Genomic DNA, 55373 nt, shown 5'->3' with positions numbered 1-55373 from the left:
CGTGGGGCACCTCGGCGAGCAGCTCGTCGAGGCGGGCGTGCATCACCTCGGTGTCCCGGGCGGGGGCGAGCTCGCCGGCCAGCCAGCGGAGCTCGCCGGTGAGCGTCCGGGTCCGGGCGCGGTGCAGCACCCGTCGGAACGACTGCAGCACGCTGCGGATCCGGCGGGCCGCGACCCGCATCTGATGGACGGCGTCCTCGCGGTCGAGCCGCACGAGCGGGTCCCAGCGCCGCAGCGACCGGGCCTGCCCGCGGAGGTACTCGAGCACGACCGCCGCCGCACTGCCGTCCGGGGCGGGCAGGACGGAGACCGGCCGCTCGCCCAGCACCCTCGCGACCTTGGACGGGGTCGCCGAGCGATGGATCCCGCGCGCGGCCAGGCGCTCGGTGACGACGTCGAGGAAGCCCGCCGGGGCGGCGGGACCGAGCTCGACCTCGATCTCGGTCCAGGCGAGCTCCTCCCGGTCCCCGGACCGGCACGCGGTCACGGCGTCGACGACCAGTTCGGCCACCAGCCCACCGCCCCCGGTGACGGCCCGCCACGCGCGGCGATGCGTGCGCAGCCGGGCGACCGGCTGCACCGGGCGACCGCGGGTGAACGCCCGGACCAGCGCCAGCAGCTCCACCGGGGCCTCCGGCGCGAGCGGGGCCTGGATCTCCTCCCGACGGTCGCCGACCGGAGGCAGCTTGACGTGCCAGCCCTCGTCCGGACCTCCGGTGCGACGGCGCATCGTCACGCCCTCGGCGTGCAGCGCCAGGTCGGCGGTGTCGTGGTAGACGGCCTCGAGCAGGCGTTCCTCGGGGTCGACGGGCACCTCGCGCCCCAGCACCTCGCCGGGATCGAGGGCGGCGAGGACCGCCACGGAGGCGACCTCGAACGTGCGCTCCACCTCGCCGGACGACACCACGGCACCCACGGCCACCTCCGCGTCCCCCGACGACCCCTCAGCCAACCGCATCCGCCGTCGTCGGGACAGATCCGCACCGGTGCAGTGCGCCCCGGCGAGCGGGCGGCGGGATACCTCGGCGATACCGGGCGGGTCCTGCCCGGTATCGGTCCTAGCGTCGTCCCGAACCCCGGAATCGCCGGGGCGATCGAGAGGACCTCGCCGTGAACCTCGTGTCCGTCCGGATCATCACCGACGACGTCGCGCGCCTCGTCGGGTTCTACGAGCGCGTCACCGGCGTGACCGCGACGTGGGCGACCGACGACTTCGCCGAGCTGCGCACGACGTCGGGGACGCTGGCGATCGGGAGCACGCGCACCGTCGCGCTGTTCGGGCCGGGTGTCGCGGACCCGGCCGCGAACCGCTCGTCGATCGTCGAGTTCATCGTCTCCGACCTCGACGGACGGTTCGCGGAGCTCCGGGATCTCGAGGTCGTGCAGGAGCCGACGACGATGCCGTGGGGCAACCGGTCGCTGCTCCTGCGCGACCCCGACGGCGCCCTGGTGAACCTCTTCGAGCCGGTCACCGAGGCCGCCGTGGCGAAGTTCGCCGCGACGCCGCGCTGAGGGCCGTCGTCGTCGACGGGACGCTGTCGGACCGGCGCGTTACGGTCCCGGCATGGCGAACCGCACCACCACCGGACATGACGTCAAGCCCCGCAGCCGCGACGTCACCGACGGGATGGAGCGGGCCGCCGCGCGCGGCATGCTGCGCGCGGTCGGGATGACCGACGACGACTTCTCGAAGCCCCAGATCGGCGTCGCGTCGAGCTGGAACGAGATCACCCCGTGCAACCTCTCGCTGGACCGCCTCGCCACCGCGTCCAAGGAGGGCGTGCACCACGCGGGCGGCTACCCGATGGAGTTCGGGACGATCTCGGTGTCCGACGGCATCTCCATGGGCCACGTCGGGATGCACTACTCGCTGGTCAGCCGGGAGGTCATCGCCGACTCGGTGGAGACGGTGGTGCAGGCCGAGCGCCTCGACGGGACCGTGCTGCTCGCCGGCTGCGACAAGTCGCTGCCCGGGATGCTCATGGCCGCGGCGCGGCTCGACCTCGCGAGCGTGTTCCTCTACGCGGGCTCGATCATGCCGGGGATGGTCGACGGCAAGGAGGTGTCGATCATCGACGCGTTCGAGGCCGTCGGGGCGTGCGCCCGCGGGCTGATCACGCGCGAGAAGGTCGACGAGATCGAGCGGGCCATCTGCCCCGGCGAGGGCGCCTGCGGCGGCATGTACACCGCCAACACGATGGCCTGCGCGGCCGAGGCGATGGGCATGGCGCTGCCCGGGTCGTCGTCCCCGCCGAGCGCCGACCGCCGCCGCGACGGATTCGCGCGGCAGTCCGGCGACGCCGTCGTGGGGATGCTGCGCCGCGGGCACACCGCGCGCGACGTGATGACCCGCGAGGCGTTCGAGAACGCGATCGCGGTCGTCATGGCGTTCGGCGGCTCCACCAACGCGGTGCTGCACCTGCTCGCGATCGCCCGCGAGGCCGGCGTCCCGCTCGAGCTGGACGACTTCAACCGCATCGGCGACCGGGTCCCGCACCTCGCGGACGTCAAGCCGTTCGGGCGCTGGATGATGAACACGGTCGACCGGGTGGGCGGTGTGCCGGTCGTCCTCAAGGCGCTGCTCGACGCCGGGCTCGTGCACGGCGACTGCCTGACCGTCACCGGGAAGACCCTCGCGGAGAACCTCGAGGAGCTGGCACCCGAGCCGCTCGACGGCGACATCCTGCGGCCGCTCTCCAACCCCATCCACCCCACCGGCGGGCTGACGATCCTGCGCGGGTCGCTGGCTCCCGACGGGGCGGTGGTCAAGTCGGCGGGGTTCGACTCGGCGTCGTTCGAGGGCACCGCCCGCGTGTTCGACGGTGAGCAGGGCGCGATGGACGCGGTGGAGTCGACCGGCCCCGACGGTCTGCAGCCCGGCGACGTCGTCGTCATCCGCGACGAGGGCCCGCGCGGGGGGCCGGGGATGCGCGAGATGCTCGCCGTGACCGGCGCGATCAAGGGCGCCGGGCTCGGCAAGGACGTCCTGCTGCTCACCGACGGCCGGTTCTCCGGCGGCACGACGGGGCTGTGCGTCGGGCACGTCGCCCCGGAGGCCGCGCACGGCGGGCCGATCGCGTTCGTCCGCGACGGCGACCGGATCCGGCTCGACCTCGCCGCCCGCACGCTCGACCTGCTGATCGACGACGACGAGCTCGCCCGCCGTCGGGACGGTTGGACCCCGCCGCCGCCCAAGCACCGCACCGGGGTGCTCGGGAAGTACTCGCGGCTGGTCGGGTCGGCCGCGCAGGGGGCCGTCGTCGGGTTCGACTAGCTGCAACGCCCGCGGCCGGATCGGTGTTCACCCGGACATGAGCACCCCCACCGAGGCCGCTCCGCGGGCGGACCCCGACGGCGAGCGGGTGGCGGCCGCGCTGGCCGACGACCTCGACGACGGGTTCGCCGAGCTCGTCCGGACCTATCAGGGCCTCGTGTACGCGGTGGCGCTGCGCACGACCGGGCACCGCACCGACGCCGAGGACCTCGCCGCGGAGGCGCTGCTGCGGGCCTACCGCTCGCTCGCGGACCACGACCCCGCCTGGCTGCGCGAACTGGTGCCCCGGCCCTGGCTGCTCACCATCGTCGTGAACACCAGCCGCAACCAGGTCCGCGACGCCGCCCGCCGCCCGCGCACCGACGGCGCGACCGTGCCCGACGAGCCCGTGCCCGGCCCGACCGTCGAGGACCGGGCCGAGCAGGCCGAGGTCACCGAGCACCTCGCGACCCTGCTCGCCCGGCTCCCCGAGACCCAGCGCACCGCGGTCGTCCTGCGCCACGTGACCGACCTGCCCCTGACCGAGGTCGCCGAGGTGCTCGGCTGCCCGGTCGGCACCGCCAAGTCGCACGTGTCGCGCGGGCTCGCCCGGCTGCGCACCCTGATCGCCGAGACAGGAGACCGCCCATGAGTACCGACCCGGTCCTGGTCCGCCTCGCCGCGCTGGCGCCGGCGGAGGGCCCCGACCTGACCGACCGGCTCTTCGACGGCTGGCTCACCACCGACAGCCTGCTCGGCCCGGTGCGGGTGGTCTGCACCCGCGACGGGATCAGCTTCCTGCGCACCACCGCCGACCTCGCCGAGGAGGACTTCCGCGCCGCGTACCGCCGTCGCGTCGGGCGCCCGCTGCGGGCCTCGACCGTCGTGCCGGACGACCTCGAGGCCGCCCTGCACGGCGACGCGACGGCGCGGCCCCGCCTCGACCTGCTCGGCATCACCGACTTCCAGCGCGACGTGCTCGCCGCGACCCGCACCATCCCGGCCGGCGAGACCCGGCCGTACGCGTGGGTCGCCGCCGAGGTCGGACGCCCGGGTGCGGTGCGCGCGGCCGGCACGGCGCTGGCCACCAACCCGGTGCCGCTGCTCATCCCGTGCCACCGCGTCGTCCCCAGCGGCGGCGGCGGGATCGGGCGCTACATCTTCGGCGTCTCGGCCAAGCAGCGGCTGCTCGCCGCCGAGGGCGCGACGGGGGTCGGGCGATGACCGCCGTCGACCGGATCGACCTGCCCGCGCTCGAGCGGTTGGACTGGGAGCGCATCGGGGCGGCGCTCGACACCGAGGGCTTCGCGATGACCGAGCCGCTGCTCTCGCCCGAGCAGTGCCGGGAGATGATCGAGGTGTTCGACGACGACGGCGCCTTCCGGTCCACGATCGACATGGCCCGGCTCTCGTTCGGGCAGGGGCGCTACCGCTACTTCGCCGACCCGCTGCCCCCGCTGGTCACGGCGCTGCGCACCCGGCTCTACCCGCCGTTGGCGCAGCTCGCGAACCGCTGGGCCGGCATCCTCGACGAGCCGACGTGGCCGCCCGAGCACGCCGAGCTCGTCGAGCGTTGCGCGGAGGTCGGCCAGCACCGACCCACGCCGCTGGTGCTGCGCTACGGCCCGACCGGCTACAACTGCCTGCACCAGGACGTCTACGGCGACCTCACCTTCCCGCTGCAGGTGCTCTTCATGCTCAACACCCCCGATGTCGACTTCACCGGCGGCGAGAGCGTGTTCGTCGAGCAGCGGCCCCGACAGCAGTCGCGGCCGATGGTCGCGCGGCCCGGGCTCGGCCAAGCGGTGATCTTCCCGGTGCGGCACCGCCCGAAGCAGGGTGCCCGCGGGTACCACCGCGTCCAGATGCGCCACGGGGTGTCGGCGGTGCACTCCGGGGATCGCCACGTCCTGGGGGTGATCTTCCACAACGCCCGGTGATCTCGTGGGGTCCCCTCCCCGGCCGGTGAGAGCACCATGGAGCGCATGGCGTGGGGATGGACGGGTCGGCTGGCCGAGCGGCTCGGCGGGACCTGGAGCCCGCCGGGCGGGACCCCGCCGACGGTCCCGATGCGCGGCCGGCCGACGTTCACCACCTCCGTCGAACACAGCTGGTTCGAGGGGCGCGACGGCGTCCGGCTGGCGTTCCGGGAGTACGGGACCGGGCGACCGCTGGTCCTGCTCCACGGGTTCACCGCGAGCGGCGCGATGTGGATCGACAACGGCCTGGCCGCCCGGTTCGCCGAGCACGGCCGTCGCGTGATCGTCCCGGACTTCCGCGGCCACGGGTCCAGCGCCGCGCCCGACGACCCGGCCGCGTACCCGCCCGACGTGCTCGCCGACGACGCCCTCGCGCTGCTCGACCACCTCGGGATCGACCACGACGACCCCACCGCCCACGACCTCGCCGGCTACTCGCTGGGCGGGCGGGTCGTGGTGCGGGTGCTGGTGCGCGGGGCCCGGCCCGGCCGCGCGGTCGTCGGCGGGCAGGGCCTCGATGCCCTCGCCGGGCCGGTCGACCAGACCGGGATGTACCGGAAGGCGCTCGACGGGCTGGTCGCGGGCACCGAGATCGAGCCCGGTCCGGCCGCCGGGATCGCCGACTGGATCCGGTCGAGCAGCAACGACCCGCGAGCGCTGCGCCACGTGCTGGACAGCCACGTGCCGGTCGTCCCCGAGGAACTCGGCCGCATCCCCACCCCGGTCCTTGTCCTCGTCGGCGACGGGGACACCCGGCACGCGGCCACCGCCGAGGCCCTGGCCGACGCGCTCTCCCGCGGCAGGTACGAGACCCTCCTCGGCGACCACGTCTCCGCGCTCTCCGACCCGTCGTTCCCCGACAAGGTCGAGCGTCTCCTGGCCGAGGGGTAGAAGCACGTGGACGCCCTGTTGATCTCCGGCAGCACCCGCGCGGCGTCGACGAACACCGCGATGCTCCGGACGGTCGCCGCCCTCGCGGACGGCCTCACCACTGAGCTCCACACCGACCTCGCCGCGCTGCCCGCGTTCAACCCCGACGACGACCGCGACCCGCTCCCCGGCGCGGTCGCGGGCCTGCGCACCCGCATCCACGCGGCCGGCGCGGTGCTCTTCTGCACCCCGGAGTACGCGGGTGCGCTGCCGGGGGCGTTCAAGAACCTGCTCGACTGGACCGTCGGCGACGCCGAGCCGGACTCGATCCACGCCAAGCCCGTCGGCTGGCTGAACGTCTCCGGCCCGGCCGCGCCGAGCGGGGGCGCCGACGCGCACGACTCGCTGGCGAAGGTCATGCGCTACGTCGGCGCGAACGTCGTCGAGGCCGCGTGCCTGCGGCTCCCGCTGACCCGCGACGCCGTCGGGACCGACGGCCTGATCACCGACCGCGAAGCACGCGCCGGGGCACTCGCCGCACTCCGAGCCCTCCGCGACGCCGCCGGCTGACCGGCGATCAGGGGCTGACGCCGTACCGGAGTCCGTCCACGAGCAGGTCGACCATGCGCCGGGAGTGGTCCGGGCCCACGTCGCTGCCGGCCAGGCAGAGGTTGGCGACCGCGCGCAGGAGGTCCCCCGGCTCGACGTCGTCGCGGACCTCGCCCGCCGCGACCGCGGACTCGAGCAGCGCGCCGAGCGCCGGCCGGAAGCGTCCGTCGAAGTAGGCGGGCAGGGCGTCGAAGGCCGGGTCGCCGGAGTGCAGCGCCGCGGCGAGCCCGCGCTTGGTCGCGATGAAGCTCGTGTAGCGCTGCAGCCAGAGCGCGAGTGCCTCACCCGGGCCGTGCTCGGCGGCCAGGACGGGAGCCGCGTCCGCGCAGGAGTCGACGCTGTGGCGGAAGACGGCGGCGACGAGGTCGGACCGCTTCGGGAAGTGCCGGTAGACGGTGCCGACGCCCACGCCGGCCTTCGTCGCGACCTCCCGCACCGGGGCGTCGACCCCCGAGGTGGCGAACACCGCGGCGGCCGCCTCCAGGAGCGCGTCTGTGTTGCGCCGCGCGTCGGCCCGCACCCGGCGGCCCGGCTGCTCCGTCACGTCCACCTCCCTCGACAAAGCGGAACGCGGTTCCGTATAGTTCCGGAGGAGCGTTCCGCTTGAGCCGACGGTACCCCGTCGTCCCCGGCACCCACCAGCCGAAACGGAGAGGGAGCCATGCGCTACCGCACGCTGGGCCTCACCGGCATCAAGGTCAGCCCCTACGCCCTGGGCGCGATGATGTTCGGACCCGTCGCCAACCCCGACCACGACGACGCGATCCGCATCATCCACAAGGCCCTGGACTTCGGGATCAACTTCGTGGACACCGCCGACGCCTACTCGGCCGGCGAGTCCGAGGAGATCGTGGGCAAGGCGTTGAAGGGTCGTCGCGACGACGTCGTCCTCGCCACCAAGGCCCACCTCCCGATGGGCGACGACCCCAACCAGCAGGGCAACTCGCGGCGCTGGCTGGTCCGCGAGGTCGAGAACTCGCTGCGCCGGCTGCAGACCGACCACCTCGACCTCTACCAGGTGCACCGCCCCGACCCCACGGTCGACGTCGAGGAGACCCTCTCGGCGCTGTCCGACCTGATCCACAGCGGCAAGGTCCGCGCCATCGGGTCGTCGACCTTCCCGGCCTCGGAGATCGTCGAGGCGCAGTGGGCCGCCGAGCGCCGCGGCCTCGAGCGCTTCCGCACCGAGCAGCCGCCGTACTCGATCCTCGACCGCGGCATCGAGCGCGAGGTGCTGCCGGTCTGCGAGCGGTACGGCATGGGCACGCTCGTCTGGAGCCCGCTGGCCCAGGGCATGCTCACGGGCCGCTACCGCAAGGGGCAGGAGTCCGATGCGCTGCGATCGCGCTACGGCTTCGGCCATCTGCGCGACGAGCGCCGCCTCGACGTCGTGGAGGCGCTCATCCCGCTCGCGGAGAAGGCCGGCCTGTCCCTCACCCATCTCGCGATGGCGTTCGTGATCGCGCACCCGGGCGTCACCTCGGCGATCCTCGGGCCCCGGACGATGGAGCACCTCGACGACCTCCTCGCGGGCGCCGAGACCACCCTCGACGACGAGGTCCTCGACCGGATCGACGAGATCGTCCCGCCCGGCACGGACGTCGGGCGGCTCGACATGGCCTACGACCCGCCGGCCATCCGGCGCGCCACGCTGCGCCGCCGTCCGGCCGACGAGCGCTCGGCCGCCTGAGGAGGTGACCCACCTGACACCGACCTGACGTCGTGCGCCGTTCAACGACCGGGGTCGCCGCCCGGCGCCACGACGGATCGGGTGTCCGAACCCGGTCGAGCCGACGGCCGAAGGTTCTGCCATGACGACGGACACGGATCCGCCCGCGGCACCGGCGGCGGATCCCGGGACCGGTGTCCTGAGACCGCCGGTCGCCGGCGCGATCGGGGTCCTCGCGGTCGCGGTGGCGCTGGGCGTCGGGGACCTCGTGGCGGCCTTCGCGGCCGCGCCGTCGTCGCCGTTCCTCGCGGTGGGCAACCAATTCATCCGGCTGACCCCCGAGGCGCTCAAGGAGTTCGCGACCAGCACCTTCGGGGTGCACGACAAGCAGGTCCTGCTGGCCGGCATGGCCGTGGTGATCACCGCGGTCGCGGTCCTCGCCGGGCTGCTCTCGCGCCGGACCCCCGTCCCGGGGCTGACGCTCGTCGTCGTGCTGGGCCTCGTCGGGGCGACGTGCGCGGCCGCGGCGCCGACCTTCACCGTCGGGTACCTCGTCGCACCCGCCGTCGCCCTCGTCGCCGGGGCGGCGACGTTCGCGGTCCTGCACCGCCTGGCGCGGCGCGCCGAGAGGCCCGATCCCGACAGGCGGCTCACCGACCCGTCGGCCGGCCGACGACGACTGCTCCTCGGCCTCGGGGTCGCGCTCGCCGGCGCCGGCATCACCGGGTTCCTCGGGCGACGGTTCGCCGCGGCGGCCGACGTCGCGGCCTCCCGGGCGGACGCCGCCCTGCCGCCACCGACGGGGCCACCGGTCGTCCCGCCGCCTGCCGCCGACTTCGCCGCGTCGGGCACCCCGACCTGGCTCACCCCGAACGACCAGTTCTACCGGATCGACACCGCGCTGCAGGTCCCGCAGGTCTCGACCGCGGACTTCACCCTGCGCATCCACGGCCTGGTCCAGCGGGAGCTCACCCTGAACTACGACCAGCTGCGTGGCCGCGGGCTGGTCGAGGCCCCGATCACGATGTGCTGCGTCTCCAACGACGTCGGCGGGAACCTCATCTCGAACTCGGTCTTCCTCGGGGTGCCGCTGCGGACCCTGCTCGCCGAGGCCGGGGTCCGTCCCGGGGCCACCCAGATCGCCTCCACCAGCGTCGACGGCTTCACCACCGGAACCCCGGTCGCCGCCTGCACCGACGGCCGCAACGCCATGCTCGCACTGGGCATGAACGGGCAGCCGCTGCCGGTGGAGCACGGCTTCCCGGTGCGCATGGTGGTCCCCGGCCTCTACGGGTACGTGTCCGGCTGCAAGTGGATCACCGACATCGAGCTCACGACGTTCGAGGCCTTCCAGCCCTACTGGGAGCAGCGCGGCTGGGCGGCGATGGGGCCGATCAAGACGCAGTCACGGATCGACGTGCCGCAGTCCCAGGCCGCCGTGACCGCCGGCCGGGTCACGGTGGCCGGCACGGCCTGGGCGCAGCACCGCGGGGTCGCGCGGGTCGAGGTCCGCGCCGACGCCGGGCCCTGGCAGACGGCCGAGCTCGCGGCCGACGCCTCGATCGACACCTGGCGGATGTGGCGCACCGTCCTCCAGCTCGCGCCCGGCGACCACACCCTCCAGGTCCGCGCCACCGACGCGACCGGCGCGACACAGCCGGAAGCACTGACCTCGACGATCCCCGACGGGGCCACCGGATGGCATACCGTCGTCGTCACCGCGTTCTGAGGGGCGGCGCGGGGAGACCGGAGCGACGACGTCCCGGCTCGTGACCCGGCGGAGGTCGACGTGTCGCTGCGGCTGCTGGGCATCATCGCCGAGATCTCCGTCGGCACGTTCCTGGTCGCGTGGGGCCTCGCGGCGGCCCGACGGCCGTCGTGCTGGACCTGGCGGGGCGCCCGCTGGTGGGTGGGCTGGACGAGCGCGCCGGTGGCCCGGACCCACGGCGTCGCGGTGGCGCTCGTCGGCGCCGGGCTGCTGGTCTGTGCCGTCGCGACGGCCCTCACCGCCCCGGCGACGCCGATCCCGGTGGCGTCCCGCGACCTGCAGCTGATCGGGCTCGGGGTGGTCCTGCTCGGCGGGGCGCTGCTCGCCGCGACCCATCCCGCGCCCGGCGATCCCGGACTCGTCGGCCCGGAGACGCCGGCCGTCGAACCGACGACGGACTCCCCGCCGCGGCTCACCGCGGCGCCCTGACCCGGGCCTCGGCGGGGGACCCGAGTGGTGGCCACCGCCACGACCTGATCGACTCCCGGCCGTGGTGGATCGTCCTCTCCGACGGCGCGGGGTTCTCGCCGCCGGACTCGCGGGAATCGGGACGGCTCTCGTCGGGTGCGGTGCGACGCCCGCACCGACCACCCCGGGCCGACCCACTCCAGCGTTGGACGACCTCGAGACCCGGTTCGGCGGGCGCCTCGGCGTGGCCGCCCTGGACACCGGCTCCGGACGGTGGACCGGTCACCGCGCCGACGAGCGCTTCCTCCTGTGCTCCACGGCGAAGGTCCCGGTGGTCGCCGCGGTCCTGCGCCGCAGCGTCACCGACCCTGGCCTGCTGGACCGTCGGCTGCACTGGACCCGCGCCGACCTGCTGAGCCACGCGCCGGCGACCACGGCCGCACTGGACACCGGGATGACCGTCGCCGAGCTCTGCGCGGCCGCGCTGACCGTCAGCGACAACACCGCGGCGAACCTGCTCTCGGCGCAGGTCGGCGGGCCGGCCGGGGTGACCGCGTTCCTGCGCGGCGTCGGCGACACCACCTCCCGTGCCGACCGCACCGAGCCGACGCTCAACGACGTCGCCGGCGATCTCGACACCACCACCCCGACGGCGTTCGTGCGCACGCTGCAGGCCCTCGCGCTCGGGGACGCCCTGCCGCCGGCGCTGCGTGACCGGCTCGTCGGCTGGATGCGCGCGAGCACCACCGGCGCGGCCCAGATCCGGGCGGGGGTGCCCGCGGGCTGGACGGTGGCGGACAAGACGGGCAGCGGGTCGGCGGGCGAGAGCAACGACGTCGGCGTCGTCGGGCCGACCGGCCGGGCCCCGGTCGTCGTCGCCGTGTTCACCGCCCCGGCCGACCCGCGCAACGCCACCGGCGCGGCGACGATCGCCGCGGCGACGCGGGCGGTCCTGAGCGGTCTCGCGACCGGCTGACCGGTGGCTCAGCCCGGCTCGGGGACCGCGCGGGTGTCGCCGGCCCGCCGCGAGCGCAGCAGGACCGAGGTGCCCTGGCTGTCGTGGTGGATGGCGACCTCGTCGACGTGGGAGTTCATCAGGATGATCCCGCGGCCGTGCCGGGCCGGGTGCCCGCTGGCGTCGTGCTCGAGGTCGGTGCTCGTCGGCTCCGCCCACTGGCCGTGGTCGGCGATCGTGACGACGACGTCGGTCTCGTCGAGGACCATCGTCAGGTCGATCGTGGTCGGACCGAGCGCTCCGGCCGGGTAGGCGTGGGCGATGACGTTGTCGATCGCCTCGCTGGCCGCGAGCACGACACCGTGGGCGACATCCGCCGACACCCCGGACGCGTCCATCCACCCCCGGAGGTCCTCACGGATCCGTGCGCTCTCGCCTGCTTCGGCCGGATAGCTGGTTCGCTCGAACTCGACCGCGTCCACCGGAAAGCCCCCTGACCGGCTCGTCACGTTTCTCGCCGTGATCGGTTCAGCTGACCACTCACGGGTCGTGTAACCGTTCCCGTGACGGCCTACGCGCGGTTCTCGGTCAGTCCTGGCCGAGAGCCTCCCGTAGTTGCTCCTTCGTCATGTCGGACCGTCCCGGGACCCCGGCGCGCTGCGCCTCCGCGTAGAGCTGCTGCTTCGTCGGGCTGTTCGGGCCCATGTCGTTGCCGGAGCGCTTGCCGCCGCGGTGCTCCGGCGACACGTCGTCGGTCGAAGCGCGACTGGCCTGCTCGGACTCGCCCTGCTGGGCGCGGTCCTTGTTGACCGTGCGCGCCGCGATCTCCTTCGCGCGCCCCTCGTCGACGCCCTGGTCGAGCTTCTGGTCCTTGATGTGCTCGTACTGGCGCTCGCGCTTGTCGTTCGCTCCTGCCGGCATGACGCCCTCCTCGGTGTGCGGGCACCGGGGATGGCCGGTCGGCGGCCCCGCGCAACCGTGAGCCGCGTCGTCAGAATTCGTCGACGACCCGTCAGAACTCGTCGACGAAGAAGTCGAGCTCCAGCTCCTCGCCACCGCCGTAGGGCGAGAGGTCCGTGATCCCCGCGCGGCGGAGCGCGTCGACGTCCAGGAAGACCTCACCCGTCGGGCGCCGCGGGTCGGTCAGCAGCGCGACCGCCGCGTCGCCCAGGATCTCCGGCGAGCGGGCCCGCCGCGACGCCTCGTCGCCACCGAGCAGGTTCGCGACGGCGGCGGTGGAGATCGTCGTCTGGGGCCACAGGCAGTTGGCGCGCACGCCGCGGTCGGCGAACTCCGCGGCGAAGCCGAGGGTCAGCAGCGTCATCCCGTACTTGGACAGGGCGTAGGACGGGAACTTGCCGAGCCACTCGGGCGCGAGGTTGATCGGCGGCCCCAGCGTCACGACCTGCGGGTCCTCCGAGGCGAACAGCTGCGGCAGGGCCGCGCGGGTGAGCTGGAAGGTCCCCTTGGCGTTGATCTGCTGCATGAGGTCGTAGCGCTTCGGGCTCAGCTCGAGGGTCCCGGTGAGGTTCAGCGCCGAGGCGTTGTTGACCACGATGTCGACGCCGCCGAAGTGGTCCGCGGCCGTCGACACCGCACGCTGCACGTCCTCCTCCTCGCGCACGTCTCCGACGACCGCCACGGCCTTCCCGCCCGCGGCCTCGATCTCCGCGACGGCGGTGTGGACGGTGCCGGGCAGCCGCGGATCCGGCTGGTCGGTCTTCGCGAGCAGGACGGCGTTGGCGCCCGCCTTCGCGGCGGCGATCAGGATGGCGAGCCCGATCCCCCGGCTGCCGCCGGACATGACGATGGTGCGGCCGTTCAGCGATGCGCTCACGGGCTCTCCCGAACTCTCATCGGTACTTCGTCGGACTCTTGAGTACCGATGAACGTACCAGCGACCGGGTCGCCGGGCTCCGCCACCGAGACCGGCGTCGCAGCCGCGTACCGCGCGGCCAGGGTCATGGCCGCCGCGGCGAGCTCGGGCGGCCCGACGACCCGGAAATCCGCATCGAAGCGCGCGACGGAGGCCGCCAGCCCGACCCACGACCAGGACCCCAGCGTGAGGCGGCAGTGGTCCGGCCCGGCCTCCTCGACCACGCCGTCGGAGACGACGGGAGCGACCTCGCCGGCGGGACGGTGAAGGATCACCTGTCCGCGGCAGGGCCAGCCCTCCGCGCCCGTGCCACCCTGGAAGTGGCTCGCGACGAACGCGGCAATGTCGCCTCCCGGGACCTCGCGCGGGGTGAAGCGCGGCCCGGTGGGGGTCCGCGGGGTGATCCGGTCGGCGCGGAAGGTGCGCCAGGCCTCACGGTCGAGATCCCAGGCGAGGAGGTACCACCGACCGCTCCAGGTGACGACGGCGTGGGGCTCGACCCGACGCGGCGGGCCCTCACCACCGGCGTGGTCGAAGCGCAGCACCTCATGGGCGCGGACGGCCGCGCCGAGCGCGGTGAGCACCCCGGTGTCGGCCTCCGGATGTGTCCGCGGCCCGGACGGCTCGACCGCGGTGACCTCGACGGCGTCGATCCGGTGACGCAACCGCGCGGGCATGACCTGCCGGACCGTGGTCAGCGCGCGGACCGCCGCCTCCCCGATGCCGGCCCCGCTCGTCGTCGCGAGCCGCAGCGCGAGGGCCAGGGCGACGGCCTGCTCGTCGTCGAACAGCATCGGGGGCATCTCGGCGCCCGCCTCCAGGCGGTACCCGCCGTCGGGACCCTTGGTGGCATGCACCGGATAGCCGAGGTCGCGGAGCCGGTCGACGTCGCGGCGCACGGTGCGCGGACTGACGTCCAGCCGCTCCGCGAGCAGCTGCCCCGGCCAGTCCCGGCGCGCCTGGAGCAAGGAGAGCAGCGACAGCAGCCGGGCCGAGGTCTCACGCACGTCGTCGATCCTGCCGGGAGTAGCGGCCCGTAGCTGTCCTCTACCCCTGTGATCGTGGTGCTCACCAGGCCCCGTCGAGAAGGAGCACACCATGGCCATGAGCACCGTCGTCCACCTGAACTTCCGCGGCGACGCCCGCGAGGCGCTCGAGTTCTACCGATCGGTCTCGGGCGGCGAGCTGACGATCGTGCGCTACGGCGACCTCGGCGCTCCCGAGGACCCGGCGCAGGCCGACGAGGTGATGTGGGGCCAGGTCGTGTCGTCTAGCGGCTTCCACGTGATGGCCTACGACGTGCAGACCTCCCGCACCTGGGACCGGGGCGTCGATCCGTTCTACGTCTCGCTGCGCGGCGCGACGGTCGAGGAGATCACCTCGGTGTGGGAGAAGCTCGCCGAGGGGGCGACGATCCGGGAGCCCCTCGGGCCGGCCGCGTGGGGCCCGGCCTACGGGATGCTCACCGACCGGTTCGGTGTCACCTGGGTCCTCGACGTCGCCGCGGAGTACGCCGCGTCGTGAGCCGTCGCCGCCCGTCCCGAGCCCTGTCTCCGGTGGATCTTCACTGTTAGGCTCAGGTCAGGACGATCCGGACAGGAGGTGCGCCATGACCGGCGGACCGGGTATGGGCGGCGACTCGTTCACCAACTTCACGACCGGGCGGGCGGGACAGCGCCGGTCGTCGGCGGACCAGGGTCCGGTCGAGGACGTGCGGCCGTCCGAGGTGGGCGGGATCGGCACCCCGTCGCTGGTCATCGCCCTCGTCGTGGTGCTGGCCGTGCTCGCCCTCCTGCTGTTCGCGGCGCTGTAGGCGCTCTCAGAACAGCGACACCTCGTCGGCGACGACCACCCGGATGTCGGCGAGGAACCGCAGCCGCGCCTCGCCGGCGTCCGGCACGATCTCCGAGTCGACGACCTCCGGCCACTCGATCTCGTAGGGCTCGCCGTTCGCGAAGTTCTCCGCCGCGTCGACCGCCGCGCGCCGCAGGTCGGCCGCCGTCCGGCCCGTCACACGCACCACGGCTCTCACGACACTGCCTCCGGCCTGCTCGGGGTCGGAGGGCAGCGTGCCATGCGGTCGCCCGCCGGGCCGCAATTCACACGCGAGGGATCGGATGCGGGGCTACCGTGCGGTGATCACGACGACGGGAGGCGGCCGGTGACCGCGTTGCAGCGGGTGGCGATCGTGGTGAACGCCGCGGTACGGCCTTTCGTCGCGTCGCCGCTGGGCCGGCGCCTGGTCGGCGGGACGCTGACGCTGGTCACCTACCGCGGCCGGCGCTCGGGACGGGTCGTGACGATCCCCGTCGGCTACGTGCACGACGGCGACGAGGTCCACATCGGGGTCGAGCTGCCTGACCAGAAGTCCTGGTGGCGCAATTTCACCGGGGACGGCCACCCGATCGCGATCCGGCTCGACGGCGTCGACCGCACCGGCCACGCCGTCGCGCGACGTGCCGACGACGGCCAGGTCCACATCACGGTGGCGCTCGACGCGGCCCCCGCCTGACCCGCGCGAAGATCAGCAGCACACCAGGCCGCCTCGAGCAGACGAATTCCTGACGTGCCCCTCGTCGAGCGGAGCGGGACACGACCTGTGGCGCCTGGACGCCGTCGTCACGACCGACCGACCGTGCCCGCCAGCCGGTGCAGCGCGGCCCGGTCGGGCTTGCCCTGCTCGGTGAGCGGGACGCGTTCGACGGCGAACACGACGAGGCTCCGGGCGACGTCGTCGCCGAACTCCCGACGGACCGCCTCGACGCAGGCCGCGGACCCGACGTCGTGCCCGGGCCAGGCGACGACAGCGGCGAGACGCCGGCCCTGCTCGAGCTCCGGCACGACCACCGCGTAGCGGACCTGCGCGAGCCGGCAGAGCGTGTCCTGCAACCCGACGGGGGTCACGAGAACGCCGTCGACGACCTCGCAGTCAGCGCCCCGCCCGAGCACGTGGAGGTAGCCCTCGTCGTCGACCCGCCCCAGGTCGCCGGCGTGGTACCAGCCGTCGACGAAGTGCTCCGCCTCCTCGACGGGGCGATGGCGGTACCCGGAGGCCATGGCCGGGGAGCGCACCTCCATCAGTCCCGACGACGGGTGCTCTGCGCCGGTCGGGTCGCGGAAGCGGACCTCGACGCCCGGCACGATGTGGCCGGCGCAGGTGAACCGGTCGGGGTGGTCGAGGTCGTGCTCGGCGGGCGGGAGCGCGCTGACGATGCCCATCTCGCTCGCGCCGTAGGTGTGCGCGATGACCGGGCCGAGGCGCTCGCGGGCCCGGCGGCGCAGGACCGGGGCGGCGTTCGCGCCGATGTGGGGTCAGCGCGCGCAGCGAGCTCAGGTCGCGGCGCTCGACGTCGGGGTGATCCATCAGCTCGAAGAGCTGCGGTTCCACGAGGAACAGGTCGGTGATGCGTTCGGCCTCGACGGTCGCCAGGATCGTCGCGGGCTCCACGCCCTCCTGCATGACCACTGTGCCGCCGCCGAGCAGGGTCTGGTCGACGAGGATCTGGGTGACGTAGGCGAGGTTGCCGTCGGCGAGCTGGCGCCGCTCGGGACGGGGCGTGGTCCGCACGGCCGAGGTCCAGGCGGTGAAGTCGCGAACGCTGCCTTTCGGCACCCCGGTGGTGCCGCCCGAGGAGATGATCACCGCGAGGTCGTCGGGGCGTGCGACGGAGGCGACGGGGTCGGCAGGGACCGCGGCGGCCGCCTCGTCCAGACGGTGCCCGATGCCGGGCACCGTGCCGCCGACCGCGGCGAGCGGGACGTCGGTGTCGGGGACCAGATGCGCCGTGCCCGGCTCGACGACGAGCAGGCGCGGGGCCAGGTCGACCAGCATGCGGGCGCGCACCGCGGGGTCCGGCGGCGCGGACAGGTAGACCGAGCCGGCCCCCACGAGGTGCGTCGCATACCGGACGACGAGGCTCTCGGGGCGATCGGCGGCGTAGATCGCGACGAGGTCCCCGGGCCCGACGCCGAGCTCGCGCAGCACCCGAGCGTGACGGCGGATCGCCGCGAGCAGCGCCTGCCCGGACACGTCGCGGCCCTCGTGGCGCACCACGGTCCGCTCCCCCGCGGCGGCCAGCACGGTCAGGAGATCCTCGATGTAGAGCGTGGGGGAACCGGGCCGCACGGTCGCGACACTAGGGCGGGCCGCCGTCGTCGAGAAGGTCCGACCGGTGGGCGAAATCGAGTTCTCTGGACGATCGTCCAAGACTGCTACTCTCCGAAGTATTGCCCACGGGATGGACAGCACCGTCCGGTAGGTCATGCGCTCGACGCTGGGGGGCTGGCGATGACCCAAGACGCGACTCTGATCTCCGATCGCGGACGAAGTCGGCAGCAGCTGCCCGAGGAGGTCGCGGCCTACGTCCGCGAGCTGATCATCTCGGGCCGGGTCTGCCCCGGTGAGTACCTGCGACTCGACCGGATCGCCGAGGCCGTCGGAGTCAGCAACACCCCCGTCCGCGAGGGCCTCCTCGCGCTGCGCAGCGAGGGCTTCGTCGAGCTGGTGCCCCGCAAGGGATTCGTCGCCGCCGCGTTCACCGAGCAGGACGTGCGCGACCTGTTCTGGGTGCAGGCCCAGCTGGCGAGCGAGCTCGCGGCCCGGGCCGCCGTCCGGATCACCCCGGAGCAGCTCGACCAGCTCGAGGCCGTGCTCGTCGCCGAGGAGCGCGCCGGGCTCGACGAGTCCCAGCGGCTGGTCGATCTCGGCCACGCGTTCCATCGGGCGATCAATCGGGCCGCGGGATCGCGCCGGCTCGCCTTCCTGCTCGGCGCCGCCGCGCGGCAGCTGCCCCCGCGCTTCTTCCTGTCGATGGCGGGCCGGGTGGCCGGGGCCCGCGAGGACCACCGCGGGCTGGTCGAGGCCCTGCATCGCGGTGACGCGGACCGGGCGCGGGAGCTGATGCACCGGCACGTCCTCGCGGGCGCGGACGAGCTGATCGAGGTGCTCGTGACCAGCGGCCTCTGGGCCGAGCAGGAGAGCGCCTCGTAGGTGCGCTACGCGCTCGTGAGCAGTAATTGATGCCATGGCGTCAATTACTGCTCACACGCGGGGAGCGCACCTCTGTGACCGCTCGCTCACCGTGCATCGCGCGCGTGGGACCGCATGATGGCGGGAGCGTCCGTGCAACCGGTGGGAGTGATCCGACGTGTCCAACCTGTCGTCCGAGGAGCGGTTCGTCGTGGAGACGGTCCGGGCGTTCGTCGACAAGGACGTCAAGCCGGTGGTCGCCGAGCTCGAGCACACCAACACCTACCCCGAAGCGCTGATCGAGGCGATGAAAGAACTCGGCATCTTCGGGCTCGCCATCCCCGAGCCCTGGGGCGAGGCCCCGGTCTCGATGCCCTGCTACGCCCTGGTCACCGCCGAACTCGCCCGCGGCTGGATGTCCCTGGCCGGCGCCATGGGCGGACACACCGTGGTCTCCAAACTGCTCGTCGCGTTCGGCACGACCGAGCAGCAGGAGAAGTATCTGCCGCGGATGGCCACCGGTGAACTGCGCGCCACCATGGCGCTGACCGAACCGGGCGGCGGCTCCGACCTACAGGCCATGACCACCACCGCCCGCCGCACCGGCGACGCCTATGTGGTCAACGGCGCCAAGACCTGGATCTCCAACGCCCGCCGCTCCGGGCTGATCGCGCTGCTGGCCAAGACCGACCCCGACGCCGACCCCCAACACCGCGGCATCTCCATCCTGCTCGTCGAACACGGCCCAGGATTGGAGGTCTCCAAGGACCTCTCGAAACTCGGGTACAAGGGCGTCGAAGCCTGCGAGCTGAACTTCACCGACATGACCGTGCCCGCCGACGCGCTGCTCGGCGGGGTCGAGGGCCGCGGCTTCACCCAGATGATGACCGGGCTCGAGACCGGCCGCATCCAGGTCGCCGCCCGCGCCCTCGGGGTCGCCACCGCCGCGTTCGAGGACTCACTGGCCTACGCCCAACACCGCGAAGCGTTCGGCAAACCCATCTGGCGCCACCAGTCGATCGGGAACTACCTCGCCGACATGGCCACCAAGATCACCGCCGCCCGGGCGCTGATCCTGCACGCCGCCGAACGCTTCGACGCCGGTGACCGCGCCGACCTCGAAGCCGGCATGGCCAAACTGTTCACCTCCGAGATCGCCATGGAAGTCGCCCTCAACGCCGTACGCATCCACGGCGGCTACGGCTACTCCACCGAGTACGACGTCGAACGCTACTTCCGCGACGCCCCCCTGATGATCGTCGGCGAAGGCACCAACGAAATCCAACGCAACGTCATCGCCGGCCAACTCATCACACGCGGCGGACTTCGGGACTGACGCCCCACGTGCGTGCGTTTCCGTGTTCCAGCACGGAAACGCACGCACATGGCGTCAGCCGAACGCCGTCCGGTGCCGCTGCAGGTCGTGGCGCAGCGAGCCCAACGCGCCCGCGACCTCGGCGGCGATGCGCTCGGCCTCGAGCTCCCACCGCCCGGCGCCGGCGTCCACGGCCGAGACCTCGCGCTGCACGAGGGCGTCGAGGTGGGTCAGGAACGACGCGACGGCGGCGCCGCGCGGGGTGAAGGACGTGGTCGTCTCGGACACAGTTGTCTCCTGGAAATGGGGAGGTGCAAGGGATCAGGCCGTCTCGGGCGGGTCGACCTGCGAGGTGCGCAGCGCGGAGGTGGGTGTCCCCCACTTCGCGAGGATCCGGGCGTACGTGCCGTCGGCCATGAGCCGCTCGACGGCGGCGTGCACCGCTGGGACGAGCGGTGAGTCCTTGGCCAGCGCGAACCCGACGTCGAGACGCCGGTACTCGTTCACGAACCGCAGGCGCGGCTGCTGCGAGACGAGGTAGCGCAGGCCGTTGATCGTGCTCATGGTGACGTCGGCGCGCCGCTGGGCCAGCGCCAGCTGAGCGGTGGCGCCGTCCGGATAGCTGCGCACGTCGATCGGCGGTCGGCCCGCCGAGGGACATCGCGGCTGGGTCTTCGCCAGCGAGGCCTCGAAAGTCGAGCCGGCGAGGACGGACACGGCCTTCCCGCACAGGTCGGCGAGGTCGTGGATCGGGGGCTGCGGGTCGTCCGCGCGGACGGCGAACCCCTGGCCGTCGTTGATGTAGGTGACGAAGCTGACGGCTTTCTTGCGGGCCTCGGTGACGGCGAAGTTGCCGGTCGCGACGTCGAACTTGCCGCTGGTCAGGCCCGGGACGATGCCGTCGAAGGTGCCCTCGGTGCGCTGCACGCGCAGCCCGAGGGTGCGCGCCACCGCCTCGGTCATGTCGATGTCCTCGCCGACGACCGTCACGCCGTCGGAGAGCTTGAACGCCGCCGGCTGCCCGCCGACGCTCGCGCCGACGGTGAGCACCCCGGCCTGCGCCACGGCGGTCGGGAGCAGGGCGGCGGCCGCCGGGTCACGGGCGACGGCGGAAGTGACGTCCTGGCGGGGCACCCCGGCGTCGAGGTCGTCGAGCGGCGAGGCACAGCCGGCCAGCAGGACGCCGGCGAGGGCGAGCGCAGCCGGCAGCGCGGGTCGGAGCATGGTCGTCCTGTCGAGGAGGAGCGGTCCGGACCCGACGTGTGCGCGACGACGCGCTGATCACGGCGAGGGGGTGGGTCCAGCGGAGGTGGTGGCGGAGCGGATCCGACGAGGCGGGACGCTCAGCGACAGGACGCGGACCAGACACGGCACAGGTCGACGTGGTCACGGGTGACCAACGTGCCGAGCGGTGCCATGAACGGGACAGAACCAGGCAGGAGGGCCCCGGTCAAGCCGGTGTGATCAGGCGGGCGCGACTCGACGTCGTCACCCGACCGACGTACGGTCCGTGTCGGAGTGGTCGCCCGTGGCGACCGTCCGCCCGCGTTGAGGGACGCGGGCCGCTCCCGGCGGAGCCATCTCGTCCTCGCCCGCCTCCTCCTGCTCGGAGCCCGTTGATGTCTTCCCTCACCCTGTCCGGCCAGCCCGCCCCGGCGGCGTCGGACCCCGCGACACCACCACCGCGCACCGTCGGATCCCGCCACGTCGGGCGCTGGGTCGCGGCCGCCGTCGTCGTCGTGCTGGTCCTGTGGGCGTTGCGCTCGGTGGCACTCAACCCGGCGTTCGGCTGGCCGACCGTGGCGCAGTACCTGGGCACCGGCGCGGTCCTGCGCGGACTGGCGACGACGCTGTGGCTCACCGCCGCGACGACGGTCCTGGGCTTCGCGCTGGGGATCGGGCTCGCCGCGATGCGCCTGTCGGCCAACCCGGTGCTCTCGTCGGTGAGCTGGGCCTACGTGTGGCTGTTCCGCTCGACGCCGCTGCTGGTGCAACTGCTGTTCTGGTACAACATCGGCGCCCTCTACCCGCGCCTGTCGCTCGGGATCCCGTTCGGGCCGTCGTTCGGCTCGACGGACTCGGTCCACCTGATCGGCCCGACGCTCGCCGCCCTGCTCGGGCTCGTCCTGCACGAGGCCGCGTACGCGGCGGAGATCGTGCGCGGCGGCATCCTCGGGGTGGACGCCGGCCAGGCCGAGGCGGCGACGGCGCTGGGGATGACCCGGGCCCGCGTGCTGCGGCGCATCGTGCTGCCGCAGGCGATGCGCTCGATCGTCCCGGCGACCGGGAACATGGTGATCGGGACGCTCAAGGGCACCTCGATCGTCTCGGTGATCGCGGTGACCGACGTGCTCTACGCCGTCCAGACGATCTACAACCGGACCTACGAGATCATCCCGCTCCTGCTGGTCGCGACCGTCTGGTACGTGATCCTGACGAGCCTGCTCTCGGTCGGGCAGTACTACGTGGAGCGGTACTACGCGCGCGGCGCGGAACGATCGTTGCCGCCGACGCCGTGGCAGCGCCTGCGGGCGCGGGTCGCCGGGGGTGCGGCATGAGCGACGCGCTGCTGCAGGTCCGCGGGCTGACGAAGGCCTTCGCGGGCACGACGGTGCTCGACGGCGTCGACCTCGACGTCGAGGCCGGATCGGTGACGGTGCTCGTCGGGCCTAGCGGGTCGGGGAAGTCGACGCTGCTGCGCTGCCTCAACCACCTCGAGACCCCGGACGCCGGGACGATCACCGTCGACGGCGAGCTCATCGGCTACCGCCGCGACGGCGAGCGGCTCCGTGAACTGGCCCAGCGCCGGATCGCCGCGCAGCGCCGCGCGATCGGCATGGTCTTCCAGCAGTTCCAGCTCTTCGGGCACATGACGGCGCTCGCGAACGTCGTCGAGGCGCCGGTCGGGGTGCTGGGCGTGGCGCGTTCGGAGGCGGAGTCGCGGGGTCGGGCGCTGCTGGCCCGCGTGGGGTTGGCCGGCCGGGAGGACGCCTATCCGCGCCAGCTCTCGGGCGGGCAGCAGCAGCGCGTCGCGATCGCCCGCGCGCTCGCGATGGACCCGCAGCTGATGCTGTTCGACGAGCCGACCAGCGCGCTCGACCCGGCGCTGGTCGGCGAGGTCCTCGAGGTGCTCCGCGACCTGGCGCGTGGGGGCACGACGATGGTCGTGGTGACCCACGAGCGGGCGTTCGCGCGGGAGGTGGCCGACACCGTCGTCGTGCTGGAGCACGGGCGGATCGCCCGGTCCGGTCCGCCGTCGGAGGTGCTGGACCAGCTCTCTGAGCGAAGGGCACCTTCGCTCGACTAGATCGGCGAGGGGCGCCCTCGGCCAGAACCCGGACGCCCGGCCGATTCCGAGCGAGGGTGCCCTTCGCTCGACTAGATCGACCGAAAGGGCCCTTCGCTCAGAAACGGGACCGGGCAGGCCCTACGAACGGTGCGCCGACCGGGACCGGCTGAACCCGAGCCGGCCGGACAGGAACCCACCCCGCGGACGGCGCCGCGGCCCGAGGCGGGGCGACACCGCCTGCCCGAGCGCGTAGCGGACGAGCTCCTCGTTGCTGGTCGCCGACCACACGCCGTCCGGGCCGGTGAGCGTGTCCTCGAAGCCGATCCGGGTGTCGAAGCCCTGGCGGCGGGCGTACTCGAGCACCGGCCAGGCGCCGCCCTCCTCTCCGTGCAGCAGGATCGGCACCGACATCGGCCGCAGCGCGCGGAGCAGGCGCACCGCCTCGGCCACGGCGGAGTCCGGGTCGGTGACGGTGACCTCGGCGGTCACCCGGACCGTGCCCTGCGGGATCCCCGCCTGCTTGAGCTGCACCGCGTCGCCGCTCGTCCAGACCCCGAGCTCGATCCCCATGCCGACGGACGCGAGCGCCTCGCAGACCGTCTCCCACCCGCGCTCGTGGACGTTCACCGCGGCGACGTCCGGGCGCGCATGGCGGGGCAGCCGGGCCCACTCCTGCACCAGGACCGTGCGGCGGAACGCGCTCGGCTCGACCCACCGCGCCATCGGCACGCCGATCTCCAGCGACGGCGCGGCCCGGCGGATGGCGGCCACCGTCGTCCCGATCACCTCGGTGTCGAGGCTCTCGCGCCCGTACCCGTCGCGAGGGTGCACGTGCATGCTGCGCACGCCCAGCGCGGCGACCGCTCCCGCGTCCCGCGCGAGCGCCTCGGCCGTGCTCGGCAGGGCCGGGGACACGCCGTCGGGGCGCGTCCCGTTGGGGCAGCACTGCAGCACCACGGCCTCCCGACGCAACTCGGTCCCAGGCCGCCATCTTGGCACCGTTCGGACGCATGTGCAGACGCACGGACCGGGTGATCCTGCACGCAGACGGGTGCATGGGCACCCCCGACCGGGCGTCGTGGGCTCCTGACCGGGTGTTTCGTGGTCATCGCGTCCCCCGCTGGCTACCGTCGGCGCGACGAGCACCGAGGGGGCCCCGATGAGCACGATCCCGGTCACGACGGGCCTCGGGACCGCTGATCCCGAGCCCCACCGGAGCCGCGGCCCCGTCCAGCGCGCCGACGGTGCCCGCAGCCTGCGGCTGGTGGCCGTCAGCTTCGGGGTCACCGTCGTCCTGACCCGGCTCTACCTCGCCCTGACCGGCTACCCGCAGATCGGCGGCGGGCAGTACCACCTGGCCCATGCGCTGTGGGGTGGGCTGCTCCTGCTGATCGGTGGACTGCTCGCCCTGCTGTGGGCCAACCACTGGGTGCAGCACGTGACGGCGGTGTGCGTGGGCGTCGGCTCGGGGCTCTTCGTCGACGAGGTCGGCAAGTTCATCACCGCCGCCAACGACTACTTCACCCCGCTCGCGGCGCCGATCATCTACGTCGTCTTCCTCGCCGTCCTCGGTCTCGCGACCCTGGCCCGCCGGACCCACCTCGACGGCCCGCGCGCCCGCGCCTACGCGGCGGCCGACGGGCTCAAGGAGGTGGCCGACGGGCCGCTGACCCCGGCGGCCCGAACCGCCCTGCTCGCCGACCTCACCGCGATGGCGGCCGACCCGTCCCGGCCGGACCTCGCCGCCCACGCCGCGGCGACCCGTCCGCTCGTCGAGGCCGCGCCGGTCGAGCCGCCCGGGCACCGGACCCGGACGCTGCGCGCGGCCGTCCTGCGCGCCGAGAACGTGCTCTTCCCGCGGTGGGTGCACCGCCTCGCGCTGATCGCGGGCTCCGCGCTGCTGGGGCTCTTCTCCCTGGTCGGCCTGGTGGTGCTGATCGTGCTCTGGGCGGGCGGGCCCGAGACGACGCTGATCCTCGACGACCAGGTGGTCCCGCACGGCTCCCGCCCGCCCCTACTGGTCGTCGCCTCGGCGGGCGAGGCGATCGTCGGCGTCCTGCTGTTCCTCGCGGCCGTCGCGCTGGTCCTCGGCCGGGACCGCTGGGGCACGACGACGGCCCGCGCCGGCCTGGTCATCGCGCTGGCCGGGGTCAACGTCGCGCTGGGCTACCTCGACGCCGAGCTCGTCGTCTCCGCCGTCGTCGTCGAGTTCGCTCTGCTCCTGCTCGTGGAGCGCTACCGGGCCCGGTTCGTCACGGGATGACCAGCCCGCGGGAGAGCGTCGGCCAGAACGCGTCCGCCCCGCCCGCGGCCAGCGAGCGGCCCAGGTCGGCGGCCCACACCCGTCCACCACCCCACTCGTCGCGCCACGACCAGAGCCGCCGGGTCAGAGCTCCGAGCGCGAACTCACGGGTCATCCCCATGGCCCCGGTCGCCTGGTGCGCGGCCGCCGCGACGGCCCCGGCGGCCTCCGACGCGACGACGGCCGCCGCGGCGACGTCGAGGGGCGCCGGTTCCCCCTCCTCGCCCGCGTTCGCCGCCGCGCTGCGCGCGGCCATCGCGACGGTCTCGGCCTGCTCGGCGATCCGGACCAGGTGCGTCGCGACCGCGGGGAACGCCGAGACCGGACGCCCGAACTGCACCCGCTCGCCGGTGTAGCGCACGGTCAGGTCCATGACCGCCCGGCACGCCCCGGCGACGAGGGCGGCACGCGACAGCGCGCCACGCCGCCGCAGCTCGACGCCCGCGTCGGGCGGGGCGGGCGCGGTCACCAGCGGCCGCACGCCGTCGAGATCGACGTGATCACGGGGCTCGCCCGCGAGGTTGCGGCCCGGGGTGATCCGGGCGGCGCCGGGATCCACGAGGACGACGACGGGTCCGTCCGGCCCGTCGGCGAGCAGCGCGAGGGCGGACACCGCCCGCGCCCACGGCACCCGGGCGACGGCACCGGCCAGCCCGCCGGAGCCCAGGGCCAGCCCCGGGGACGACGTCGTGGAGAGCGCACCGTCCGGGAGCTCCAGGTCGGCCGACGCGAGGAGCCGCCCCGCGAGCAGCCCGGTCTCGGCCGCCGGGACCGGCACCGCGGCGGCGCCGACGGCCTCGAGCACCGCGCACGCCTGCGCGACGGATCCGCCGGAGCCCCCGGCGGCCTCGGTCACGGAGACGGCCGCGAACCCGCCGTCGGCGAGCGGCTCCCACACTCCCGCGGCCCAGCCGTCCCGCTCGGCCGCCTCGAGCACCTCCGGGGTGACGCGGTCACGCAGGACCGCGGCGACCGCGTCGCGCAGCTCGCCGCTCTCGATCGCCGGGGCGCTCACCGGGCGGCCCGCGTCAGGGCCTTGGCGGCGATCCCGCGCAGCACCTCGGTGGTGCCGCCGCGCAGCGTCCAGCTCGGCGCGTTGAGGACGCACTCGGCGAGCAACCGCTCGAACTGCGTCTCCCCCTCGGGGTCGATCTCGAGCGCGGCGACCTCACGCATCGTCTCCACCACCTCCTGCTCGAAGATCGTGCCCACATCCTTGACCAGCGCCGCCTCCGTCGCGGGGGCCTCGCCCTGCTCGAGGGCCCGGGCCACCGACAGCGAGAGCTGGCGGATCGACCACAGCCGCGCCGCAATCCGTCCGAACGCGGCCGCGTCGGAGTCGTCGAGGTCCTTCCCGTGGTCGGCCAGGAACGCCCGGAGGAGCCCCAGGACCGAGAGGTAGCGGTCGGGACCGGAGCGCTCGTGCGCGAGCTCGGCGGTCACCTGGGCCCAGCCCTGGCCGACCTCGCCGAGCACCCGCTCGTCGGGCACGTGGACGCCGTCGAGCACCACCTCGTTGACGTGCAGCTCGCCGTCGATCAGCGGGATCGGGGAGACCGTCACCCCGGGCGAGGACAGGTCGACGATCAGCTGCGAGAGCCCGGCGTGGCGGTCGTCGGCGGCGGAGGTCCGGCAGAGGACGACGAAGAAATGGTTGAGGTGCGCGTTCGTCGTCCACACCTTGGTGCCGTCGACCCGCCAGCCGTCCTCGGTACGGGTGGCCGTGGTGCGCACCGAGGCGAGGTCGGACCCGGCGTCGGGCTCGCTCATCCCGAGCGAGAAGAAGCACTCGCCCGCCGCGATCCGGGGCAGGAACCACCGCCGCTGCTCCTCGGTGCCGAACCGCATCAGCGTCGGCGCGGTCTGGCGCTCGGCGATCCAGTGCGCGGCGATCGGAGCGCCCGCCGCGAGCAGCTCCTCGACGACCACGAAGCGTTCGACGGTGCTCGCCCCGGCGCCGCCGTACTCGCGGGGGATCGACATCCCGACCCATCCCTGGGCGGCGAGCGCGCGGCTGAACTCCGGGTCGTGCCGCCCGCCGAGGCCGAGACCGGGCCGGAAGTCGGCGGGCAGGGCCGCGTCCAGCCAGCGGCGGACCTCGTGACGCAGCGCGTCCTCGGCCGGGGAGAGCACGGTGGGCGTGAAGATCACGGGTCGGTCCTTCCTCGGGTCAGCGCCCGGTGCGGCGGCGCTGGGACCACATCTGGGTGGCGCGCTCGAACTCCAGGGCCGCGTCCCAGGGCAGGCCGGGCGGCCCGAGCTCGGTGCGGAACGAGCGGACGGCCTCGCGGGCGAGGTCCGGGTCGCGGGCCGGGACCGCGGCGAGCGCGAGGGCGGTGTCCTCGACCTCGGCGTCGTCGACCGCGGCCCAGGCGAGCCCGAGCTCGGCCGCGCGGGCCCCGTCGACCTCCTCGCCGAACAGGCCCATCGCGGCGGTCGCCTCCCGGCCGGCGCTGCGTCCGGCGAGGGTGAAGAACCCGCCACCGGGATGCAGCCCGATGCGCAGGAACCCGGCGAGCAGGCGGGCGTCGCGGGCGACGACGCGCAGGTCGGTCGCGAGCGCGAGGTTGATCCCGGCCCCGACGGCGGCGCCGCGCACCGCGGCGATCGTCGGGACGGCCAGCGTGCCGACCCGGCGGAACGCGCCGTAGACCGCACCGGTGTCGCGGAAGGTCGCGTCCTCGGCCTGGTCCGCGGACGGATCCCAGGTCCGCCGGTCGGCACCGGAGCAGAACGTGCCGCCCGCACCGCGCACCACCGCGGCGCCGACCGCCGGGTCCGCGTCGACCGCGTCGCACGCCTCCGCGAGCTCGCGGCCCATCCGCGGGGTGAGCGCGTTGCGCACTTCGGGGGCGTCGACGGTCAGCAGGGCGACGGCGTCGATCACCTCCAGCGTGATGCCACCCATCAGCGCTCCTCCTCGGGGCTCGGGGTCGCAGCGTCCTCCCGGTCGAGCAGCACGTCGACGGCGACCGCCCCCGAGGTCCCGACGACGACCGGGTTGACCTCGAGCTCGCGCAGCCCGGGGACGACGGCGGCGCGCCCGACCCGCACGATCACGTCGACGGCGGCGTCCACGTCGGCCGGGGCCGCGCCGCGGTGGCCGGCGAGGAGCGGCCAGCAGCGCAACGAGGCCAGCAGCTCCCGGGCCGTCGTCGGGCTGACCGGCGCCAGCGCGTGGGCCACGTCGCGGTGGATCTCGGTGCCGGTTCCCCCGTGCCCGACGGTGAGCACCGGCGGCCACCCGTCCCGCCCGCCGTCCACGGCGACCAGCAGCTCCACCCCGGGCGCCACCTGCTCCTGCACCAGGACGGTGTCCGCGACCCCGGCCAGCAGGTCCGCAGCCTGACCGGTCGCCGTGTCAGCCGTGACCCCGAGACGCACCCCGCCGGCCTCGGTCTTGTGCTCGAGGCCCGCCGCGACCGCCTTGAGCACGGCGGTCCCCCCGACGGCGGTGACGGCCCCCGATGCCTCGTCCGGATCGACCACCGCCGCCGAGCGCGGGACCGGGATCCCGAAGGCGTCGAGCAGATCCCAGCCGTCACCGGGTGGCGCCACGGCCGGTTCGACGACGACGGCCGGGGGCGCGGGTCGGGGCGTGACGGAGGCGAGCACGCGGGTGGCCACCGCGACCGAGGAGAACACCGGGATGCCCGCGACGCGCAGCACGGCGCGCGCCTCGACCGTCGCGTCCTCGCCGGCCATCCACACGACGGCGAGCGGCGGCCCGCCGGGCGGACCCTCGACGACGGTGTCGGCCAGATCGGCCGCCAGCGCGGTGGCGGTGTCCCCGACGAGCATCGTCAGCAGGATCAGCACGGCGTCGACGGCCGGGTCGGCGCGGACCAGGGCGCACACCTCGCCGAACGCGCCGCCGCCGTCGTTGAACAGCTGGGCGGTGACGTCGACCGGATTGCCCACGGCGCCGAAGGCGGGCACCCGCAGCGCGAGCTTCTCCCGGGTCTCCTCGCCCAGCTCGGGGACGGCCAGCCCGAGGTCGGCGCAGCGGTCGGCGGCGAGGATGCCCGCCCCGCCCGAGCTGGTCACCGCGGCGACGTTGCGGCCCCGCGGCGGCGCCTGGGTCCGCAGCAACGTCGCGGCCGCGAGCAGCTCCTCGACGTCGTCGACGGTGACGACGCCGTACGCGCGCGACACCAGCTCGAAGGCGGTCCCGTCGGCGAGCATCGCGCCCGTGTGCGAGAGCGCGGCCCGGCGCCCGGCGTCGGTGCGTCCGCTGCGCAGCACGACGAGCGCGGTGCCCGCGTCGCGCGCCTCCGCGGCCAGCCGGACGTAGTCCTCGGGTGAGGGGAGCGCCTCGGTGTAGACGGCGAGGACGCGCACGTCGGGGTCGGCGACGAGGACGCGCCCGATCTCGGTGACGTCGACGTCGGCCTGGTTCCCGGTGCTCACCCAGGCGGTCAGGTCGAGGCCGCGGGAGGCCGCTACGTCCAGGACCGCGCCGCCGATCGCGCCGCTCTGCCCGACGTAGGCGATGCCGCTCGAGCCCTCCAGCGGTCGCTCACCGGCGGCGGTGAAGGTGGCGAAGAGCCGGCTCCGCGCGACGTAGAGCCCCTGGCAGTTCGGCCCGAGGACCCGCACCCCGGTGCGGCGCGCGACCGCGGCGAGCTCGGCCTGCAGCGCCGCGCCCTCCTCCCCGACCTCGGCGAACCCCGACGCGAACACCACGACGGCGGCCGCGCCCACCGCACCCGCCTCCTCCACGGTGTCGACGGCTCGCGCGGCCGGGACCAGCGCGAGGACGAGGTCGACCGGGCCGGGGACGTCGGCCAGTGACGGGTGGCAGGGCAGGCCGCCGAGCGACGGGTACTTCGGGTTGACGGGTGCGACGACGCCGGCGAAGCCCCGGTCGCGCAGCCACGCCAGCGGGCGGGCCATCGGGTGGCCCTCGCGGCCGGAGGCCCCCACGAGGGCCACGGAGCGCGGATGCAGGACCCGGTCCCAGTCGGTCGGCACGGACGGACCCTAGGCAGCTCAGCAGGTGTCGGACAACATTTCGTATCCAAAAATCCGCACCGTGACGGACGACGCCGACCCGAGGCCGGTCTCGTTACGCTCCGGGGCGGAGGTGGCGCATGACCGGGACCGCACCGGAGACCGCGCGGCGGGTCACGAGCGTCGCGCGCGTGGTCGAGGAGATCCGCGCCATGCTGCGCGCCCGCGAGCTGGTCCCCGGCCAGCAGGTGCGCCAGGAGTCGCTGGCCGCCCGGCTGGGGGTCAGCCGCATCCCGGTGCGCGAGGCGCTCAAGTCGCTCGAGGCGGAGGGCGTGATGCGCCACGAGCCGCACGTCGGCTACACCGTCACCCGCCTCAACGCCGACGAGCTCGCACAGGTCTACCTGATGCGCCGGGCCCTCGAGACCGAGGTGCTCCGTGCGCTCCCGCGCCTGTCGTCCGCGCAGCTCGGGGAGCTGACCAGGCTGAACGAGGCCATCGGCGCGGACGTGGAACGGGTCGACGTCGCCGGCATCGTCGCGGGGAACCAGGCGTTCCACTTCACGATGTTCGGCTACTCCGGGCTCGACCTCGTGGTGGAGGAGATCGACCGGCTCTGGCGGCGCAGCGAGCCCTACCGGACCGTGCACCTCTACGACGCCGAGAGCCGCCGGCGCGTGATGCGCGAGCACCGCAAGATGATCACCGCGCTGCGCCGCGGCGACACCGAGGGCGTCGTGACCCTCATGAACGCCCACCGCGACCTCACCGTCTCGGACCTGCACGCCGCGCTGGGGCTGCCGCCGTCCTAGGCACACGGTGGTAGCCGAAATTGCATCCAATCCCCTCTGGACGTCCGGCCTGTGACCCACCTAACCTCCCGATCGGGTGAGGCCCGCCGCAGTGGTGCGGCGCCCGCCCCTCGCGGGAGGCGACGATGACGACGGAGGACACCCCGACGTCCGCGCCGGGCACCGGGAGCGTGGTCACGGCGCCGCCGGAGTACACGCCCGGTGAGCGGCGGCGGATCCTGGGCGCGGCCTGCCTCGGCTGGGGCATGGAGTACTTCGACTTCATGCTCCCGACGCTGCTGGCGACGGCGATCATGCGGGAGTACGGCGTCTCGGCCGGCGTGTTCAGCGTCGCGATCGTCGGCCAGCTCGTGGGGTCGGCGGTCGGCGGTGTGGCGTTCGGCTGGCTCGGGGACCGCTTCGGCCGCCGGCGGACGCTGATCTGGTCGATCCTCATCTACTCGATCGCCACCGGGCTGGTGTTCCTCGCGCCGAGCTTCGCGGTCTTCGTCGTCCTGCGGGTCATCGCCGGGATCGGCACCGGCGGGGAGTGGGCGGTCGGCTTCGCGTGGCTCAACGAGGCCTGGTCGCCGAAACGGCGTGGGCTCGGCGGCGGGCTGGTGCAGTCCTCGCTGTGGCCCGCCTACGCGCTGGCGATCCTCGTCGCGCAGGTGGTACCGGACTGGCGGTGGGCGTTCCTGGTCGGCGTGCTGCCCGCGCTGGGCTGCGTTTGGGTGCGGTACTCCTGCCGGGAGTCGCGGCAGTGGGAGGAGCTGCAGGCCCGGAAGGCGGCCGGGCAGCTCTCGGCGGAGGTGGACCGCAAGACCGACCGCTCGCCGTGGCGCCAGCTGGTCGCTCGCGACAGCCTCCCGTTCGTGCTGCTCGGGCTGCTCGTCGCCTTCGGTGGCCAGTGGGTGCCCTACACCGCGACGACCTGGATGCCCTCGCTGCTCACCAGCGACCTCGGGTACTCGAAGGGCGCCGCGAGCACGGTGCTCTACGTGGCCTCGGCGATCTCGTTCGTGGGGTTCATCCTCGCCGGCTGGCTCTCCGACGTGGTGAACCGCCGGCGGGTGTTCGTCGCCTTCGCCGCGCTGCAGACCGTGGTGTTCGCGGTGATGCTCGTGCTCGCGCTGTCCGGCGGCGGGCTGGGCAGCTTCGTCTGGCTCTACCTGCTCTCCAGCCTGTTCCTGGGCTACTTCGGCATCTTCGGTGTCTGGTTCGGCGAGCTGTTCCCCACCCGCATCCGGTCACTGGGGTCGGCCGCCGCCTACAACATCGGCCGCGGCCTGTCCGGGCTCGGCACGCTCATCGGCGGCATCGTCGCCACCACGTCCGGCTACGGCATCGCCGTCGGCATCGCGGTGTTCGGCGCCGCGATCGTCACGGTGGCGGCGGTGTTCCTGCGCGACCGGTCCGGTCGCGTCATCACGGCGGAGGAGTGATCGGTGGAACCCGACTACGAGGTCCTGTGGCCGCTCGGCCCACGCGTGACCGGCGACGTCGCCGAGCACGAGCGGCCCGCGGAACTGGCCGGCGTCCGCGTGGCCTACCTGTGGGACGAGCTCTTCCGCGGGCCCGAGATGTTCGAGGTGATCACGGAGGTCGCGCGCGAGCGGCACGGCGCCGTCGAGTTCGTGGGCTGGGAGGAGTTCGGCAACTTCCACGCCTCGGCCGCCGAGGAGCGCCGGGTCCTCGAGGCGCTGCCGGAGCTGCTGCGGTCCCACCGCGTCGACCTGGTGGTCGCCGCGGTGGGCGCTTGAGGCTCGTGCATGCCTGCCGTGATGCGGGCAGCGGCCACCGCCGAGCGCGCCGGGGTCCCGGCCGTGGCGATCGGCGGAGCGGGGTTCGAGGGCATGGGGCGCGCGATCGGGCGCTCCCTCGGAGTGCCCCATGTCCCGATCGTGAGCTACCCGGGCGTGATCCTCACCGACGAGACGGCGACGTTCCGCGCCAAGATGCGCGAGCAGGTCGCGCCCGCCGTCGTCGATGCCCTCGTCGCCGGGTCCGCGGCCGTCGGTGACACCCCGACCGAGGACGCGGACCCGGCCCGGGACGCCGTCGTCGTGCGCGGTGACCTCGACACCGTCACCGAGCACTTCGAGGCGCGGGGCTGGACCGACGGCCTGCCGATCGTCCCGCCGACACCGGAACGGGTGGCGGCGTTCCTCGCGCACACCCGTCGCGACCCCGACGAGGTGCTCGGGGTCCTGGCACCCGAGCAGCGGCAGGCGACGGTGCGCAGCGTCGCGGTCAACGGGGTGATGGCGGGCTGCCGGCCGGAGCACATGCCGGTGCTGCTCGCCGTCGTCGAGTGCCTCGCCGACCCGGTCTGGCGGGTCCAGGACGCCGGGTCGACGCCGGGCTGGGAGCCCCTCGTCGTCGTCTCCGGACCCGTCGTCGAACGGCTCGGGTTCAACAGCGGGACCGGCGCGATGCGGGTGGGACGGCGGACCAACACCGCGGTCGGGCGCTTCACCCGGCTCTACCTGCGCAACGTCGCGGGGCTGCGGATCCCGCCGGAGCACACCGACCAGGGAGCGATCGCGTCGTCGTTCCACGTGGCGCTCGCCGAGAACGACCGCGCCGTGGCCGACCTCGGCTGGCCCTCGTTCCGGGCCGACCGCGGGTTCGCCGACGACGATTCCGTGGTCACCGTGCAGAGCGTGGTCACCGTCAGCGCCCCGATCTACTCCGGCGGCGAGACCGCTCGCGACCACCTCGACGCCCTGACCCGCGGGATGGCCGACGCGATCGGGCCGTGGGCCTACACCGGGCTCGAGTTCGGGGCGTTCCACCCCCTGCTCGTGCTCGGGCCCGCGGTCGCCGCCGCGCTCGCCCGCCACGGCGTGGACAAGGACGCGCTTCGTGCCCACCTCGGCGAGCACCTGCTGGTGTCCGCCTCGGCGCTGGCCCGGTGCGCGTGGAACGTCGGGTCGACCAGCTTCGACCTCGATGCGAAGGTCGCGAGCGGCGAGCTCGACGACCGCTACGGCGGCACCGACCCCGACCGCCTCGTCCCGATGCTCGCCCCGGCCGCGGATCTCGGGATCGTGCTGGCCGGCAACGAGAGCCGCAACCAGTCCCGCGGCTTCGTCCAGAACCACGTCCAGGGGGTACCCGTGAGCCGTCGGATCGAGGAGACACCGTGACCGAGCCCTGGGACGTCGTCGTGGTCGGCGCGGGCATCGCGGGGCTGACCGCGGCCCGCACCTGCGCCGAGCAGGGGCTGCGCACCGTCGCGCACGACATGCTGGCGCCCGGCGGGCGGCTCATCTCGCTCGGCGCGGTCCGGGCGTGGCCGCCGAGCGGTGCGGGGGCGCCGAACGGGCCGGAGTTCGCCGGGGCCCTGCTCGAGGACGCCATGACGGCGGGCGTCGAGATCGCCTACGGCGAGGTCACCGGGCTGCGCACCGGCCCGGCGATCACGCTGGACACCGCAGAAGGCCCGGCCGAGGCGCGGGCGGTCGTCGTCGCGACGGGTCTGGCGCCCGACGACGCCGCGATCCCGAATGCGGCCGCGTGGGAGGGTCGGGGCCTGTCCGAGTGCGCCTCGTGCGACGGGCCGCTGCACGCGGGCAACAAGGTCGTCGTCCTCGGCGGCGACGAGTGGTCCGCGACCGAGGCCCTGGAGCTGGCCGGGGTCGCCGCGCACGTCACCGTGGTCGCGGGCACGACGACGTGGTCCGCGGCGGCGGAGCGCGAGGTCGCCGCCTCGGCGGCGATCGAGGTCCGCCGCGGGGTCGCCGTCACCGGGCTGGAGGGGCCGGCGACGCTGGCAGCCGTCCACCTCGACGACGGCACCACGCTGGAAGCCTCGGGACTGTTCACCGCCGCCGCGACCCGCCCGCGCCTCGCGCTGCTCGACGCCGCGAACGGCGACCCCCGGGTGCTCGCCGCCGGGGACGTCGCCGTCGACACCGAGATCGCGACACCGACCCTGCTGGCCGCGGCCGCCGACGGCCGCCGCGCCGGGCTCGCCGTCGTCACCCTGCTCGCCACCGAGGACTGAGGAGCCCGGCCATGCGCATCGTCGACCCCACCCACGGCCTGGCGCCCGGGACGACCGTCGAGGACACCGTCACCACGACCGCGACCGGTGGGCTCTGCGGCCTGTCGAACTCCAAGCCCGGCGCGACGGTGCTGCTCGAGACCATTGGGCAGCGCCTGGATGTCGATCAGGGCCTCGGGCCGATGCACCTCGCGTCCAAGCCCAGCGCGGCCGCCGGCGCCGACCCGGAGCTGCTCGACCACCTCGCCGCGCAGTACCGCCTCGCCGTCGTGGCGATCGGTGATTGAGGCTCGTGCTCGTCGTGGAGTCTCCACGACTCGCTGGAGCTGGAGCGCCGCGGCCTCCGCTCCGTCCTCGTCGTCACCCGCTCGTTCCTGCCGCTGGTGCAGGCGCAGGCGAAGGCGCGGAAGGCCGACCCGCGCCTCGTCGTGATCGAGCACCCGATCGGCGGGCTGTCCGACGCCGAGCTGGCCGGGCGCATCGACGCGGCGTTCGCCGGGGTCGTCGAGACCTTCCGGACGATGGGGGTGCTGACATGACCGACACGCTCGAGGTGCCGCCGGACGCGGTCTGGGACGACTGGGTCGACGACCGCGGCTGGGGTGACGGGCTGCCGACGGTCGCACCCACCGAGGAGCGCGTGGAGGCGATGCTCGCCGACCTGCCCGTCGACGCCGACAAGGTCCTCGCCCCGCTGCCGCCGAGCGGGGTCACGCCGACGCTGCGCTCCGTCGCGGCCAACGCGGTGATGGCGGGGTGCCCTTCGGGGCTGATGCCGGTGCTGCTCACGGCGCTCGAGGGGGTGGTGACCCCGGAGTACAACCTGCACGGCTCGCTGGCCACCACCCACCCGTGCGCGCCGATGGTGCTGGTGTCCGGCCCGGCCCGCGCCGGCTTCCACGGCGGCGGGAACTGCTTCGGGCCGGGCAACCGCGCCAACGCCACGCTCGGCCGTGCGCTCTCGCTGGTGCTCCTGCACGTCGGGGGCGCCACGCCCGGGCTGCTGGACCGCTCGACCCAGGGCTCGCCCGCGAAGTACACGTTCTGCTTCGCCGAGTCCGACGAGAGCCCGTGGCCCGGCCTGGGGGTGCAGCGGGGCTTCGGTCCCGACGACGGCGTGGTGTCGGTGATGGCCGCGGAGCCGCCCCACAACGTCAACGACCACGGCAGCACCACCGGCGAGGAGATCCTCACGACGGTGGCCGGGACCATGGCCGAGTCCGGCTCGAACAACGTCTACGTGCGCGGCCCGCACCTGCTCGTGCTGGGCCCGGAGCATGCCGCGACGTTGCACCGGGACGGGTGGACCCTCGACGGGATCCGGGACCGGTTGTGGGCCACCGCCCGCATCCCGCTCGACCGGATCTCGCCCGGGAACCGGCGCCAGTTCGTCGAGTGGGGCGTGGAGCCGGACGGGGACGCCTACACCGTCAGCACCGGCCCCGAGCAGCTGCACATCGTGGTGGCCGGTGGCGCCGGGAAGCACTCGGCCTGGATCCCGTCGTTCGGGGGCACCGAGCTCTGCTCGGTGCGGGTGCGCCGGTGACGTTCGCCCCGGTCGCGGACGGTGCGTGCGTCGAGGAGACGACGGCGGACCTGCTCGCGGCGGGCATCGGGGACGGGCTCCCGGTGGTGCCCCCGACGGCGTCGCGCTGGGAGGCGATGCTCGACGGCGTCGGCGATCCGGACGCCGTGCTCGCCGCTGTCCCACCGCTGTTCGGCGAGCTCACCGCCCGGGTCGCGGCCGGCTGCTGCGTGCTCGCCGGGTGCCGCCCCGGGGTCCTGCCCGTCGTGCTCGCCGCGGCCCGAGCGGCGACCGAACCGGAGTTCAACCTGCTCGGCGTGCAGACGACGACCGGCACCCCCGCCGTCGGGCTCGTGGTGCACGGCCCGGTGGCGGACGCGATCGGGCTGTCGTCGTCGACCGGTCTGCTGGGGCCCGGGCCGCACGCGAACGGCCCAGTGGGGCGGGCCCTGGCGCTGACGCTGGCCGTGGTCGGGGGTGTGATGCCCGGGGTCACGACGATGGCCACGACCGCCCAGCCCGCCCGCTACGGGTGCTGCCTGGCCGAGGCGCCGTCGTCGCCGTACCCCGGGCTCGCGGTGCGGCGCGGACTCGAGGGAGATGCCGTGACCGTGCTGTCGATCGGTGGGACCGCCGAGGTGCTCCCCCGGGACGACCTCGACGCCCCCGACGACCTCCTCGAGCCGCTCGCCGACGCCCTCGCCGCTCCGGGCCGCGCGGCGGGGGTGCCGGGGCGGCTGGCGGCGTCCGAGCAGACGCTGGTGCTGCCGCCGGAGGTCGCGGCGCGGCTGGCGCGATCGTTCCCGTCGATCGGGGCGCTGCAGGAAACCCTGTACACCCGCGGCGGCGAGCGTCTCGGCGCGCCGGTCGCGGCGGACCCGGAGGCCGTCGTCCCCGTCGTCGCCGGCGGGCCCGGGATCAAGATCCTGCATCTGCCCGGCTGGATGGGCGGGTCCCGCAGGTGCACTTCGTGCCTGTGAGCAGAAATTGACGCCGTAGCGTCAATTACTGCTCACGGGCCGGCAGGCACATAGCGGCGCACCCCGTCGGTGCCGTCGTCCGCGCGGGCCAGCCCCCGGTCGACGAGCACGTCGAGATGCGCGGCGATCTCGAGGACCGCGAGCGCGGCGTGCTCGGTCTCGAGGTCGTCGAGCTTGCGCTCCCGGCGGGTCCAGCTCATGCCCGCGGCCACCTGGTGGGCGGTCGTCGCGCCGGAGTGCAGCAGGTCGAGGGCGAGGGACAGGCGCTGCTCGTGGTGCTCCAGCAGCTCGTCGACGCGGGTGTGCACGCTGCGCGCGACCGGGCCGTGCGCGGGCAGCAGCAGGGCGTCGGGGAGGTCGCGGACCAGGCGCAGCGAGGCGAGGTAGCTGCGCAGCGGCGCCGGCTCGGGCGCGCGCTCGTAGCCGATCGACGGGGTGATGTGGGGCAGCACGTGGTCGCCGGCGAACAGCGCGCCCGCCGCCTCGTCGCGCAGGACGACGTGGCCACGGGTGTGCCCCGGCGTCGCGCGGGTCTCGACGCGGTGCGCGCCGACGGCGACGGCCTGGCCGTCGTCGAGCCACTGGTCGGGCCGGTCCCACGGCGCGCGGTCCGCGGCCCGGATCGCGCGCCCGAACTCGGTCATGGCCTCGGCCAGCCGGGGCGCGCCGGCGCGGCGCAGCATCGCGGCCTGGGGCATCGCCGGCTCGGCGGCGCTCCGGTCGGCCAGCACGGCGTCGACGGTGAGTTCCTCCCCGCGCCCGAGCAGGACCTCCGGGCCGCCGCCGTTCCCGCGCAGCGCGATGGCGTGGGTGTAGTGGTCGTGGTGGGCGTGGGTGACGACGATGCGGCGGATGTCCGCGGTGGTGTGACCGAGCGCGGCGAGGCCCCGGTCGAGCGCGGCCACGGTGTCCGGGCTCGCCCACCCGGAGTCGACGAGGGTCAGCCCGTCCTCGGCGCGCGCGACGTAGACGTTGACCGCACGCAGACCGGCCGAGGGCAGCGGCAGCGGGAGCCGCCAGACGTCGTCCAGGACCCGGTAGGCGCCGGGCTCGGTCCAGTCGTCGGGCTGGTCCGGCACGGCCGGGCGCGTGGCCTGCCCCGGCGAATCCTGAGTCACGTCGACCTCCATTAGCTTTGGGTACTTTCTACGAGATTCTCGATTGTCATACCGCACGGGCCCGCGTGCCGGGCTCGTGACGAGCGTGACGGGGCGGTCGATCTCCTACGATCTCCCGTGTGAGCCCTCGCAGTCCGGAGGCCCCGGGGACCGCGGGCCAGGACCGGAAGTCGACCCGGACCCGGAAGCGGATCCTCGAGTCCGCCGCCGCGGTCCTGCGGCGCCGGGGCTACGACGGCACCCGGATCACCGAGATCGCCGAGCTGGCCGAGCTCCGGCTGCCCGCCGTCTACTACTACTTCGCCACCCGCGAGGAGCTGATCTCCGAGGTCGTCGTCAGCGGCGTCCGGGCCACCCACGAGCACGTCGCCGCCGCGCTCGAGGCCCTCGACGGGTCCGTCGGCGCCCTCGACCGGATCTGCGTGGCCGCCACGGCGCACCTGGAGATGGTGCTGGTCGGCCACGCCCGGGCGGCGGCGGCGATGCGGACCGTCTCCCAACTGCCCGACGAACTGCGCGCCCCCAGCCGCGTCGAGGAGGCCCGCTACGGGGTGCTGTGGCGGGGCCTGTTCGACGACGCGGTCGCCCGCGGCGAGCTCGACCCGCAGCTCGACCCGCGCGGCGCGCGGATGCTCGTGCTCGGCGCGCTGAACTGGGCGAGCGACTGGTGGGACCCGGAGAAGGGGACGGTCGAGGAGATCGCCGCGACCGCGCGGCGGCTCGTGCACAACGCGCTGCGCGCCCCGGGGACCGATCATGGGTGACTGGGCACTGGTCGCGGGCGGCTCGGGCGGGATCGGCGGCGCGGTCTGCGCCCACCTCGCGCAGGACGGCTGGAACGTCGTCGTGACCTACCGGAACGGGCGTGAGGCGGCGGAGCGGGCCGCGGCGACGGTCGAGGAGCACGGCGGGCGGGCGGTCACCGCCGCGACGGACCTGCGCGACGCCGAGGCCACCGCTCTCGTCGTGCGGTCCGCGGCGCCCGAGCCGCTCTCAGCCGTGATCTACGCGGCCGGGCCCTACATCCCGATGCGCTACATCTCGGCCGTGACGCCCGAGCAGTACCGCGAGCAGGTCCTCGGCGACACCGTGGCCGCCTACAACCTGCTGCACCCGGCGATCGGGGTGCTGCGCGAGACGCGGGGATCGATGGTCGCGCTGGTGACGCCGGCGATCGAGCGCTACTCGAAGAAGGACATGCTCTCCTCCGCGCCGAAGGCGTCGATCGCGGCCACGGTGCGCGGGATCGCCGCCGAGGAGGGCCGCCACGGCGTCCGGGCCAACTGCGTGGGCGTCGGTCTCGTCGAGGGCGAGGGCATGTGGTCAGAGCTGGTCGCGCGCGGCGACTACACCGACGAGCTCCTGACGACGGCGCGGCGCAACCTCGCGCTGCGCCGGTTCGGCTCCGTCGACGACGTGGCCGCGGCGGTCACCTTCCTCGTCTCACCCCGGGCCGGGTGGATCACCGGACAGACCCTCGACGTCGACGGCGGCTACGCGCTCTGAGCTGCGGTGACCGGGCCGACGCTGCGGTCGACGTCGATCGCCTGCAGCCGCGGCAGGACCTGCTCGGCGTAGACGTCGAGCGCGCGCTGCGCGACGTGCTGGGGCATGCCGCCGAAGGAGAACAGGTTGACCACTCCCCCGGCGTCGAGGGCACGCACGCGCTCCACGGTCTGCTCGACGAGCTCGTCGGGCGTCCCGCCCATCTGTAGATCGGCCAGGAAGCGGTTGAACGTGGGGAGCCCGTGCTTGGTGATGTTGCGGCGCAGGCCCGCGTAGTACTCGTAGCCGGGCACGTGCTCGAGGCGCTCGTTGGTGAACTCGTAGTGCTCGATCGTCGAGCGCGCGTAGGCCATCGCGTACTCGTCGTGCAGCTCCCGGGCCCGGCCGGGATCCGGGTCGAGGGTCGTGAAGTTGACCAGCACGGGCTTCGGCGGGTCCTCGCCGTGCATCTCGCGGAACAGCTCGCGGTACTCGGCGGTCTCGCGGACGGTCACCTCCCACGGCTTCTGGGCGATCAGGATCAGCCCGTAGCCGAGCCGAGCCATGATCTTCGCCGACTCCGGCGAGACGGCCGACGCGTACGTCCGGCCCCGGAAGGTCCGCGCCGCCGGCGGGTGGATCTCGGCGCGGGGCTGGCGGTAGAGCTCGCCGTCGAACTCGATGGCGCCGGTCTCCAGCGCCTCCGAGATCGCGGTCGCGTACTCCACGAACCGCTGCCGGGACTCCCCCATCTCGAGGCGGAAGCCGTCGAACTCGATCGACCCGAGGCCGCGGCCGAGCCCGAGCACCGTGCGCCCGTCCGAGACGGTGTCCAGCCAGGCGAGCTCCTCGGCCACCCGCACCGGGTCGTGCCAGGGCAGCACCATGACCATCGTGCCCAGCCCGACGGTGCGGGTGCGGCCCGCGAAGTACGTCAGCAACTGGGCCGGGTTCGGCATCATGTGGTACCGGCTGAAGTGGTGCTCGGCCGTCCAGATCGACTCGAACCCGCGGGGTTCGGCCTGGTCGCCCAGGGCCAGGTTGCCCCGGACGACGTCGTGGTCGTCGCGTCCGTCCTCGAGGCCCTGGAAGAACAGCCCCATCCCGACGTGCATCGTCGCTCCTCGCCGTCGTCCGCTCGCGTTCCCGCCCGGTGTCAGACCCCGGCGCCCGTACTCTCCTGCGCCATCCGCACCAGCCGGAACTTCTGGACCTTGCCGGTCGGGGTCGTGGGCAGGTCCTCCGCGGCGAGGAAGACCACCCGACGCGGCACCTTGAACCGGGCCAGACGCGCCTTGCAGAGCTCGATGAGCTCCTCGGCGGTGACCTCGACGCCCGCCTTGGCCACCACGCAGGCGACCCCCATCTCGCCCCAGCGCTCGTCGGCGACCCCGACCGCGTAGGCCTGGCTCACCCCCGGGTGCTGCGAGAGGACGTCCTCGACCTCCTTGGGCATGACGAGCTCACCGCCGGACTTGTAGAGCTCCTTGCTCCGGCCGGTCAGGACGATGTAGCGGTCGTCGCGCACATAGCCGAGATCCCCCGAGCGCACCCAGCCCTCGTCGTCGAGCGCCAGCGCGGTCTCCTCGGGCTTCGCGTAGAACCCGATCATGTTCGTCGGGCCGCGCGCGGCGAGCTCGCCCTCCTCGCCGGCCGGCAGCGGTTCGCCGTCCAGGACGTCGATCGTGCGGTACTCGGTGAGGTCGCCCGCGGCGTCACCTGCGGACTCCGGCAGCCCGGCGGCACCTGCCAGCTTCACCCGGCCGACCGTCTCGGACAGCCGCTCGAGCGGGTCCTCGGGCAGGCTCAGCGTCATCGCGCCGCCCTGCTCGGTCATGCCGTAGCCGGTGACGATCTCGGCGACGCCGAGGGTGTCGCGGACCTTCTCCCAGAGCCACACGGGTGCCGGCGCGGCGCCGGAGAGGATCGCGCGCAGGCCGGACAGGTCGCGGGTGCGGACGTCGGGGTGCTCGAGCAGCGCGACGGTCATCGTCGGGACACAGAGGATGTCGGTGGCCCGATGACGCTCGATGCCCTCGAGGTAGCACCCGGCGTCGAACGCGGTCTGCAGGACCACCGCGCCGCCGACCATCAGCGCGGCCATGAGGCCCTCGACGTAGCCGAACATGTGATAGCAGGGCAGGGAGAAGAGGATCCGCCGGCCGTCCTCCATGGCGCGGGTCAGCGCGGAGGCGTAGCCGGTGCGCTGACTGGCGTCGTGGGTGATGAGCACGCCCTTGGGCGAGCCGGTGGTGCCCGAGGTGTAGAGGATGTCGGCCACGGAGTCCGGGGCGACCGTGGCGGTGGCGCCGCCCGGGTGGGCGGCGCCGAGCTCGGCCAGGTCGTCGACGGTGCGCACCCCGGCGCGGGAGCGCCCGTCGGTGGAGAGGGTGAGGATCTCGCGGAGCTCCGGGAGCTGGGTGGGCGTGGCGTCCCGGTCCTCCCACCCGGGCACGATCTCGTCGAGCATCGCGAGGTAGTCCAGCGTCGCGAACCCGGTCATGGTGATCAGGACGTTGCAGTCGGACTGGTCGAGGACGTAGCGCAGCTCCTCGGTGCGGTAGAGGTAGTTGAACGGGATCGCGATCGCGCCGACCCGGGAGATCGCGAACTTCAGCGGCACGAACTCGGGGTAGTTCGCCATCACCAGGCCCACCCGGTCGCCGGGGCGGACACCCAGCGCGACGAGGCCGTCCGCCAGCCTCGCCGCCCAGGCCGCCGCCTCGGCGTAGGAGACGGTGCGCTCGTCGGTGATCACCAGTGGGCGGTCGGCGAACTCGGCCGCGCAGGCGTCCAGCCGCTCGTGCAGGGCCATCGGCGTCCACACCGGGAATCGACGACGCAGCTCCGCCCGTCGCTCATCGATGCTCGCGTCCATGGTCCTCGCCTTCGGGCCGGCCGGTTTTTCTAGTCAGTCCTAGATTACGGATGGGGTGGGACGTGGACCACCGTCACTTCGGTGATCGGCCGGTGACGCAGCGTCCTCCGACGCCCGATCCACCCGCAAGATCGCGCCGAACGGGCCGGGATTGCTGATCGCGTGATCCGGATCAGCAAGGACGGTCCTCCCGACGCGATCAGCCCGGGCCGCGAGCGTCCCCGCCTGCTTGACTGCGGGCGTGATCAGCGTGCTCGAGGAGGACACCACCGGGAAGCCGCGTCCCGACGGCGGGTTCGACCTGCAGCTCTCGCCGCGGTGGGGCATCGGCGGCGGCCGGCTCAACGGCGGCTACCAGCTCGCCGCGGCGCTGTACCCGCTCTCGACGATCATGGCCGACGCCGGGCGACCGGACCCCGTCGTCGCCTCGGCGAGCTTTCTGCGCCCGGCCGTGCCCGGCCCGGCGCGCCTGGACACCGCGGTGCACCGGGTCGGGCGCCGGCTCGCCAGCGGCTCGGCGCAGCTCTCCCAGCCCGGCCCCGACGGCGACCCGCGGGAGGTCGTGCGCCTGGAGGCGAGCTTCGGCGACCTCGCCGGCTCCGCCTCCGACCGCTGGGACGGCGAGGCCGCGCCCGTCCTCCCGCCGCCGGACGCGTGCCTCGATCTCCTGGCGGGCACCGACATGCGCGCCGACGCCTCGGTGACCGAGCGGATCGGCTTCCGGGTCCCGGAGCTGCCGGGCTGGCGGCGCGGCGAGCCGACCGGCGATCCGACCGCGGAGTTCTGGGTGGACTTCGCCGACGGCAGCGACCCGACGCTGCGCTCGCTCGCCTTCGTCGTCGACTGCGCCACCCCCGTCGTCGCCGAGCTCGAGGGCCGGCTGAGCAACACCGCCCAGCTCACGGTCCACCTGCGCGAGCACCCCGCGCCCGGCCCGCTGGCCTGCCGCGTCCGCACCCGCCACGTCGCGCACGGGCTGCACGAGGAGGACTTCGACGTGTGGGACTCCAGCGGGGTGCTGTGCGCGCAGTCGCGTCAGCTCGCGGTGCTGGTCGGCTGAACACCGACGATCCGCAGCGCGAACCCGGCGTACTGATCGGCCACCTGATCCGCGGTCAGCGGCCCGTCCTCGGAGAACCAGCGGGCGATGCTCACGCACAGCTCGCGGATGGCGAACGACGCGAGCGCGGGTGAGTCCACGACGAACACGCCCTGCTCGACCCCCGCGGCGATGACCGCCCGCAGCGCGTGCTCGTGCTCGCGGCGGCGGGCCTGCATCGACGACCGGACCGGCTCGTCCAGGCTGGAGGTGTCCCGGTTGACGACGAGGGCCTCCCGACGGTGCGTGGCGTGGCGGTAGGCGTAGACCCGCGCGGCCCGGAAGAGCACGTCGGCCGGGTCGCCGCCGGCGTCGCGCACCGCGTGGAAGTCCTCGAGCACCCCCGCGGTGGTGGCGTCGATGATCGCCTCGAGCAGGTCGTGCTTGGACCGCATGTGGTTGTAGAGGCTGGGCGTGCGCACGCCGAGCGCGCCGGCGATCTCGCTCAGCGCGGTGCCGTGGTACCCGCGCTCGGCGAAGAGCGTGAGGGCGCCGTCGAGCACGCGGGCGCTGGTCACCGGATCGCGCGCCGCGATCCGCTCGGACGACGCTGCGGGCACGGCCACTCCTTCCGGGGGTCGGCCCACCCTAGCGACTAACGAGCGTTCGTGAGTCCCTTGTGCGGCGTGCCACGCCCTGTCTACGGTGACTAACTAGCGTTAGTTGAGGGGAGGGTGCGATGCTGCGGACCGAGCTGATCCGGCCGATCGCCGAGCTGCTCGACCGCCACGCCGCCGAGCGCGGCCCGACCACCGCCTTCGCCGACGACGAGCGCCGCGTCACCTACGCCGAGCTGGCCCCGCGCACCGCCCGCCTCGCCGGCCATCTCGTCGCGGCGGGCGTCACGCCCGGCGACCGCGTCGTCATGGTCATGGGCAACCGCGTCGAGACCGCCGAGACCTACCTCGCGGTCCCCCGCGCCGGCGGTGTCGCGACCTGCGTGAACCCCGAGGCCGCCCCCGCCGAGCTGGCGTACGTGCTCGCCGACGCCGGCCCGCGGATCGTCGTCACCGACACCGACCACGCCGAGCTGGTCGGCGGCCTCGTCGCGCCCGGGATCCCGGTGATCGTCGCCGGCGCACCGCGAGCCGGGTGGCTGACCCACGACGACCTCGCGACGACCGACCCGCCGGCGCCGGCCCCCGACCCGGCCGACCTCGACGCGGTCGCGTTCATGCTCTACACCGCCGGGACCACCGGGCGTCCCAAGGGCGTCGAGCTGACCATGCGCGGCTGCCTGTGGGTGGTCGCGGCGTGCTGGGCGCCGATCGCGGGGCTCGCGCCGGGCGAGGACGTGCTGTGCGCGTTGCCGCTGTTCCACTCCTACGCGCTCGACCTCTGCGTCCTCGGGATCGTCGCCACCGGGGCGAGCGAACGCCTCCTCCCCCGCTTCTCCCCCTCCCGGGTGCTCGGGCTGCTCGCCGAGGGGGGCCACAGCGTGCTCCCGGGGGTGCCGACCGGGTTCTCCTACCTCGTCCAGGCCGCGGCCGGGACAGTTCCACCAGGGACGGGGCCGCCGCACCGGCTGCGGGTCGCGATCTCCGCCGGCGCGATCCTGCCGGCCGCGACGAACCGGGCCTTCGAGTCCGCCTACGGCATCCCGCTGCTCGACGGCTACGGGATCACCGAGACCTCGACCATGGTCACGATGAACTGGCCCCACGGCGGGCGGCCGTACGGCTCGTGCGGGCTCCCGTTGCCCGGGCTCGCCGTCCGGCTGGTCGATCCGGGCAGCGGCGTCGACGTTCCGACGGGGGCCGAGGGGGAGCTCTGGGTGCGGGGCCCGAACGTGATGCGCGGCTACCACGGCAAGCCCGAGCAGACCGCCGACGTGCTCGTCGACGGTTGGTACCGCACCGGCGACCTCGCCCGGTCCGACGCGCACGGCTACCTGACGATCTGCGGCCGCACCAAGGAGATGATCATCCGGGGCGGCGAGAACATCTACCCGGCCGAGATCGAGAACGTGCTGCTGGACGCCCCGGGCGTCGAGGACGCGGCCGTCGTCGGGGCTCCGCATCCGGACCTCGGCGAGGTCCCGGTCGCGTTCGTCGTGCCGACCCGCGACGGGGCCGACGAGGAGACCCTGCGCGCCCGCTGCCGCCGCGACCTCACCTGGTTCAAGGTGCCCGCGGCGATCCGGTTCACCGACGCCATCCCGCGCACCGGCTCGGGAAAGGTCAAGCGCTTCGAGCTGGCCCGCCTGCTCGACGCCGGGCCCATCGAGCGGAAGGTGCCCTCGTGAAGGTCGGCGACCTCGAGATCGTGCCGATCGTCGACGGCACCGGGCGCGAGTACGCCCGGGAGGTGCTCTCGGCTCCGGGAGGTGATCGCTGGGCCTGTCACCCCGACCAGCTCGACGACCACGGCGACCTGGTGCTCACCCTCGGCGGGTTCCTGCTGCGCACCGGCGACCGGACGGTGCTCGTCGACGCCGGGGTCGGCCGGATCCACAACGACCACTACGACGGCGGAGGCTTCCTCGAGGCGCTCGCCGCGACCGGGACGGCGCCCGGCGACGTCACCGACGTCGTCTTCACCCACCTCCACTTCGACCACGTCGGGTGGGCCACCAGCCGCGGCGAGGTCGTCTTCCCGCGCGCCACCTACCGGGTCCACACGGCGGACTGGGCCCACTTCGTCGACGCCCCCGATGCCGACCCGGGTGCGGTCCGCAAGCTCGCCCCGCTGCGTGAGCGGCTGGAGGTCTTCGACGCCGAGCACACCGTCGCGCCCGGTCTCGACGCGCGCCCGACGCCGGGCCACACCCCCGGCTCGACCAGCTACGTCGTCTCCAGCCGCGGCGAGCGGGCGCTGCTGATCGGGGACGTCGCGCACTCGGTGGTGGAGCTGGCCGAGCCGGACTGGGAGGCCGTCTTCGACGTCGACCCGGCCGCCGCGCGGGCGATCCGCCACCGGCTCGCCGACGAGCTCGCCGACACCGACGACCTCGTCGCCGCCGCCCACTTCCCCGGCCTGGCCTTCGGCCGCGTCGTCACCGTCGGCGAGAGCCGCCGGTTCGTCACCGTCTAGGAGCACCGACATGGATCTGCAGCTCGCCGGCACCACGGTGCTGGTCACCGGAGCCGGGCAGGGCCTCGGGCGCGCCATCGGGGAGGCGTTCGCCGCCGAGGGCGCGCAGGTCGCGTTCGGCCACCACACCTCCGGCGAGGGCGCCGAGCAGGCCGCGGAGGCCGCCCGCGCGGCCGGGGTGAAGGCGGTCGCGGTCGGTGTCGACACCCGCGACGACGCCTCGGTCGGCCGCGCGCTGGACACCGTCGAGTCCGAGCTCGGGCCGATCGGGGTGCTGGTCAACAACGCGGCGGTGACCAGCCGCGGCCGCTTCCTCGAGCGCTCGGCGGACGAGTTCGCCGCCGAGATCGAGGTGACCGTGACCGGGACGCTGCGGATCTCGCACGCGGTGGCGCGACGGATGGCCGAGCGCGACGGCGGGTCGATCGTCTCGCTGATGGGCGACTCCGGACGGGTCGGCGAGTCCGGGCTGGCCGTGACCGCCACGGCCCGCAGCTCCACCCTCGGCCTGACCAAGTCGCTGGCCAAGGAGCTCGCCCGCCACGGCGTCCGCGCCAACGCGGTGTCCCTCGGGCTGGTGCAGACCGACAACTTCGCCGCCCACACCGGCGGCACGGACGACGAGCGACTCAAGAAGATCACCGCGCTCTACCCGCTGCGCCGCCTCGGCCGTCCCGCGGACGTCACCCCGACGGTCCTGCTGCTCGCCTCGCCGCTCTCCTCCTGGACGACCGGCCAGGTCATCTCCGTCAACGGCGGGTTCGCGATGCCATGACGGCCGCCGACCCCTCCACCGCCGACGAGCACACGACCGCCGGAGAGCACCGGCCCGCCACCGGCACCCCGGTCCGCCGCAAGGAGGACGCCCGGCTGCTCACCGGCCGCGGGCGCTTCGTCTCCGACCTCGTCCTGCCGCGGATGCGCCACGTCGCGTTCGTGCGCAGCCCGATCGCCCACGCGCGGCTGGACGGGATCGAGGTCGCCGAGGCGCTCGACGTCGACGGCGTGCATGCGGTGTTCACCGGCCGGCACCCGACGATCGCGCCGGTGTCGCTGCGCGCGCAGTCCGCGCTGCCGGGCTACGTCGAGACCGACCAGCCGCCGCTGGCCCGCGGCAAGGTCCGCTTCACCGGGGAGGCGGTCGCCGCCGTCGTCGCCGACGACCGCTACCGCGCCGAGGACGGCGCCGAGGCGGTGATCGTGGACTACGACCCGCTGCGGCCCACGGTGTGCGCCTGGACCGACCCGGCGGAGATCACCGACCCGGTCCACGACGAGGCCCCGGACAACCTGCTCCTGTCACGCACCTTCCGCGCCGGCGACGTCGAGGCGGCGCTCGCCGCGGCCGACGTCGTCGTGGCACGCGAGCTCACCACCAACCGGCACGGCGGGAACCCCATCGAGTGCCGCGCCGGGGTGGCCCACTTCGAGTCCGCGGACCGGCGGCTGACGTTCTGGTCCGGGACCCAGGTGCCGCACCTGGTGCGCACCCAGCTCGCTGAGCTGCTCGGGCTGCCCGAGGGCGACATCCGGGTGGTCGCGCCCGATGTCGGTGGCGGGTTCGGCGTCAAGGCGGTGCTCTATCCCGAGGACGTGGCGCTCTGCCTCATGGCGATCGCGACGCCGGACGTCCCGCTCAAGTGGGTCGAGGACCGCGTCGAGCACCTGCTGGCCGCCACCCACGCCCGCGACCACCGCTACGTGCTCCGGGCCGGGTTCGCCGCCGACGGGGCGCTGCTCGCGGTCACCGCGGACGTCTGGTGCAACACCGGCGCGTACTCGGTCTACCCCTGGACCGCGGGGATCGAGCCGCTGATGGCGGGCGGGCTGCTCACCGGGCCCTACAAGCTGGCCGACTACGAGTGCACGGTCCGCGGCGTCGCCACCAACACCAGCCCGTCGGGTCCGTACCGCGGGGTGGCCCGTCCGTCGACGGTGTTCGCGATGGAGGCGCTGATGGACTCCGGCGCGCGGGCGCTGGGCATGGACCCGGTCGCGCTGCGCCGCCGCAACCTCATCCTCCCCGCGGACATCCCGTACCGGATGCCGTCGCGCTTGGTCGACGACTCCGGCGCCTACGAGGCCTGCCTCGACCGGGCCGTCGAGGTGTTCGGGCTCGAGGCCTGGCGGTCCGAGCAGGCCCGGCGGCGCGGCGCCGGAGAGCGGCCGCTCGGCATCGGGGTCGGGATCTACAACGAGCTCACCGGCCTCGGGCGCGCCGCGTCCGCCGGGCCGCGGATGCCGTTCCGCACCGGCCACGAGGCATGCACCGTGCGGGTCAACCCGGACGGCGCGGTGACGGTGTTCTCCGGCGTCACCTCCCAGGGCCAGGGGCTGGAGACGACGATGGCCCAGGTCGTCGCGGACGCGCTGGGCGTCGACTACGACGCCGTGACCGTGCGCTACGGCGACACCGACTCCTCGCTGTGGGGCTTCGGCGCCTTCTCCTCCCGCCAGGCGGTGATCGGCGGCGGCGCGGCGAACCTGGCCGGCGCGCACGTCCGGGAGAAGGTGCTCGCCCTCGCCGGAGCCCTCAGGGAGGTCGATGTCGCCGACCTCGACCTGCGCGGCGGCCAGGTCCACGTCCGCGGCCAGGAGAAGCCGGTCATCTCGCTCGCCGAGGTCGCCCGCGTCGCCTACCTGCAGTCCGACCGGCTGCCCGAGGGCTTCGAGCCCGGGCTGGAGGGCACGAAGTTCTACGACCCGATCCGCGGCGCGTTCGCCGCCGGCGCCCAGCTCGCGGCGCTCGAGGTCGACCCGACGACCGGGGAGATCGGTGTCCTGGCCTGGGTGTGCGTGGAGGACGCCGGGACGATCGTGCACCCGGTGATCGTCGACGGGCAGATCGCCGGGTCGATCGCGCAGGGCATCGGCGGCGCGATGTACGAGCACCTGGTCTACGACGACGAGGGCAACCTCTCGACCGGGACGCTGCTGGACTACCTGATGCCGACCTCGGGCGAGATCCCGGAGCTGACCATCGACCACGTCAGCACCCCGGCCGCGAACCCGACGGGGGTCCGCGGGGTCGGCGAGGGCGGCACCCTGGCCCCGAACGCCGTCGTCGCGGGCGCGGTGGCCGACGCCCTCGGCGTCGAGGTCGACGACCTGCCGGTCACCCCCGCCCGGGTGTGGGAGCTCGTGCACGGCGGTGGGGCCCGGTGAAGTGCGCCCGCTTCTCCTACCACCGCGCGGTCGACGTGGCCGACGCCGTCACCGCGCTCGCGGAGGCCGACGGCGAGGGGAAGCTCCTCGCCGGCGGACAGAGCCTGGTGCCGGTGATGGCGCTGCGGATGGCCGCGCCCGAGGTGATCGTCGACGTCAACCGCATCCCCGGGCTCGACCACCTCGAGGTGCACGACGGGGTCCTCCGCGCGGGAGCGCTGGTGCGCCACGCCGCCCTCGCCGGCCAGACCCTGCACCCGCTCGCCGCCGCGGCGGCCCGCTGGATCGGGCACGCCGCGATCCGCAGCCGCGGCACGCTCGCCGGCAGCCTCGCCCACGCCGACCCCTCGGCCGAGCTGCCCGCCGTGCTGCGCGCGTGCGACGGGGCGGTCCACGTCGCCGGGCCCGGCGGCTCCCGGCGGGTCGACGCGGCGGCGCTGTTCACCGGCGCGCTGCAGAGCGACGTCGGCGAGGACGAGATGATCACCGCCGTGGAGCTGCCGTGCCCGGACGCCTGGGGGTTCGCCGAGTTCGCCCGCCGCCACGGCGACTTCGCGGTCGTCTCGGTGGCCGCGGCGCGGTTCGGGTCGGAGCTGCGGATCGTGGTCGGCGGGGTCGCGGGGACGCCGCACCTGGTTCCGGCCGGGGACCTGGACGGACCTCTCGACGACGCCCGCGTCGCGTCCCTCGCCGATGCCGCCGCCGACGATGTGGACCCGCCGTCGGACCTGCACGGCAGCGCCGGCCACCGCCGGGCGCTGACCCGGGAGATGACCCGACGCGCGCTCGCATCGGTGGCCGCCACCCCGGCCCGGGAGCCCGTATGAGGATCACCCTGACCGTCAACGGCGAGCAGCACCGCCTCACCGTCGAACCCCGCCGCACCCTGGCCGACGCGCTGCGCGAGGACCTCGGCCTCACCGGCACCCACCTCGGCTGCGAGCACGGCGTCTGCGGGGCCTGCACGGTCCTCGTCGACGGCGAGCCGGTGCGGGCGTGCCTCATGTTCGCGGTGCAGGCCGAGGGGTGCGCGGTCGCCACCGTCGAGGGGCTGGCGGAGCCGGACGGGACCCTGCACCCGCTGCAGGAGGCGTTCTCGGTCTGCCACGGACTGCAGTGCGGAGCGTGCACGCCGGGGATGCTCATGACCGCGGCCCACCTGCTGGCGGTCGAGCCCGACCCGGACCGGGAGCGGATCCGGGCCGAGATGGCGGGCAACATCTGCCGGTGCACCGGCTACGTCGGCATCGTCGACGCGGTGGCGAGCGCCGCCGCCGCGCTCGCGCAGGATGAGCGACCATGAGGATCACGACCGACGACGGCGTCGGGCTCGCGGTGTACGACCATCCGGGACCGGAGGAACCGGCCGGTGCCCCGATCCTGTTCGTCCACGAGTTCGGCGGCGACCACCGCTCCTGGGACCCGCAGGTGCGCCACTTCGCCGCCTCGCGGCGCTGCGTCACCTACGACGCCCGCGGTTACCCGGACTCCGACGTCCCGACGGACCCGGCCGCCTACTCGCAGCGCCGTGCGGTCGCGGACGCGGTGGCGGTGCTCGACGCGCTGGAACTGGACCGCGCGGTCGTCGTCGGGAACTCGATGGGCGGGTTCGCGACGCTGCACCTCGGCCTGACCCACCCGGACCGTGCGGTCGCCCTCGTCGTCGCCGGGTGCGGGTACGGCGCCGCGCCGGAGCGGGCCGAGGCGTTCCGGGCCGACGCGCTGGCCCTGGCCGACGCCTACGAGCGCGACGGCAGCGAGGCCGTCGCCCGGGACTACGGCAACCGCCCCGCCCGGCAGCCGCTGCGCCGCCGCGACCCGGCCGGGCACGCCGGGCACCTGCGCATCCTCGCGGAGCACGACCCGGTCGGCGCGGCGTTGACCATGCGCGGGGTGCAGGCCGCCCGGCCCTCGCTGTTCGACCTGCGCGAGGACATCGCGGCGATGACGGTGCCGACGCTGCTGCTCGCCGGGGACACCGATCCCGAGGCTCTCGACGCCACGCTCATGCTCCGCGCGACGCTGCCCGACGCGGGCCTGGCCGTGCTCCCCCGGACGGGGCACCTGGCGAACCTGGAGCTGCCGGGGGTCGTGAACGGGCTGATCGAGGAGTTCCTCGCGACTAGCGGGCGGTGAGCCCCTTGAAGCACCAGGTGCGGTCGTTCTCGCCGAGGACGAGGTCGATGGGTAGCGGCTGCTGCTGACCCTGGACCGCGATCGTGAGGTCGACCGGCACCCTGGCCTCGGAATCGATCAGCAGGTTCGCGGCGCCGGCGGGCTTGACCGAGCCGATGACCCCGAAGATCTGCGGATTGATCGGCGCCACGGGCTTGCCGTCGGCCCCACGACAGGAGATCGCGTCCAGCGCCGCACTGTTCTTCGCGGCGACGTCGGCGGTGGCCTCGGACGCCAGCGCGTCCGGGCTGCCCGGGCCGAACGCATGGCCCGGCCAGAGGAAGGCACCGATCAGGCCGACGACCAGGAACCCGACCACGATGCCGCCGACCAGTCCGAGCACGAGGGGGCGCTTCGACCGGGACGGAGCGGCCTTCCCGGCCTCGTCCGCCGTCCCGGGGTCGGCCTGGACCTCGTCCGCCGTCCCGGGCTGCGTCGTCGTGTCGGTGTCGCTCATCGCTCCTCCGTGGGCCCCGGGGTCGACGGCCACCGCCCCGCCTCGTCGCGCGTCGGCGACGGTACGGGGTGGGTCGGTCACGCCCCGGAGCGGGACGTCTCAGCCCTGCACCGCGGCGCCCGCGCCCAGGAGTGCGTCGACGTCGACCCCGGCCGCGGCGAGCAGCTCCCGGGTGTCGGCGCCCGGCGCGTAGGCCGGCCGGTCGGTGTCGCCGGGGTGCGCCGGGAACCGCGGCGCCGGCCCCGGACGCAGCAGACCGTCGCGTTCGACGACGCTGCCGCGGGCGGCGACGTGCGGATGCTGCGCCGCCTCGGTCAGGCTCAGCACCGGCGCGACACAGGCGTCGGTCTCCTCGTAGACCGCGGTCCACTCGTCGCGGGTCCGGGTCGCGAACGCGGCGGCGAACCGCTCACGCGTCTCGTCCCACGTCGAGCGGTCGTTCTGCGCCGCGGGATCCACGTCCACCCCGAGCAGCTCCACGAACTGCGCGTAGAACTTCGGCTCGATGGCTCCGACGGCCATGTGCCTGCCGTCGGAGGTCGCGTAGACCGCGTAGTACGGCGTGCTGCCGTCGAGGAGGTTCACACCCCGCTCGTCGCGCCACCGACCGGACCCGAGCATGGTGTGGATCGCGGCGAGCAGGTGCGAGGTGCCGTCGACGATGGCCGCGTCGACCACCTGTCCCCGCCCGGTGCTCCGCGCCTCGAGCAGCGCCGCGAGGACGCCGATGACGAGGTAGGTCGAGCCGCCGCCGAAGTCGCCGACCAGGTTCAGCGGCGGCACCGGGGCCTCGGCGGGCCCGATGGCGTGCAGCGCGCCGGTCACCGCGATGTAGCCGATGTCGTGACCGGCGCGGGACGCGAGCGGGCCGTCCTGGCCCCAGCCGGTCATCCGGCCGTAGACCAGGCGCGGGTTGCGGGCCCACACGTCGTCGGGGCCGAGCCCGAGCCGCTCGGTGACGCCGGGCCGGTTGCCCTCGAGCAGGACGTCGGCGTCGGCGCAGAGCGCGAGCACCGCCTCGACCGCGGCCGGGTCCTTGAGGTCCAGGACGACGGAGCGCTTCCCGCGGTTGAGCGCGTCGGCGGGCGAGGCGGGCGGCACCTCACCGCCCGCCGGCCGCTCGACCCGGATCACCTCGGCGCCGAGGTCCGCGAGCAGCATCGCCGCGAACGGGCCCGGCCCGATCCCGGCGAGCTCGAGGACGGTGGTCCCGGACAGCGGGCCGCTCATCGGTCGAGCCGCTCGATGATCGTGCCGTTGGCCATGCCGCCGGCCTCGCACATCGTCTGCAGGCCCCAGCGGCCGCCGGTGTCCTCGAGGTGGTGCAGCAGCGTGACGAGCAGCCGGGTCCCCGACGAGCCCAGCGCGTGGCCGAGGGCGATCGCCCCGCCGCGCGGGTTGAGGCGGGCGGGGTCGGCGCCGAACTCGCGCTGCCAGGCCAGCGGGACCGACGCGAACGCCTCGTTGACCTCGTAGGCGTCGATGTCCGCGAGGTCGAGACCCGTGCGCTCGAGCAGCCGGCGGGTGGCCGGGATGGGTCCGGTCAGCATCATCAGCGGGTCGTCGCCGACGACGGAGAACGCGTGGAAGCGTGCCCGCGGCACCAGCCCGAGCTGCTTCGCCCGGACGTCGCTCATGATCAGGACGGCGGAGGCCCCGTCGGTCAGCGGCGAGGAGTTGCCCGGGGTGACCCGCCAGTCGATGTCCGGGAAGCGCGCGGCCATCTCGTCGGTGCGGAACGAGGGCTTCAGCCCGCCCAGCTTCTCCGCGGTGGTGCCCGCCCGCACCGTCTCGTCCTGGCGGTGGACCCCGCCGTCGACGGGGACGTCGACGATCTCGCGGTCGAACCCGCCCGCCTCGGCCGCCGCCGCGGCCCGGCGGTGCGACTCGGCGCTGTACGCGTCCAGCTCCTCGCGGTCGATCTTCCAGCGCTGCGCGACCAGCTCGGCCGAGATCCCCTGGTTGACCAGGCCCTCGGGGTAGCGCGCCTCGACCCGCTTCCCCGGGCTCTGCGGTCGCGAGCTGCCGATCGGCACCACGCTCATCGACTCGACCCCGCCGGCGACGACGACGTCGTGGGTCCAGGCCATCACGGCCTGCGCCGCGAAGGCGGCGGCCTGCTGGCTCGACCCGCACTGTCGGTTGATCGTGGTCGCGGGGACCGAGTCCGGGAAGCCCGCCCCGAGCGCGGCGTTGCGGCCGATGTTGCCGGACTGCTCGCCGACCTGCTGCGCGCAGCCGGTGATGACGTCCTCGATCAGGGCCGGGTCGAGCCCGGTGCGGTCGACGAGCGCGGCGTAGGTCTCGGCGAGCAGGTCGGCGGGGTGAACCCCCGCCAGCGCGCCGTCCGGCCGGGACTTCCCGACAGCGGTCCGGACGGCCTCGACGATCACGGCCTCGGGCATGGGTTCCTCCTCGTGCGCACCGCCGACTGGTCCGC

At 74.4% G+C, this 55373-nt stretch carries 58 protein-coding genes and 1 pseudogene (1 of these 59 only partly in view); 36 read left to right on the top strand and 23 right to left on the bottom strand.

The window, feature by feature from the left end; translation table 11 throughout:
• A protein-coding gene (locus LQ327_RS14980; protein WP_230734857.1) for a CYTH and CHAD domain-containing protein crosses the window boundary here: on the bottom strand, positions 1-922 show its 5' portion. 548 nt of this gene lie to the left of the window's left edge; 922 of the gene's 1470 nt are visible here — the first part of the coding sequence; its start codon is at positions 920-922; the stop codon falls past the left edge of the window.
• A 188-nt stretch (positions 923-1110) separates the two neighbouring features.
• On the opposite strand from LQ327_RS14980, the gene LQ327_RS14975 reads away from it, so the two are divergent.
• From LQ327_RS14975 to LQ327_RS14945, 7 genes are read left to right on the top strand one after another with little or no spacing between them, the layout of a single operon-like run.
• Positions 1111-1512 carry a VOC family protein gene (locus LQ327_RS14975; RefSeq protein WP_230734856.1) on the top strand — a complete coding sequence of 134 codons (402 nt, stop codon included), beginning with the start codon at positions 1111-1113 and terminating at the stop codon, positions 1510-1512.
• Between the two features lie 52 nt (positions 1513-1564).
• Positions 1565-3274, top strand: a complete 1710-nt coding sequence (gene ilvD / locus LQ327_RS14970) for a dihydroxy-acid dehydratase (protein WP_230734854.1) — start codon at positions 1565-1567, stop codon at positions 3272-3274.
• A gap of 37 nt (positions 3275-3311) precedes the next feature.
• Positions 3312-3905, top strand: coding sequence for an RNA polymerase sigma factor (locus tag LQ327_RS14965; protein WP_230734853.1), 594 nt, complete (start codon positions 3312-3314; stop codon positions 3903-3905).
• Entirely contained in the window at positions 3902-4477 is a 576-nt protein-coding gene (locus tag LQ327_RS14960) for a methylated-DNA--[protein]-cysteine S-methyltransferase (RefSeq protein WP_230734851.1), read from the top strand. The genes LQ327_RS14965 and LQ327_RS14960 overlap by 4 nt, the downstream gene beginning before the upstream one ends.
• Entirely contained in the window at positions 4474-5193 is a 720-nt protein-coding gene (locus LQ327_RS14955) for a 2OG-Fe(II) oxygenase (protein ID WP_230734849.1), read from the top strand. Before LQ327_RS14960 ends, LQ327_RS14955 begins: the two co-directional genes overlap by 4 nt.
• A gap of 45 nt (positions 5194-5238) precedes the next feature.
• A complete protein-coding gene (locus LQ327_RS14950; protein WP_230734847.1) occupies positions 5239-6123 on the top strand; it encodes an alpha/beta fold hydrolase in 885 nt (294 codons plus the stop codon).
• Positions 6124-6129: 6 nt separating this feature from the next.
• A complete protein-coding gene (locus LQ327_RS14945; protein ID WP_308286314.1) occupies positions 6130-6672 on the top strand; it encodes an NADPH-dependent FMN reductase in 543 nt (180 codons plus the stop codon).
• Between the two features lie 7 nt (positions 6673-6679).
• Here LQ327_RS14945 and LQ327_RS14940 read toward each other — a convergent pair whose 3' ends face one another.
• A complete protein-coding gene (locus tag LQ327_RS14940) occupies positions 6680-7255 on the bottom strand; it encodes a TetR/AcrR family transcriptional regulator (protein ID WP_230734844.1) in 576 nt (191 codons plus the stop codon).
• 117 nt (positions 7256-7372) lie between these two features.
• Between LQ327_RS14940 and LQ327_RS14935 the strand changes: the two genes are divergently transcribed.
• The 4 genes from LQ327_RS14935 (at position 7373) to bla (ending at position 11532) form a co-directional block, all read left to right on the top strand.
• Positions 7373-8401: an aldo/keto reductase gene (locus LQ327_RS14935; protein WP_230734842.1), complete on the top strand. Its 1029-nt coding sequence runs from the start codon at positions 7373-7375 to the stop codon at positions 8399-8401.
• Between the two features lie 121 nt (positions 8402-8522).
• Complete coding sequence (locus tag LQ327_RS14930) at positions 8523-10109, top strand: molybdopterin-dependent oxidoreductase (RefSeq protein WP_230734840.1); 1587 nt, start codon at positions 8523-8525, stop codon at positions 10107-10109.
• 60 nt (positions 10110-10169) lie between these two features.
• A complete protein-coding gene (locus LQ327_RS14925) occupies positions 10170-10577 on the top strand; it encodes a hypothetical protein (protein WP_230734838.1) in 408 nt (135 codons plus the stop codon).
• Positions 10578-10638: 61 nt separating this feature from the next.
• On the top strand, positions 10639-11532 hold the full coding sequence (gene bla / locus LQ327_RS14920) for a class A beta-lactamase (protein WP_372460671.1): 894 nt from the start codon (positions 10639-10641) through the stop codon (positions 11530-11532).
• A gap of 8 nt (positions 11533-11540) precedes the next feature.
• On the opposite strand, the gene LQ327_RS14915 is transcribed toward bla, so the two are convergent.
• The 4 genes from LQ327_RS14915 to LQ327_RS14900 form a co-directional block, all read right to left on the bottom strand.
• Positions 11541-11993: an ATP-binding protein gene (locus tag LQ327_RS14915; protein ID WP_308286313.1), complete on the bottom strand. Its 453-nt coding sequence runs from the start codon at positions 11991-11993 to the stop codon at positions 11541-11543.
• A 106-nt stretch (positions 11994-12099) separates the two neighbouring features.
• Positions 12100-12432: a plasmid stabilization protein gene (locus tag LQ327_RS14910; protein WP_230734832.1), complete on the bottom strand. Its 333-nt coding sequence runs from the start codon at positions 12430-12432 to the stop codon at positions 12100-12102.
• Between the two features lie 91 nt (positions 12433-12523).
• Positions 12524-13348 carry an SDR family oxidoreductase gene (locus tag LQ327_RS14905; RefSeq protein WP_308286312.1) on the bottom strand — a complete coding sequence of 275 codons (825 nt, stop codon included), beginning with the start codon at positions 13346-13348 and terminating at the stop codon, positions 12524-12526.
• Positions 13345-14394 (bottom strand): helix-turn-helix transcriptional regulator, encoded by a 1050-nt coding sequence (locus tag LQ327_RS14900; protein WP_230734830.1) that lies wholly within the window; start codon positions 14392-14394, stop codon positions 13345-13347. The genes LQ327_RS14905 and LQ327_RS14900 overlap by 4 nt, the downstream gene beginning before the upstream one ends.
• Before the next feature lie 91 nt (positions 14395-14485).
• Here LQ327_RS14900 and LQ327_RS14895 point away from each other — a divergent pair, with 91 nt between their 5' ends.
• Complete coding sequence (locus tag LQ327_RS14895) at positions 14486-14911, top strand: VOC family protein (protein ID WP_230734827.1); 426 nt, start codon at positions 14486-14488, stop codon at positions 14909-14911.
• An 85-nt stretch (positions 14912-14996) separates the two neighbouring features.
• On the top strand, positions 14997-15200 hold the full coding sequence (locus LQ327_RS14890; RefSeq protein WP_230734825.1) for a hypothetical protein: 204 nt from the start codon (positions 14997-14999) through the stop codon (positions 15198-15200).
• Between the two features lie 6 nt (positions 15201-15206).
• On the opposite strand, the gene LQ327_RS14885 is transcribed toward LQ327_RS14890, so the two are convergent.
• Positions 15207-15410: a hypothetical protein gene (locus LQ327_RS14885; protein ID WP_230734823.1), complete on the bottom strand. Its 204-nt coding sequence runs from the start codon at positions 15408-15410 to the stop codon at positions 15207-15209.
• A gap of 138 nt (positions 15411-15548) precedes the next feature.
• Here LQ327_RS14885 and LQ327_RS14880 point away from each other — a divergent pair, with 138 nt between their 5' ends.
• Positions 15549-15899, top strand: a complete 351-nt coding sequence (locus LQ327_RS14880; RefSeq protein WP_230734821.1) for a nitroreductase/quinone reductase family protein — start codon at positions 15549-15551, stop codon at positions 15897-15899.
• 107 nt (positions 15900-16006) lie between these two features.
• Here LQ327_RS14880 and LQ327_RS33945 read toward each other — a convergent pair whose 3' ends face one another.
• On the bottom strand, positions 16007-16633 hold the full coding sequence (locus LQ327_RS33945; RefSeq protein WP_308286320.1) for a class I adenylate-forming enzyme family protein: 627 nt from the start codon (positions 16631-16633) through the stop codon (positions 16007-16009).
• 127 nt (positions 16634-16760) lie between these two features.
• Positions 16761-17651: pseudogene (locus tag LQ327_RS35240) on the bottom strand (AMP-binding protein); the annotation flags it as partial.
• 24 nt (positions 17652-17675) lie between these two features.
• Between LQ327_RS35240 and LQ327_RS35235 the strand changes: the two are divergent.
• Entirely contained in the window at positions 17676-18377 is a 702-nt protein-coding gene (locus LQ327_RS35235) for a GntR family transcriptional regulator (RefSeq protein WP_230734819.1), read from the top strand.
• 157 nt (positions 18378-18534) lie between these two features.
• Positions 18535-19692 (top strand): acyl-CoA dehydrogenase family protein, encoded by a 1158-nt coding sequence (locus LQ327_RS14865; RefSeq protein ID WP_230734816.1) that lies wholly within the window; start codon positions 18535-18537, stop codon positions 19690-19692.
• Positions 19693-19746: 54 nt separating this feature from the next.
• Here the strand turns inward: LQ327_RS14865 and LQ327_RS14860 are convergent, their stop codons facing one another.
• Both LQ327_RS14860 and LQ327_RS14855 read right to left on the bottom strand, forming a co-directional pair.
• Positions 19747-19959 (bottom strand): hypothetical protein, encoded by a 213-nt coding sequence (locus tag LQ327_RS14860; RefSeq protein WP_230734814.1) that lies wholly within the window; start codon positions 19957-19959, stop codon positions 19747-19749.
• A 33-nt stretch (positions 19960-19992) separates the two neighbouring features.
• Positions 19993-20895, bottom strand: coding sequence for an ABC transporter substrate-binding protein (locus LQ327_RS14855; RefSeq protein ID WP_230734813.1), 903 nt, complete (start codon positions 20893-20895; stop codon positions 19993-19995).
• A gap of 395 nt (positions 20896-21290) precedes the next feature.
• Between LQ327_RS14855 and LQ327_RS14850 the strand changes: the two genes are divergently transcribed.
• Both LQ327_RS14850 and LQ327_RS14845 read left to right on the top strand, forming a co-directional pair.
• On the top strand, positions 21291-22229 hold the full coding sequence (locus tag LQ327_RS14850) for an amino acid ABC transporter permease (protein WP_230734811.1): 939 nt from the start codon (positions 21291-21293) through the stop codon (positions 22227-22229).
• The gene (locus LQ327_RS14845) at positions 22226-22978 is read left to right on the top strand and encodes an amino acid ABC transporter ATP-binding protein (RefSeq protein ID WP_230734809.1); all 753 of its coding nucleotides are present in this window, start codon (positions 22226-22228) and stop codon (positions 22976-22978) included. Before LQ327_RS14850 ends, LQ327_RS14845 begins: the two co-directional genes overlap by 4 nt.
• 120 nt (positions 22979-23098) lie before the next feature.
• Here the strand turns inward: LQ327_RS14845 and LQ327_RS14840 are convergent, their stop codons facing one another.
• Positions 23099-23917 (bottom strand): 3-keto-5-aminohexanoate cleavage protein, encoded by an 819-nt coding sequence (locus LQ327_RS14840; RefSeq protein WP_230734806.1) that lies wholly within the window; start codon positions 23915-23917, stop codon positions 23099-23101.
• 202 nt (positions 23918-24119) lie between these two features.
• Between LQ327_RS14840 and LQ327_RS14835 the strand changes: the two genes are divergently transcribed.
• Positions 24120-25223: a hypothetical protein gene (locus LQ327_RS14835; RefSeq protein WP_230734804.1), complete on the top strand. Its 1104-nt coding sequence runs from the start codon at positions 24120-24122 to the stop codon at positions 25221-25223.
• Here LQ327_RS14835 and LQ327_RS14830 read toward each other — a convergent pair.
• From LQ327_RS14830 to LQ327_RS14815, 4 genes are read right to left on the bottom strand one after another with little or no spacing between them, the layout of a single operon-like run.
• Positions 25213-26277 carry an acyl-CoA dehydrogenase family protein gene (locus LQ327_RS14830; protein ID WP_230734802.1) on the bottom strand — a complete coding sequence of 355 codons (1065 nt, stop codon included), beginning with the start codon at positions 26275-26277 and terminating at the stop codon, positions 25213-25215. The genes LQ327_RS14835 and LQ327_RS14830 overlap by 11 nt on opposite strands.
• Positions 26274-27413, bottom strand: a complete 1140-nt coding sequence (locus LQ327_RS14825) for an acyl-CoA dehydrogenase family protein (RefSeq protein WP_230734799.1) — start codon at positions 27411-27413, stop codon at positions 26274-26276. The genes LQ327_RS14830 and LQ327_RS14825 overlap by 4 nt, the downstream gene beginning before the upstream one ends.
• 19 nt (positions 27414-27432) lie before the next feature.
• On the bottom strand, positions 27433-28170 hold the full coding sequence (locus tag LQ327_RS14820; protein ID WP_230734797.1) for an enoyl-CoA hydratase/isomerase family protein: 738 nt from the start codon (positions 28168-28170) through the stop codon (positions 27433-27435).
• Positions 28170-30236, bottom strand: a complete 2067-nt coding sequence (locus LQ327_RS14815; protein WP_230734796.1) for an acetate--CoA ligase family protein — start codon at positions 30234-30236, stop codon at positions 28170-28172. The genes LQ327_RS14820 and LQ327_RS14815 overlap by 1 nt, the downstream gene beginning before the upstream one ends.
• 119 nt (positions 30237-30355) lie before the next feature.
• Here LQ327_RS14815 and LQ327_RS14810 point away from each other — a divergent pair, with 119 nt between their 5' ends.
• The 7 genes from LQ327_RS14810 (at position 30356) to LQ327_RS14770 (ending at position 37523) form a co-directional block, all read left to right on the top strand.
• Positions 30356-31027: a GntR family transcriptional regulator gene (locus LQ327_RS14810; protein ID WP_230734793.1), complete on the top strand. Its 672-nt coding sequence runs from the start codon at positions 30356-30358 to the stop codon at positions 31025-31027.
• Positions 31028-31152: 125 nt separating this feature from the next.
• The gene (locus tag LQ327_RS14805) at positions 31153-32451 is read left to right on the top strand and encodes an MFS transporter (protein WP_230734791.1); all 1299 of its coding nucleotides are present in this window, start codon (positions 31153-31155) and stop codon (positions 32449-32451) included.
• Positions 32452-32454: 3 nt separating this feature from the next.
• Complete coding sequence (locus LQ327_RS14795) at positions 32455-34158, top strand: UGSC family (seleno)protein (RefSeq protein ID WP_443611915.1); 1704 nt, start codon at positions 32455-32457, stop codon at positions 34156-34158.
• Positions 34155-35018, top strand: coding sequence for an NAD(P)/FAD-dependent oxidoreductase (locus LQ327_RS14790; RefSeq protein WP_230734785.1), 864 nt, complete (start codon positions 34155-34157; stop codon positions 35016-35018). The genes LQ327_RS14795 and LQ327_RS14790 overlap by 4 nt, the downstream gene beginning before the upstream one ends.
• A gap of 11 nt (positions 35019-35029) precedes the next feature.
• Entirely contained in the window at positions 35030-35557 is a 528-nt protein-coding gene (locus LQ327_RS35390; RefSeq protein ID WP_443611914.1) for a UGSC family (seleno)protein, read from the top strand.
• Entirely contained in the window at positions 35554-36564 is a 1011-nt protein-coding gene (locus LQ327_RS14775; protein WP_230734778.1) for a hypothetical protein, read from the top strand. The genes LQ327_RS35390 and LQ327_RS14775 overlap by 4 nt, the downstream gene beginning before the upstream one ends.
• Entirely contained in the window at positions 36561-37523 is a 963-nt protein-coding gene (locus tag LQ327_RS14770) for a hypothetical protein (RefSeq protein ID WP_230734776.1), read from the top strand. Before LQ327_RS14775 ends, LQ327_RS14770 begins: the two co-directional genes overlap by 4 nt.
• A gap of 32 nt (positions 37524-37555) precedes the next feature.
• Here LQ327_RS14770 and LQ327_RS14765 read toward each other — a convergent pair whose 3' ends face one another.
• A complete protein-coding gene (locus tag LQ327_RS14765; protein WP_230734775.1) occupies positions 37556-38641 on the bottom strand; it encodes an MBL fold metallo-hydrolase in 1086 nt (361 codons plus the stop codon).
• A 119-nt stretch (positions 38642-38760) separates the two neighbouring features.
• Between LQ327_RS14765 and LQ327_RS14760 the strand changes: the two genes are divergently transcribed.
• The gene (locus LQ327_RS14760) at positions 38761-39405 is read left to right on the top strand and encodes a TetR-type transcription factor C-terminal domain-containing protein (RefSeq protein ID WP_230734773.1); all 645 of its coding nucleotides are present in this window, start codon (positions 38761-38763) and stop codon (positions 39403-39405) included.
• A complete protein-coding gene (locus tag LQ327_RS14755) occupies positions 39398-40147 on the top strand; it encodes an SDR family NAD(P)-dependent oxidoreductase (protein WP_230734771.1) in 750 nt (249 codons plus the stop codon). Before LQ327_RS14760 ends, LQ327_RS14755 begins: the two co-directional genes overlap by 8 nt.
• Here LQ327_RS14755 and LQ327_RS14750 read toward each other — a convergent pair.
• Complete coding sequence (locus LQ327_RS14750; RefSeq protein ID WP_230734769.1) at positions 40135-41241, bottom strand: LLM class flavin-dependent oxidoreductase; 1107 nt, start codon at positions 41239-41241, stop codon at positions 40135-40137. The genes LQ327_RS14755 and LQ327_RS14750 overlap by 13 nt on opposite strands.
• A gap of 41 nt (positions 41242-41282) precedes the next feature.
• Positions 41283-43004 (bottom strand): class I adenylate-forming enzyme family protein, encoded by a 1722-nt coding sequence (locus tag LQ327_RS14745; RefSeq protein ID WP_230734767.1) that lies wholly within the window; start codon positions 43002-43004, stop codon positions 41283-41285.
• 241 nt (positions 43005-43245) lie between these two features.
• Here LQ327_RS14745 and LQ327_RS14740 point away from each other — a divergent pair, with 241 nt between their 5' ends.
• Complete coding sequence (locus LQ327_RS14740) at positions 43246-44064, top strand: thioesterase family protein (RefSeq protein WP_230734765.1); 819 nt, start codon at positions 43246-43248, stop codon at positions 44062-44064.
• On the opposite strand, the gene LQ327_RS14735 is transcribed toward LQ327_RS14740, so the two are convergent.
• Positions 44040-44663 (bottom strand): TetR/AcrR family transcriptional regulator, encoded by a 624-nt coding sequence (locus LQ327_RS14735; protein WP_308286311.1) that lies wholly within the window; start codon positions 44661-44663, stop codon positions 44040-44042. The two genes, LQ327_RS14740 and LQ327_RS14735, sit on opposite strands and share 25 nt — an antisense overlap.
• A 119-nt stretch (positions 44664-44782) precedes the next feature.
• Between LQ327_RS14735 and LQ327_RS14730 the strand changes: the two genes are divergently transcribed.
• From LQ327_RS14730 to LQ327_RS14700, 7 genes are read left to right on the top strand one after another with little or no spacing between them, the layout of a single operon-like run.
• Entirely contained in the window at positions 44783-46348 is a 1566-nt protein-coding gene (locus LQ327_RS14730) for a class I adenylate-forming enzyme family protein (protein WP_230734764.1), read from the top strand.
• Positions 46345-47136: an MBL fold metallo-hydrolase gene (locus LQ327_RS14725; RefSeq protein ID WP_230734762.1), complete on the top strand. Its 792-nt coding sequence runs from the start codon at positions 46345-46347 to the stop codon at positions 47134-47136. Before LQ327_RS14730 ends, LQ327_RS14725 begins: the two co-directional genes overlap by 4 nt.
• Before the next feature lie 10 nt (positions 47137-47146).
• Positions 47147-47911 carry an SDR family NAD(P)-dependent oxidoreductase gene (locus tag LQ327_RS14720; RefSeq protein WP_230734760.1) on the top strand — a complete coding sequence of 255 codons (765 nt, stop codon included), beginning with the start codon at positions 47147-47149 and terminating at the stop codon, positions 47909-47911.
• The gene (locus LQ327_RS14715; RefSeq protein ID WP_230734758.1) at positions 47908-50301 is read left to right on the top strand and encodes a xanthine dehydrogenase family protein molybdopterin-binding subunit; all 2394 of its coding nucleotides are present in this window, start codon (positions 47908-47910) and stop codon (positions 50299-50301) included. The genes LQ327_RS14720 and LQ327_RS14715 overlap by 4 nt, the downstream gene beginning before the upstream one ends.
• Positions 50298-51128, top strand: coding sequence for an FAD binding domain-containing protein (locus LQ327_RS34770; RefSeq protein WP_230734756.1), 831 nt, complete (start codon positions 50298-50300; stop codon positions 51126-51128). Before LQ327_RS14715 ends, LQ327_RS34770 begins: the two co-directional genes overlap by 4 nt.
• The gene (locus LQ327_RS14705) at positions 51125-51604 is read left to right on the top strand and encodes a (2Fe-2S)-binding protein (protein WP_230734754.1); all 480 of its coding nucleotides are present in this window, start codon (positions 51125-51127) and stop codon (positions 51602-51604) included. Before LQ327_RS34770 ends, LQ327_RS14705 begins: the two co-directional genes overlap by 4 nt.
• A complete protein-coding gene (locus LQ327_RS14700) occupies positions 51601-52437 on the top strand; it encodes an alpha/beta fold hydrolase (RefSeq protein ID WP_230734752.1) in 837 nt (278 codons plus the stop codon). The genes LQ327_RS14705 and LQ327_RS14700 overlap by 4 nt, the downstream gene beginning before the upstream one ends.
• Here LQ327_RS14700 and LQ327_RS14695 read toward each other — a convergent pair.
• From LQ327_RS14695 to LQ327_RS14685, 3 genes are all read right to left on the bottom strand, one after another.
• Entirely contained in the window at positions 52424-52933 is a 510-nt protein-coding gene (locus LQ327_RS14695) for a hypothetical protein (RefSeq protein WP_230734750.1), read from the bottom strand. The genes LQ327_RS14700 and LQ327_RS14695 overlap by 14 nt on opposite strands.
• A 99-nt stretch (positions 52934-53032) precedes the next feature.
• A complete protein-coding gene (locus tag LQ327_RS14690) occupies positions 53033-54163 on the bottom strand; it encodes a CaiB/BaiF CoA transferase family protein (RefSeq protein WP_230734748.1) in 1131 nt (376 codons plus the stop codon).
• Positions 54160-55338: a thiolase family protein gene (locus LQ327_RS14685; protein WP_230734746.1), complete on the bottom strand. Its 1179-nt coding sequence runs from the start codon at positions 55336-55338 to the stop codon at positions 54160-54162. The genes LQ327_RS14690 and LQ327_RS14685 overlap by 4 nt, the downstream gene beginning before the upstream one ends.
• Positions 55339-55373: the final 35 nt, after the last annotated feature.

Origin of the sequence: Actinomycetospora endophytica, from assembly GCF_021026375.1 — a bacterium.
GTDB lineage: Bacteria > Actinomycetota > Actinomycetes > Mycobacteriales > Pseudonocardiaceae > Actinomycetospora > Actinomycetospora endophytica.
The sequence above is the reverse complement of the archived record's forward strand: the minus strand, read 5'-3'. Positions and strand labels throughout refer to the sequence as shown.

What these genes read in the sequence shown, in the direction of transcription:
- LQ327_RS14835 (WP_230734804.1), top strand. Translation starts at nt 24,120, where the DNA reads ATGAGCACGATCCCGGTCACGACGGGCCTCGGGACCGCTGATCCCGAG.
- LQ327_RS14935 (WP_230734842.1), top strand. Translation starts at nt 7,373, where the DNA reads ATGCGCTACCGCACGCTGGGCCTCACCGGCATCAAGGTCAGCCCCTAC.
- LQ327_RS14715 (WP_230734758.1), top strand. Translation starts at nt 47,908, where the DNA reads ATGACGGCCGCCGACCCCTCCACCGCCGACGAGCACACGACCGCCGGA.
- LQ327_RS14745 (WP_230734767.1), bottom strand. Translation starts at nt 43,004, where the DNA reads ATGGACGCGAGCATCGATGAGCGACGGGCGGAGCTGCGTCGTCGATTC.
- LQ327_RS14930 (WP_230734840.1), top strand. Translation starts at nt 8,523, where the DNA reads ATGACGACGGACACGGATCCGCCCGCGGCACCGGCGGCGGATCCCGGG.
- LQ327_RS14950 (WP_230734847.1), top strand. Translation starts at nt 5,239, where the DNA reads ATGGCGTGGGGATGGACGGGTCGGCTGGCCGAGCGGCTCGGCGGGACC.
- LQ327_RS14755 (WP_230734771.1), top strand. Translation starts at nt 39,398, where the DNA reads ATGGGTGACTGGGCACTGGTCGCGGGCGGCTCGGGCGGGATCGGCGGC.
- LQ327_RS14805 (WP_230734791.1), top strand. Translation starts at nt 31,153, where the DNA reads ATGACGACGGAGGACACCCCGACGTCCGCGCCGGGCACCGGGAGCGTG.
- LQ327_RS14720 (WP_230734760.1), top strand. Translation starts at nt 47,147, where the DNA reads ATGGATCTGCAGCTCGCCGGCACCACGGTGCTGGTCACCGGAGCCGGG.
- LQ327_RS14910 (WP_230734832.1), bottom strand. Translation starts at nt 12,432, where the DNA reads ATGCCGGCAGGAGCGAACGACAAGCGCGAGCGCCAGTACGAGCACATC.
- LQ327_RS14750 (WP_230734769.1), bottom strand. Translation starts at nt 41,241, where the DNA reads ATGCACGTCGGGATGGGGCTGTTCTTCCAGGGCCTCGAGGACGGACGC.
- LQ327_RS14820 (WP_230734797.1), bottom strand. Translation starts at nt 28,170, where the DNA reads ATGGGTGGCATCACGCTGGAGGTGATCGACGCCGTCGCCCTGCTGACC.
- LQ327_RS14810 (WP_230734793.1), top strand. Translation starts at nt 30,356, where the DNA reads ATGACCGGGACCGCACCGGAGACCGCGCGGCGGGTCACGAGCGTCGCG.
- LQ327_RS14955 (WP_230734849.1), top strand. Translation starts at nt 4,474, where the DNA reads ATGACCGCCGTCGACCGGATCGACCTGCCCGCGCTCGAGCGGTTGGAC.
- LQ327_RS14855 (WP_230734813.1), bottom strand. Translation starts at nt 20,895, where the DNA reads ATGCTCCGACCCGCGCTGCCGGCTGCGCTCGCCCTCGCCGGCGTCCTG.
- LQ327_RS14775 (WP_230734778.1), top strand. Translation starts at nt 35,554, where the DNA reads ATGACCGACACGCTCGAGGTGCCGCCGGACGCGGTCTGGGACGACTGG.
- LQ327_RS14850 (WP_230734811.1), top strand. Translation starts at nt 21,291, where the DNA reads ATGTCTTCCCTCACCCTGTCCGGCCAGCCCGCCCCGGCGGCGTCGGAC.
- LQ327_RS14705 (WP_230734754.1), top strand. Translation starts at nt 51,125, where the DNA reads ATGAGGATCACCCTGACCGTCAACGGCGAGCAGCACCGCCTCACCGTC.
- LQ327_RS14960 (WP_230734851.1), top strand. Translation starts at nt 3,902, where the DNA reads ATGAGTACCGACCCGGTCCTGGTCCGCCTCGCCGCGCTGGCGCCGGCG.
- LQ327_RS14685 (WP_230734746.1), bottom strand. Translation starts at nt 55,338, where the DNA reads ATGCCCGAGGCCGTGATCGTCGAGGCCGTCCGGACCGCTGTCGGGAAG.
- LQ327_RS14690 (WP_230734748.1), bottom strand. Translation starts at nt 54,163, where the DNA reads ATGAGCGGCCCGCTGTCCGGGACCACCGTCCTCGAGCTCGCCGGGATC.
- LQ327_RS14730 (WP_230734764.1), top strand. Translation starts at nt 44,783, where the DNA reads ATGCTGCGGACCGAGCTGATCCGGCCGATCGCCGAGCTGCTCGACCGC.
- LQ327_RS14695 (WP_230734750.1), bottom strand. Translation starts at nt 52,933, where the DNA reads ATGAGCGACACCGACACGACGACGCAGCCCGGGACGGCGGACGAGGTC.
- LQ327_RS14965 (WP_230734853.1), top strand. Translation starts at nt 3,312, where the DNA reads ATGAGCACCCCCACCGAGGCCGCTCCGCGGGCGGACCCCGACGGCGAG.
- LQ327_RS14890 (WP_230734825.1), top strand. Translation starts at nt 14,997, where the DNA reads ATGACCGGCGGACCGGGTATGGGCGGCGACTCGTTCACCAACTTCACG.
- LQ327_RS35235 (WP_230734819.1), top strand. Translation starts at nt 17,676, where the DNA reads ATGACCCAAGACGCGACTCTGATCTCCGATCGCGGACGAAGTCGGCAG.
- ilvD (WP_230734854.1), top strand. Translation starts at nt 1,565, where the DNA reads ATGGCGAACCGCACCACCACCGGACATGACGTCAAGCCCCGCAGCCGC.
- LQ327_RS14895 (WP_230734827.1), top strand. Translation starts at nt 14,486, where the DNA reads ATGGCCATGAGCACCGTCGTCCACCTGAACTTCCGCGGCGACGCCCGC.
- LQ327_RS14700 (WP_230734752.1), top strand. Translation starts at nt 51,601, where the DNA reads ATGAGGATCACGACCGACGACGGCGTCGGGCTCGCGGTGTACGACCAT.
- LQ327_RS14845 (WP_230734809.1), top strand. Translation starts at nt 22,226, where the DNA reads ATGAGCGACGCGCTGCTGCAGGTCCGCGGGCTGACGAAGGCCTTCGCG.